Genomic DNA, 57,671 nt, shown 5'->3' on the forward strand with positions numbered 1-57,671 from the left:
TTGTTATCAACCTTGGTGTTCACGTATAGTACAAAAGATGTGGTAATCAGCTGTAATATACTGAATATCAAGGTTTTATCCAAATGCTTTAGATTATTATTTAATTGATTTTCAATTATTTAACTGTTTTGTCATGTACTAAGGCCTGAATTATACATTTTCATTACCTCTGCTAATTGATCATAGTGTCCCTTATCCCAAAGGTATTTGCAAAACTCATGAAACTCAGCTCTCGTAATTCCGCCGACTATACTTCTTAGTTCAACAGAGCTACATTCGTTATCTTTAAACTGACTAAATTTTAGACTTGCCATCGAATTAATAATTTATTAAATACCTACTCTTCACACACCATGTGTCCCTTTTCGGCATCCGGGGCATTGTTTTTCCGGCCGGGATAAATATTAAATGCAGAGTAAAAATATGGCGTGCCACTCCAAAAACTCTGGAGTGAGAGAAACTCGGGAAATTTAAATTACTTCGAAATAAGGCAGGAGAGTTCCCGGGTTTTTCTGGCAAAACGAGGAAAGACTTTTGTTTCGCGTGGAGAAGCCACCTTTTATTGTGGCGAGTTGTATGCGCGCTTCAGGCAAGAACCCAAAAACAAAACGCATGGGTGTGATGTATTCGTATCTGTTTCTATATGAGTTATACCTGATTTCGGCACCTAAATCTTTTGCCGTTTGTAGCAATTGGAAAAGTGAACTCTCTGAGATTTCGAGTTTTTGGGCAGGCTGAGATGGGCTTCCTGTGCAGTTTAACCGGATAAGTTGATCCAGTTGTTGCAACTGTTGAATTTTTCGGGATAGCAGCATGGGACTTCGGGTTTAAGGTTAAAAAAGAGACTCCGTTCGGCGTAGTCTTGTGAATAAGCACATGCGTTGGCTAACTACGTCGAATCTTAACTGGCCATTTGCAACTGCCATTGACTTTCTCAATTTTCAAATCTTGGTAAAGCGCGAATCTGTGATTCGTGCTTTTTTTAACGTAGTTTTTATCTGCCATCACGATATACAAATATGAGTAAACTCGGGCTAAGTGCAATAGTCAACTTCGCTTTATAAAAACCAGTAGTTTTTTAATAAATTGCAGGTTTCATTGAGCATAAAAATTACAGTTACATAATTGCGATTAACAAGTTACTTTAAGCGAAGTTAAATACTTGGCTTTGCCAGGGCAAGCAGAGGCCCTATTTACAAATTCGAGTTAACGGCGAAAATTAAAACCCTCATCACCAGCCAACATATACTGCGCTGATATAATGGACTTAACCAGTTAAAGAGAGAAGCAAACCAACGAACTCGCAATACATCACAATTAATACTTGACAAAACAGGCTTTGGCAAATTTCTCATTAATTGACATTTTTCACCCATGGTTTTGGTTTTTTTTACGATTTTTGAAAATTGCAGCAAATAACATACATCTACTAATTCACAATATTAAAACGCATGTCGCAAAAAGAGAGTCATTCCACCCACCCTCCCAAGAGCAGCGGTCTCCTCCGATGGATAGAAGAACTTGGCAATAAGTTGCCCCATCCATTCTGGATGTTCGTTTGGATAACCATATTCATCGTACTGCTGAGCGCTGTGGCCGCCTTTTTCGGACTGAGTGCCATCGATCCAGGCAGTGGCCGCGAAGTGGTGGCGCAGAATCTCATTTCGGGCGAAGGGCTTCGCAGGTTTCTGGAAGAGATGGTCACCAATTTTGCTCACTTTGCGCCCTTCGGGTTGGTGCTTGTCATGTTAATGGGTGTGGCCGTAGCCGAGCGGAGCGGACTCCTGACCATTGTGCTTCGCACCATGGCATTTGCGGTTCCGCGTAAAATTGTGCTTCCCGTAATTTTTATCATCGGTGCCTGTGGTAACATTGGTTCCGATGCGGGCGTAGTCATTGTGCCTCCCATTGCGGCACTTATTTTTATGCAGATGGGGTTACATCCCATCGCAGGGCTCATAGCCGGGTATGCAGGCGCCACAGCCGGCTTCACAGCCAACTTTTTCATAGCCGGCACCGATGTACTGCTTGCCGGCATCAGCACCGAGGTGGCATCCCATTTTGATGACACCATTGAAGTGAGTGCCACAGCCAACTGGTACTTTATGATTGCTTCCACATTGATGCTTGGCATTGGCGGTGCTTTTGTGGCCTCACGGTATACCATACCAAAATGTGCAGGTTTTGCAATTGGTGAAGAGGGCGTGGAAGCCTTTAAAGAAACACCAAAACTGTCAGCAGCCGAGAAGAAAGGACTTAAATATGCCGGACTGGCCACCTTGCTATTCATTGCGCTCATCGCCATTCTGGTAATACCGTCAAATGCGCCGTTGCGAAACCCCGAAACCGGTGGCATTGTGCCATCGCCATTCCTACGCGGACTGGTACCTATTCTCTTCTTCTTTTTTGCCATACCGGGATATGTATATGGAAAAATAACCGGCACCATCACCAAACCCGACGATGCACTCCGCTTTATGGAAGCCGGCATGAAAGATTTGTCGGGCTACATCGTACTCATGCTGGTGGTAGCGCAGTTCATTAACCTCTTTAGCTGGAGTCGTCTGGATACCATCCTGGCCATCAACGGCGCAGAATTTCTTCAGGCATCGGGTCTCACAGGGCCGGTGATGTTTACGTTATTCATGATTATTGTGGCATTTCTCAACATCTTCATCGGCAGTGGATCAGCCAAATGGGCCATCTTTGCACCCATCTTTATTCCCATGCTGGCGCAACTTGGCTATAGCCCCGCCTTTATCCAGCTGATGTATCGCGTAGGCGACTCCATCACTAACTGTGTAAGCCCTCTATACATCTACTTCCCGCTGCTCATAGGCTGGGTCAGAAAATACGATAAGAACGTAGGTATCGGCACCATCCTCTCTCTGCTGATTCCCTATGCAGTGGTATTGTTTGTGATGTGGGTGATACTTCTCTTCATCTGGTATTGGGTGGGACTACCAATCGGCGTTGGCGAAGGCATATATCTCTGATTATACAATCATCAGAATACAATAAATCGCTGTATTTTTAGGAAAGTGCCCTGAAGATACAGCGATTTTTCATACAAATTATCCGGGCTTTCGTCAAAATTTTATCACAAAAAACCAATGTGCTATTGTGATTCAAAGTCAGTATTTGTAAATAATTTCTCTATTCAGATAATCCCCAATTCTCTTTTCTGATAATCAGACCTTTATTTTTTCTTGGATATATCGTAACTTTTACATATTTTCACCGAATAACCATCTTTTATGAACAGTAAGAATCATTCGCCAAGTTGATTCGTCAAAAAGTTTCAGCAACATGCCATACCGTCGTTTGCCCAACACCGATCAGGCCCGCGTAAGGGCGCTTAAAGCCGCGCTAAAAAAGGGAACTTCAATAAGTCCCATTGAGTTGGCATACTCCCAAAAACTATTGCTGGAACTAAAGGCCTTCTTTCCTCATTTTGAGCAGGTGCTCAACCAATATCAACACAACCGCGACCGACAGGCAAAAATTGGCAAACTATTGGGCGAGCAGTTCAGATCGGCACGTTTGTATGTGTCCCATTTCTTTCAGGTTGTTAACCTTTGCATTCTGAGAGGAGAATTAAAGCCCGACGTGCGCAAGTACTACAAACTACCAGTAGAGGAGCGCTCGGTACCAGAAATTGGCACTGAACAACAGCTGCTGCAATGGGGAAAAAACCTTATTGAAGGAGAAGAAGCCCGAATGGCAACTGGTGCCACAAGAATCTATAACCCATCGTTGGCCATGGTGAGGGTAAAATTCGAAAAGTTTGTGGAACAGTACAACATTCATAAGGACTTACTTAGCACCTCCCAGAAACTGATGGAAAAAGTCACAGACTACCGCACACAGGCCGACCGGCTGATTACCAACCTTTGGAACGAAATAGAAGCCTCTCACGAAAATCTAGATCCGGATCAGAAGCGCGATGCCAGCAGCGATTACGGCGTGGTATATGTATTTCGACCATCCGAAAAACTTCAGGACTAGACAGATACTCCATCAAGTTACATAGTGGTGCAAACCATTAACGGAGCAGCCTGAAATGTGATACTCTGTCCCGGCATTTAAATTCTTTAAAGCCTGCTCCTTTTAGATGCTAATCATCCTGCGAGGAATCCATAATTACCTGACTAGAATCGATCTCATTGTCTGTTCGTCGGTTTCTAAGCAACCACCACACAAAACATGCTGCAAGCAAGCTGCCTATGGCAAGCCACCATGAAGGCGCATCCAGATTCGGATCGAGTGGGTTGACCTCCGGCTTATAGGCACGATAATAGTGAAACACCACCAGCGACATCAGATTATTAAAGAAATGTGCTGCAATGGGGTACCAGATACTACCACCATATACCAGCATGTAACCGAGCAATCCGCCAAGAATAAACCGCGGCATAAAGGTAAGAAACTGCATGTGCATGGCACTGAAAACAAAGGCAGTAAACCATATTGCCAAATGGTGATTTTTAACCCAACGTTGAAACGTAGGCTGAATGGCACCTCGGAAAAGCATCTCCTCGCCAAAAGCAGGCAAAACAGCTATCATTAAAACATTGAAGAGAATGGCCAATGGATTGGTCGTATCCAAAAAGCGAAAAATAATGCCTGATGCACTCTCTTCGGCTGACTTCATCCACATTTCAATGCCCCGTAGCGATTCAGGCAATGTAAGGGAAGCGTTCCATTGGGCACTCCAGGCGGTAAACGGCTGTGCCACAAAAATTAGCAACACAGAAATTACAACCAACCGCCAATTTGCTGCTCGAAACCATAACCAATATATGGGACGCACGGAGAAAAGCCAAGCCACAATCAAAGAGGGCACTACAAATATGGCAAAACTCTGAACCATCTGAAGATATTTGAGTACAGCAATAGAGCCTCCTGCCGTGGCTACCTCCATAATACCGTTTAATCCAATCACGGGCAAAGCCATGAGCACACCTATGAGTGTTACCACCACAGACGATAACAGCACAATAATAAAAATCAGAAGAAATTGCACAAACGGCATGGTATGAGATAGAGCGCCCTTTTTCATGTGTATGCTTTAAATTATTCGAGCTTAAAAATAGGATAATTTTTGAAAATAGGATGCCCTAGAAATAGAGCAGATGCAGTCTCATATCCTTTTTGGTATTCCATTCCAAAGTAGGAAACGGAACTTTAACAATAAACATGTTGTCAAGAATTTTCTCCAACAGTTGATTTCTGGTTTTTATCTTGCTTAAATCAATATCAAATGAAAGCAAAAATTGTCGGTAACGCTGTGTTTCCGGAATGGACACGCCTTTATAGCTTTCCATGTTTTCGAACTCTCCAAACATACCTCCTGCACTATAACCAATGGCAAGATTAAGCCAATCAGGCGCACCTAATCGCGGCACAATCTTATTAACGCCTATACTTACCCAGTATGTATGTCCATTATAATCCTTCATCATCTGATTGAAACCACTGCCCAAATAACCATTGGCTTGTTTTGCATAAGGTGAAGGTGAGAATGAGAATTTGTAAGTGACAATCTGCTCCTGGAAAATCAATTCTTGTGCACAAAACAGCAATGAACCAGCGGCATTGGCACCCACATCGCTCCATGAAAAGCCCCATCCCTCATACATACCATCCCATACTTCGATGGGCATCTGCAATAAAAAACCCATACCTGCGCCGTAGATGGCTGCCTTGGAACGGGATATTCCAGCCCACCGGAGTGACTTGAACCCGGCATAGCTCATAAGGTAAGCACCATAGGCATGACCAAACTTATCCATCTGGTTATACCCTTTAAAATCGTTGTAAAAATGAAAAGAGACTCGCTCCTTATCCTTATACCATACGTACTGAAGATAGCTCATATACCCCAGGTACATTGCTGAAAATCCGCCAATGACTGCATTAAGCCGGCAATTATTGAAGGCAGGACCTTCATCAGCACCTATTTGCAGGAATTGCTTGATTACAATTGCACTGGAATCGTTTGTTACAACCCCTCGTGCAAGCTCTCTGTTTTCACCATTCGTCAGGACGGCAAAAAAACATACAAGAAACAGAAAACTGCCCCTTTTAGGTAGACACATCTCTTCAAGTGTTAAGTAATTTTAGCGCCTTCCCTTTACCTGAGAGTGAATCAGGCGCTCTTTTCATATACATACCAATACAAACCTCCGGTAAGCAAGGAACCTCCTACAATGTTGCCAAGTGTAGCAGGTATCAGATTGTTTACGATAAACTGCCCCCAGGTTACATCCGCACCATAAAAAATAGCTGTGGGGATAAAAAACATGTTGGCCACACTGTGCTCAAAACCCATTGCCACAAAGGCCATTACAGGAAACCAGATGGCAAGAACCTTTCCGGGAATGTCTTGTGCCGCAAAAGCAGTCCATACTGCCAGAGCCACCAGCCAATTTGCGCCAACACCTTTTACAAACACGGCGAAAAACGTGGCTCCTGATTTATAATGTGCAATTGCATACAGACTGTCGAGCCAGGGCGCTTTGGCGAACATACCACTGTGATAGGCAAGAATGTATGCCACAAAAAGAGAGCCCACAAAGTTGCCTAAGTAAACAATTGTCCAGTTCCTGAACATGGTAGTAATCGGCATTTTTCCAGAGGCCACCGGTGGTATAAAATATGCTGTGTTGCCCGTAAATAAATCGGCACCGGCCACAACACACAATATCAATCCCAAGGGGAACACTGCGCCCATCATAAACTTCTGCAACCCCGGATTTTCAACTGCCACACCCGGCATACCACCGCCAACAGTGACAGCCAAAAGACTTCCAAGGGCAATATATGCCCCGGCCAGAAAAGACAATACAATGGTTTGTTTAAGCGTAGAATTGGCACGTGTAAAAGCAGCATCGTGCGCTTTGGCTACAAGCTCTTTAGGTGATAGATAAGACATTCTGACCGATGTTTTTATTTGACTTTTTTAATTGATACCTCACTAAATACCGTTAAAACATAAAAATCTGCAGACCAATGATCTACAGATTGAATTTCCCCTTTTAGGAAAACCATAAAAAAACTAATTAATAATAACTTCCGAGACGTAATTCTCAAAAATGGCTTTAGCTTTACTTAACTGTTCTAAAGTATTGGAAGGGACATCCGGAATCTGATACTCCCAACCCAAAGCTTCATACTTGTGTACGCCCAATTTGTGATAAGGTTGTATTTCGAGCTTTTTTACATTGTTCATCTCAGCAATTCTCATCCCCAACCCGTGCAAATCGGCCTCATCGTCTGAATAGCCTGGCACAAGCACGTATCTTATCCATGTTGGAACATTCTGTTGAGCAAGATAATCGGCTAAAGTGAGCGTGCGCGAATTGGCCTTGCCAGTGAGTTTTTTATGCTTCTTCGCATCCACATGTTTTATGTCGAGCAGAACCAAATCGGTATGTTGCAGCAACTCCTTCACAGCCTCGTTCAGAATGCTGCCGTTGGTATCGATACAAGTGTTAAACCCGTGGGCTCTAAGCATTTTAAACAATGGTATCAGCTCACGTGCCTGCATGAGCGGTTCACCACCAGAAATGGTGATACCGCCATTCTTTCCAAAAAATGGCCGCTGACTTTGAGCCATGAGCAGGATGCTTTCGGGCGTCATCTCACTGCCCGAACCAAACTCGATGGTGTCGGGGTTGGCACAGTAGAGGCATTTAAAATTGCATCCCTGCAGGAAAACAACCAACCGGATTCCGGGGCCGTCATACGTGCCAAGTGATTCTATGGAGTGTACCCTGAGCATAATAGCCAGATAAGGGTTTATAAAATGGTTTAGGCAGGTAATAAAAGAAGACAGATGCTCAGACAGGAGTCCAGATATTCGCTATTGCCCATAGGAGCAACTCTGAATAACCTGCTACCACTGCCTAACATCTGTTATTCTTCTTTTTCTATATCAGATAGTTTCAAAGAAACTACGTGCTATCACGTCTTGCTGTTGTGCGCGCGTAAGTCGTACAAAATTTACCGCGTATCCCGACACCCTTATGGTGAGCTGCGGATAATGTTCAGGATGGTTCATGGCATCTTCCAACAGTTCACGATTGAGCACATTCACATTGAGGTGATGCGCATCCTTGGTGAAGTAGCCATCCATAATAGATACCAGGTTTTCCTGACGTTGCTCCTTAGTAGCTCCAAGCGTTTTGGGAACAATGCTAAAAGTGTTTGAAATACCGTCCAGTGATTCGCGGTAATCAATTTTTGATACTGAGCTTAGCGACGCAATGGCTCCGCTCTTGTCACGTCCGTGCATGGGATTGGCTCCCGGTGCAAAGGGCACGCCGTGCGCACGACCATCAGGTGTGGCACCGGTTTTCTGTCCGTACACCACGTTTGAAGTGATGGTAAGAATAGATAGCGTGGGCTCAGCATTTTTGTATGTTTTCAGCTCTTTAAGCAACCCGTTGAAATAGGCCGGAATATCCTTGGCAAATACGTCCACACGGTCGTCATCGTTACCATAACAAGGAAAATCTCCGTCAATCAGAAATTCCGAAGAAACGCCCGACTCATTGCGAACCACAGTAACTTTGGCATGTCTAATGGCCGAAAGTGAGTCCGCCACAATGCTTAATCCTGCGGCACCGTAGGCCAGATTTATTTTCGGATTTGTGTCCACCAATGCCATCTGCATCTTCTCGTAATAATACTTGTCGTGCATGTAATGGATGATGTTCATGGACTCATTGTAGATACGAGCCACCTCTTTCATGGCCAGTCGGAAATTGGTCATTACCTCATCAAAATCCAATACATCAGATTTCAGTGCGGGGATGTTATTTAGCACCTGCTTACCCGAAAGCTCGCAACGACCACCGTTGATGGCGAGGAGCAATGTTTTAGCCAGGTTGGTACGGGCACCAAAGAACTGTATCTGCTTTCCAATCTCCTGAAATGATACACAACATGCAATTCCATAGTCGTCGCTATGTCGGGTGCACTGCATAAGGTCGTCATTTTCGTATTGAATGGAAGAGGTATCGATAGAAACCTGCGCACAAAACTTCTTAAATCCTTCCGGCAAATCTTTTGACCAAAGGATGGTCATGTTGGGCTCTGGAGAGGGACCCAAATTGTATAAAGTCTGAAGAAAACGGAATGAGGTCTTGGTTACCTTATGGCGTCCGTCGGCCAACTTACCACCAATGGCTTCGGTAACCCAGGTTGGGTCGCCGGCAAAAATCTCATTGTACGCTTCCATGCGCAAGTGGCGCACCATACGCAGTTTCATCACAAACTGGTCGATAAGCTCCTGGGCATACTCTTCAGTAATCAGACCTTTCTCGATGTCATTCTCGATGTAAACATCCAGAAATGAAGATACGTTACCTAATGACATGGCCGCACCGTCCTGCTCTTTTACAGCAGCCAGATACGCCATATAAACCCATTGAACAGCCTCTTGGGCAGTTTGAGCCGGACGGGAAAGATCCAATCCATAAATATCGCCCAACTCTTTCAAATGGCTAAGAGCTTTAATCTGATCCGCCACCTCTTCGCGCAAACGGATGCGCTCGTCGGTCATGGGGCCAGTCAGCCCAAGCAAGTCACTCTTTTTGGCTTCAATCAATTTGGCTGTGCCATACAAAGCCAGACGGCGATAGTCGCCAATGATACGTCCACGAGCATAGTTATCGGGCAATCCGGTAAGAATACCCAAGGAGCGGAACAATCTGATTTCGGGGGTATATACATCAAAAACGCCGTCGTTGTGAGTTTTGGCGTATTTAAATACATTTTTCACATCTTCGGCAACCTCAACGCCATGCTCTTCACATGCTTTTTCAACCACGGCATAGCCTCCAAAGGGTTTCATGGCGCGTTTAAGAAGCTGGTCGGTTTGCAACCCAACAATTATCTCTTTATCCTTACTGATGTAACCGGCCGCGTGTGACACTGCACTGGATATCACCTGGTTGTCGATACCTAAAACACCATTATTGGCGCGCTCCTGAGAAATGGCATCCAGGCAAATTTGCCACAAATCTTTGGTTCTCTGGGTAGGCTCACACAAAAAGCTGCCATCTCCGTCGTACGGACGAACATTTTTCAATACAAAATCGCGAACATCAATCGCATTCTGCCAGTTTCCGGGTTTGAACATCGTTATAAGGTTTTAATAGTTGTTATGCGTGAAAACAAAACATTGCAAACTGTGCATTTGACTTTATTGTTGCTTTTTTCAATTTTAGCTTCGCAATTTCAATCAAAATTGCTATCTCGAGTTTGCAACGGCAAATATAGAGAAAAGTTTCCTTAATGATTCGCCCGCACGTAATTTTTCTGTTTTTTTAACTAAGCAAAGAGTAAAAACTCTTTTTATAGCAATATACATTAATCTCTGTTTCATGTATGTACGTTTTTTGAAAGAAATACTTATTGCCATATAACTACCTAACAAACCGAACATCCATTTGGTTTTAATAACATAAAATCCCCTATCAATAATTGATAAAGTCATTATAGACTTTTAAAAGGATGCGGACAGGTGAGAAAACCGGAGAGATAAAAAATCAGGAAGGATAATTTGAAATCGACAACAAGACACAAATGGCTTAATTGCTTCATGAAACTACATTGGTTTGTGTCTGGTTTACTGTACCGGTCACCGCGTGCCGAATAGCAGCATTGTAATTTGTTTCAACGTTGAATTGCACACAACTGGATCTTAAAAATTGCCTGTAACCATGTGAAAGAGCAGGGTCAAAAAAAAATAGCACCTCTCATGAGATGCTATTTTTAATATATAATTGTTGCTGCCTACTGGGGATCGTAACCCCATTTCAGCAGAAGTGAACCCCACGTAAACCCAGCTCCAAAAGCAGCCAGAATGATGTTGTCACCTTTTTTCAGTTGTTTTTCCCATTCAACCAGGCACATTGGAATGGTGGCAGCGGTGGTATTGCCGTAACGTTGAATATTCACCATTACCTTATTTTTATCGATACCCATGCGTTCGGCCGTAGCGTCAATAATTCGCATATTGGCCTGATGTGGCACCAGCCAGGCAAGCTCCTCCGGCGCAATGTTGTGCTTATTCATCATCTCCACAGATACGTCGGCCATCCGCGAAACAGCATGTTTAAACACATGTTTGCCATCCTGAAAAATATAGTGTTCACGGTTATCGATGGTCTCGTGTGAGGCAGGTTTTACAGAACCACCTGCTTTCATGTTAAGATATACACGTCCAAATCCATCGCTCCGCAGGATGCTGTCTATCACGCCTACCGGTTCATGTGTGGGCTCAAGCAATACAGCTGCTGCAGCGTCGCCAAACAATACGCATGTGGTACGGTCGGTATAATCAACGATGCTACTCATTTTATCTGCCCCAATCACAAGCACCTTCTTTTTAGCGCCTGCCTCAATAAATTTAGATGCGGTATCCAGCGCATAAAGAAACCCTGAGCATCCGGCATTAAGGTCAAAACTGTGGGCATTGCGGATGTTTAATTTGTCGGAGACGATGTTGGCGGTGGCGGGAAACACATGGTCCGGTGTAACGGTAGCACAGATAACCAAATCGATCTCATCGGGATGCGTACCTGTTTTGTCGAAAATCTGTTTTACAGCTTCCACAGCCATATCAGAAGTTCCTTTTCCCTCTCCTTTGAGGATGTGCCTCTCTCTGATGCCAACGCGGGTCATAATCCACTCATCAGTTGTGTCAACGATTTGACTTAACTCATGATTGTCAAGAATGTAATCCGGCGCGTAACCTCCTACGGCCGTAATCACAGCATTCATTTTTCTCATTCACTTTTTGTTTATCGCCCCAAATCCGGCTGACCTCTTTCAACCGGCTGCTTCATGTAGTTTCCCCGCCAGACAACTACAATCCCCATTCGGGTAAAATGACTAAATTAACAAATCGGTTATCTAATCAGTCATAGCTGAACTTCTGATGCAGACTCTATGACAGGGTATTTATCATACCTCATACAAATGTATAAAAAGTCACCGGGTCTCCATTCCCCAACCCCAATTAAAAAAATTGCCCCGGACTTTCATCAGGGGCAAGCTTCTTTATCAGTGAAGGAGCTTATGCTGTAACTTCTTTCTCTACAGCCAGCTTTCCTCTGTAATAACCACATTCGCCACAAACAGTGTGCAGCTTCACAGATGAACCACAGTTAGAACAAACACCCAATGCAGGCATAACAGCCTTGTAGTGTGTTCTTCTTTTGTCTCTTCTGGTTTTCGATGTTTTTCTCTTAGGATGTGCCATTTTTCAACCTCTTTACTTGTTTTTATCTATTAATTTCTTCAATGCGTCCCACCTGGGGTCTTGTTCTTGTTCCTGTTTTTGTCCCGGTTCTCTGTCAACCATGTACTCCGAAAGTTTTTTAACCATTTCCGGGTCACAGCCACTATTTCCCTTCTTATCCCTGGGATGCAGATGCCTGATTGGCAAACTGGTAACTATGAGATCGTAAATGGTATGCGCCACATTGATTTCATACTCCTCCCTGGGAATCACAATAATGTCATCGTCTGGTTCTTCAAAAGCATCGCCAAACTTCACATATTGCCTGCTGTTGTGTTTAACCGGCACATTGATGGATTCAAGGCAATTGTCGCATAGCGATGCCACGTAACCTTCAATGTGATAATCCAGAATCAGCATCTGCTGCCCTTTATTCAGGTTAATTTGCACCTTAATGGCGCCATCCTGATAGAGCGCATCTTCAAAAAGCGCAAAAAAATCACCATTGACAGTATAGTCAAACAGATGATTCCCATCTTTAAGGCCTTTAAAGCCAATACTGTAGTCTTTCAGCTTTCTCACAACACCTTCCGGTAAAAACGGTGCAAAGTTATAAAAATAAAATACTCAGGGAAATAAATTATGCTTTTTTCTTATTATTTGTTTCCTGATAAATTGAAATCCCTTACTCGATGCACAAAAAAACATACTACTCAATATCAAAAAGCGTTGTATCGCGCATGGTTCCGCACCTATCACAACGGCGAAACAAAAGCTGCTGATTCAGCCGCTTAAACTGGAATTACAAGCTGCCTCTTAATAATAGGATTGGCAATTTAATCAAAAAAATGAGAATATTCCTGTTTTGTAGTTTTGGATGTCAGCGGCATCTATTTTTTAGTTGGCAGCACAATGCGAAAAGTAGTGCCCTTGCCGGGCGATGAGGCAAGGATGAAAATACGCCCCCCGTGATACTGCTCCACAATGCGCCGGCTAAGTGTGAGGCCCAATCCCCAACCACGTGCCTTGGTTGAGTAGCCGGGCTTAAATACCGTTTTTTGTACGCCTTTAGACATCCCTTTGCCTGTATCAGAAATATCCAGGACAATCTCATCATTTCTATGTGCAAACAACCGAATTGTGATTTGCCCCTCCCCTTCCATCGCATCAATTGCGTTTTTACAAATATTCTCAATAACCCATTCAAACAGTGACCTGCTTAATGGAATATGTGATACCGGTATTGTCTCAAAATGAAGATTGAAAACCACAAATGAGGAACTGCGCTTTTTGAGATAGTCGGCCATACCCTGAACCACCTGGGTGATATCCTCGGGATACAACTCCGGCCGCGAGCCTATTTTAGAAAACCGTGAAGTGATGGTCTGCAACCGCTGAATATCAAACCTCATTTCGTCCAGTAGCTGAGGGTCGGCATTTTTCATACCCAGCACATCGAGCCACCCAAGCAGTGACGTGGTGGGTGTGCCCAATTGATGCGCTGTTTCACGTGCCATTCCTACCCAAACCTGATCCTGCTCCCATTTGCGGGCCACACTAAAGGCCACATAAGCTATAAGCATAAAAACAAAAACTACCAACAGTTGCACAATAGGAAACCACTGTAGTTTGCGCAAAAGTATGGAGTCATAATAATAGATATACTGCCACTCTTCGTCAGAAATTTTTACAGGAATAGGCTGGCGGTATTTTTTCATTTTCTGCAATGCCTTCTCAAGCTGTACTTCATCGTTTCGTCCGGAGAGCTTCACATTTCGATGAAAAACAATATTGTCATCGTCCTCAGTAAGTATTACCGGCACCGTGGTGTTATTTCTCAGTATTTCGAGAATGAGCGCCATGGTCTCACCCGGTGTGGCATCAATGGTGAGCAAACGGTTGGCCTCTGCCCATAACTCCATCTTCTTCTGTTCTTCGAGCTTTAGCTCTGACGTCAGTCGATTGGTATAAAGCAAAGTAAACACACTGATAGCTGCTGCTCCCAGAAACAACAGAAATTTCCACCAACGTTTTCGATTATATAACTGCATTAACCCACTATTAAAATTAGCCACTGAAACAAAAACGTGAAAGGAGAGAAAATCGTGTGGCTATTATTTGCATTTTGAAAATTATCTGTGACTCGCTGGCTCGTTGGCTCCCATGCCCCATTTGTTTATCAGCTTCACCACCCCATCATAGGTAACAGGCTTTATGAGAAAATCGGAAAAGCCACATGCTTCATACTGCTTTTTTGCCATGTCGATAAGATTGGCGCTGGTGCCTATCAATAAAACAGGACATGAAACGGCGATGGATTGTAAACTGACGATGGCCGCTTCGTTATTGTCAGCATCCTCGTCGGCCTCGAGCAATATCAGATTAACTCCCTCAAATCCGATATTAGCAATGGCTTCGTTGATACTGCGAGCAGTGCTGGTATGGTAACCAAATCGATGCAGGAGGTTGACTATTAGTCGCTGATTCAGCACGCTCTCCTCAATCACCATCACATGAAAAACCTCGGGTATGGAGAGGGTCGCTGTACGCTCTCTCTCGGAAATATTGGGGAAGTGTCTTTCGAGGAATTGCCGAAGTACCATCAGCGGAATGGGTTTTCGCAAGTAGACATCTGCACCCATTCGGCGAGCTAGGCTGGTATTGGATGCCTGAAAATCACTACTCTGCATCAAAATAAGGTGCTTTTTATGCAGATGGCTGTTGTGCAACTCCTGCAGGAACTCCAGCCCGTTGAGATCATACCTGTGGTCAATAATCAACAAATGACAGTCATTTTCAACTTTTAAAGATTCAATGGTTTCGATGGTTGGCGATGCAATCTGGAAGTTAACCCCCAGTGCTATCAGGTTGCGCGTCAACACGTGCACCTGCATGGGGTCGTCGGTTATCACATGTGCCCTTATCTGGGCATAAGACTGTATGGCTGAAAAATCAAGTGTTTTTTGATATCTGCGGGTTTTTAGCGGAAGCGTAAAACTAAACTCCGAACCCGGGTAGTTGGGATCGGTCGACAAGCCCGACGGACTATTTACCCATATCTCGCCACCCATGAGGTTCACTAACTGCTTTGAAATGGTTGTTCCAAGTCCTGTGCCTCCAAACTCACGTGTGGTGGTTTCATCGCCTTGCACAAAAGGTTCAAATATGGTCTTTAACTTTGATGCGCGAATTCCAATTCCGGTATCGCGTATTGAAAACTGTATGGCAGCAGCCCCTGCAGTGGTCTTTGCTGCTTTGGCCGATACCTCTATCTTTCCTGACGGAGTAAACTTTATGGCATTGTTTATCAAATTGTTCATTACCTGCCTTACCCGAAGCGGATCGCCAATAAAATCATGAGGAAGCACCTCACCAAAATCGGTCACAATCTGTATCTTCTTCTCCCGCGCCAACATTACAAAATCGTGTATTATTGCTTCTATTTCATCCTTAAGGTTAAACGCAATGGATTCGATTTCAAACTTTCCGGAATCCAGTTTTGAAAAGTCGAGAATGTCATTGATAAGCGTCAGCAGTGTTTCGGCCGACCGTTTGGCCACTTTGGCCATTTCCTTTTCCTGAGCGGGCAAATGAATCGAATTAAGAAGCAAATCGGTCATGCCGATGATTCCATTGAGCGGAGTGCGCAATTCGTGGCTAATATTTGTGATGAAACCGGCTTGAGAACCCGTTAGTTCAGATGCATTGCGTGGTGTAAAACTGCTCCAATCATGGTAAGTCTCTATAACATATTTCTCCGACTGAAGAAAAAAGAGGTTCTTTTCGTTGTAAACAACTTTCTCATTTCCAAAAGCATCTTGAATGATGTAGCGCCTGCCCGATGCAGAAACCTGCTCTTTTCGAACCACTTTTAAGCGTGAGAAGAGTTGGCGTTCGTCCAACATTTGTCCGATTACAATGTCGGCATCCTCCAACTCAAAAAGCCGCAGTGCTGCGTTGTTAACCTGGCAGATATGTCCTTGAGGGTCTACTAGGATAATCCCGGTAGGAAGATATTGGAGCACTTTACTCAACGCCTGTTCGGATTGGCGAATGCGCAACTTCTCCATTTGTTGACGCCGATAGTAGATGACAAAGATGATTCCAGCCATTACCAGCAGTGCCAACGACACCCATAAACCCAACACCACTTTGACAGACAAAACATAGGGTATTGCCAGCAGTTTAAAAGAAACAGGGTAATCAATCAGGGGGCTGGATAAAACCATCTCGTTCAAAAAAGAACTGTAAAGAAGAGTCGTTTCAATCACATTTGGAATAAAAAAAACCGGCGCCTCAGACGATGATGCAACGCCATCAGTCTGATTCCAGATGAATAACAATACGAGGGATGAGAGTAAGGTGTTTTTCATAATCTATATAAAAGAGCCGATTAAAAACGGCCAACACTTAAAATTAAGTCTGTGATGCATTATCCCAAATATTCATGCTACCGATACTTTTCATCCTTGTTTAAAAGAATGCTGATATAACTGTTATATCTCGAAAACGCTATCTCGCCATTCTCTACGGCCTGTTTTACAGCGCAACCGGGCTCATGCAGGTGAGTGCAGTTATGGAACTGACACTGTTGCGACACAGCAAAAATCTCCCGGAAATAGTGATACAACTCCTCTTTCTCAATCATTATCAATCCAAAGCCCCGAATACCCGGCGTGTCGATAATATATCCGCCAAAGGAGAATGGATGCATCTCTGCAAAAGTTGTAGTATGCTTTCCCGACTGATGAAACCTTGAAATGTCGCGGGTTTTCAAATTTAAACCGGGTTCCAGACGGTTTATGAGCGTACTCTTCCCCACTCCGGAGTGACCTGCAATCAACGTGGTTTTGTCCTTTAACAACTCCCTTATCTCATCCAGATTCTCCTGGTTCTTTGCCGATAAAGCCCTTGTTTCATAGCCAACATTCTCGTAAACGGCGCGTAGCTCTTCCATTTGAGCCAGGTGCTTTGTATCATATCGATCCGTTTTATTGAAAAGCAAAACCACCGGAATTCTGTATGCCTCAGCCGATGTTAGAAATCGATCGATAAAAATATTGGTGGTAATGGGGTAATTAATGGTAACCAGCAAAATGGCCTGGTCGATATTTGCCGCCAGAATATGCGTCTGCTTAGATAGATTGGTGGCCTTGCGAATGATGTAGTTCTTGCGCTCATGAATGTGCGTAATGACACCATTTCCAGTGATGTCATCCATTTCAAATGTAACCCTGTCGCCCACAGAAACAGGGTTTGTTGATTTGAGTTCGTCAAGTCTGAACTTCCCCTTTATGCGGCAAGCCACTGACGGACCAGCCTCCTCCTTAACGGTGTACCAGCTGCCTGTTGATTTTATTACAACTCCCTCTTTCAAAGCAATAGATTTATATGTTAATTAATTCTCTGATTGCTTCAAAAAGCTGTTTAAACAAACCCTATATGCCTTATTCAAAGTGTGGAACAATGCCCTAAGCAACCAGAATATTATGTTACAAAAAAAGTGGCACCTCATTGCCATCCGATTCAAAATTACGTATTTTATAAGTTAATACAACATCTAAGAAAGTAATAATGAATGGAAAGAATCAACTTTTATTGTTTTTTACAAACCTGATAAATTAAAATAATATCATCCGTTTGTAAGAAAAATGCATACAGTTGTCAAAAATCATCAAAAAGACAATTGCTATTTTGACAATCTGCACTATATTGCAGGTAAGAATGAGTCTGTAAACCAAAATCAAGAAATAAAAATTATTGAGTTTTAGTTTAAAAAGATTTTTCCTGATAACCCAATTCGGACTAATCTTAAACATAATGTTTTCCGAATTTTACCGATGGAAATAAAGGACATAAACCATAACCCGGCCATTAATTCTGAGCTTATTGCCGAAAACAGGGCGTTGAAGCATTTGCTCAATAAGGTCTCTGGTATTTCGGTTTCAGATAATGGCCATGACTCCGCCGACTCACAGCTCTTTCTTCCCTTGTCCATTTCCAGCATATTGATGTCCGACACCCCTTTCCACAGTCGACTGGAATCTGTTTTACAACTACTTGGCGATTTTACCAATACCAGCAGGGTATATATATTTGAAAATGCTGCAAATGATCTGTTTTGCCGTAACACTTATGAATGGTGCAATAAAGATGTTACTCCGCAAATCGAACAGTTACAACATGTCTCCTATCATGAAGTTCCGTCGTGGATGCCGATGCTTAAGTCAAAAGGCAGCATTGAATCTGCAGACATAGTGAATGAGCTTCCGGAAGACATCGTTAACATGTTGGTTCCGCAGGAGATAAAATCCATCCTTGTGCTTCCCATCATCACCGCACAAAAAATTACAGGTTTTATTGGTTTTGACGAGTGCAAATTTCAGCGTAAGTGGTCCTCCATTGAGAAAGCGATTCTTGGTACCGTTTCACGACTCATAAGTAATGCATACCAACAACACAACTCCATTCGTCAGATCAGAAACAGTTTACAAATCCAGCAATTTCTCTTTGAGGTTTCTACCATTCTAAACCAAAAAAAATCAAACGAAGACCCACTCGTGAACATTTCCCGAAAAATGGTTGACTGCTGCAACCTTTCGGGTATCGCAATCTATGTATCGGACACAGGAGCCGAAAACGTTTTGAAAATGGCTGCCTGCGCTACAGCAGGTCAACTACAGATAAACTTCCCGGAACGTGTTGAAGTGCCTTACGATATGCCATCAGGCATAGTGAACCAGCCCGAATCGATTACCGCACTGCCTAAAGAGACGGCATTCCCCGATAAGAGTTGTCTGATGGCAGGCATCAGAAGCTTCAACGGCGTTGTGGGACTGCTGGTGATGTATTGGGACGACAGTTTAATGCCATTCCCGATGGACAATGCAATGATTGAGACCATCACAGGCATGTTAGCCGGCCATTTTGACCACAAAGAAACTGAAAAGCAAAACCTGATAAAACATCGGGAAATAATCAAAATAAACAAACTGCTCGCTGAAAAAGAGCACTTTCTGAATAGCCTCATACGCACCGCCCCCATTGGGATTATTCTGGTTAAAGACAGAATAATTCAATATGTAAACGACCATGTGGTTGAAGCATCCCTCTTCCCCAGAGATTTTCTGATTGGCCGCCATGCATCAGAATTCATGTCAGGCACCAATGCAATGCAGGAAGACATTGACAGATTCTATCACGAAATTATATCTCAAGGCGTTTCGGTAATAGACATGCGCCTTTCAAACCGAAATGGCAAACAGCTCTATTACCAGATAACAGGTACGCAAGCATCCGGTTTTAAAGAGGAGAACTATTTTCTCCTGATTGGACAGGATATGACACAGGTTAAACACATCGAAAACAGCCTGATTGAAAGCGAAGAGCGAAACCGCAAAATCATTGAAGCCAACATTGATGGGATATTCATCATAACTCGTAAGGGTAAATTGGTGTATGTGAATCAGGCCGGGTGTGAGCTTACTGGATATTATCGGGAGCAGCTTATGTCGACTGACCTGGCGTCTCTGTTTCCAACAAACAACGGTATAAAAGACTATCTGAAGCTGGTGCGCCAGATAAGGTCTGGAATCGACTACAGAGGCGATTTCCAGCTGCTGCACAAAAGCGGTTCTCTATTGTATGTTGAGATTCATGGCACGCTTGTGACCCTCGAAGGCGAGGATCATCTTTACTTTAGCCTTCATGACATTACCAGACGTAAACGCAATGAGGCGGCATTGGAACTCAGCGAGAAAAAGTTCAGAAGTCTGTCGGAAAACCTTCCTGACTGTGTTGCGCGAATAAACCTGAACGGATTGATAACATACAGCAACACCGTTTTTTCAAATATTTTTGGCCTTAATGCAGAAGGTTTCCACCGCGAAATAATGCATCTGGAAGAGTTACATCCCGATTTTGCCGATCGTATATTGTCATCGCTTGATTATGTGAGCCGCTCGAGGCGCATTGTACATCTTGAACTGGACTATTCACACAACGGAGAAGTGTTGACATTTGACTGGTCCCTATCGCCCGAGCTGGACGAAAACTGCAATTGCATCTCAATACTCGGCATTGGCAGAAACATCACCTCTCGGAAAAAAACCGAACAGGAACTGTTGCTGGCAAAAGAAAAAGCAGAAGCCGCCGATCGTCTGAAATCGGCCTTCCTTGCTAACATGAGTCACGAAATACGTACTCCGCTGAATGCCATCGTGGGCTTTTCAAACCTGCTGGGCGAAACAGATCCCGATAGTGCCGACCGCGAAGAGTTTGTCTCACTCATAAACAGAAGTGCCGACAACCTGATGGCACTTATCAATGACATCATCGACATCGCCAAAATAGAAAGCGGTCACATGGTGATTGAGAAAAAAGCTGTTGACATCATGGATTTGATGGATGGGGTATATAAAACATTCAACAAGAGAGTTGAAACCGAGTGCAATGGGCAGGTTAAACTTAACTACCGTGTTCCGCTATATACACCACAACAAGTGCTGGTTGATGCTGACCCTCTAAGACTACTGCAAATTTTCAACAACCTGCTGGATAACGCCATCAAATTTACACACAAAGGTCATATAGAACTCGGATTTGAACAGCCGGCCAACAATCGCCTGAAATTCTTTGTGCGCGATACCGGCATTGGCATCTCTTCGCAAAATCAAAATATGATTTTTGAGGCTTTCAGACAAGAGGAGGAAACACCATCGAAAAAATATGGTGGTACAGGTTTAGGTCTCACCATTTGTAAAAAACTCACCGAAGCAATGGGTGGCTCCATTGGTCTGATATCGGAAAAACAACAAGGTTCGGAGTTCTACTTTTATCTGAACCTGCACCCCTCTATGCTCTGTATTCCGGAAATTGTGGCACCTATTGCTGCAGAACCTACCGAACAGTTTTTACGTACCAACGGGACTTTGCCCAACTGGAACAACAAAATGCTGCTTTTAATTGATGACAACAGCAGCAATCACCTTCAACTCAAAAAGCAGCTGGAAAAGACGCGCATCACGCTTTTACTGGCACGCTCAGGCTCCACAGCACGACAGTTGCTGATGCAAAGAAATGACATTGATGCTGTGATATTAAGCCAAACGCTGCCTGATATGGCATCGCCCGGTCTGGTAAGCCAGCTGAGACAGGCCAACATACGTATTCCCATTATTGTGCAGGGAGTAGATATTAAGAATGAGGAGAAGCAGTTATTGATGCATGCCGGCGTAAATGATTGCTTGAACAAACCTGTGCAGGTACATGAGCTGATTCAGAAAATACAGCCCTATTTCAAGACTGAAAAAGTCAGATAATACAAATCTCTTTTAGTGAGTTGGTTGTAAACTACTCCTGAGTTGGTAATCCGACCATTTCCAAAGCCACATTTTTAATGTGGCGCATGTCCAGCCCCACTTCACGAAACAGTTCCATTTGTGAGCCATGCTCTACAAAACGGTCGGGAACGCCTAACCGCTTTACACGGCATTTGTAACCATTGTCGGCCATAAACTCAAGAACTGCACTGCCCATACCACCCACAACAGTGCCATCTTCGATGGTAATGACTGTTTCAAATGAGGAAAATAGTTCGTGCAGAAGGCTCTCATCCAAAGGCTTAACAAATCGCAAATCGTAATGAGCAGCAGAAACACCCAACTTCTCCAAATCGTCGCAAATCCGTTCTACTTTAGCGCCTATGGGGCCAATGGTTACAAAGGCGAGTCTGTTGCCTGACCGCAACTTCCGGCCTCGTCCCACTTCAATGGCAACAAACGACTTTTGCCAATCCACATGGCTACCTACGCCCCGCGGATATCGGATGGCAAAAGGCCCCATGTTTGGCTGTTGCGCTGTAAACATGAGATTGCGCAACTCAATTTCATCCATGGGAGAAGAGACAATCAAATTTGGAATTGTGCGCAAATAAGCTAAATCATAAACCCCATGGTGTGTAGCACCGTCGGCTCCCACCAAACCGCCCCGGTCGAGACAAAATACCACGTTCAGACCTTGCAATGCCACATCGTGCAACACCTGGTCGTAAGCACGCTGCATAAACGAAGAGTAGATATTACAGTAAGGAACCATTCCAGTGATGGCCAATCCTGCCGAGAAAGTTACAGCATGCTGTTCAGCAATACCCACATCAAACGCCCTGTCAGGCATTGCTTCCATCATGATATTCAGGCTGCAACCCGAAGGCATTGCCGGTGTAATACCCACAATTTTCTCGTTCATCCGGGCCAACTCGACTAATGTATGCCCGAAAACATCCTGAAAACGTGGTGGTTTAGGTACACCAGATGGTGCATCAATAAAATCGCCAGTCACTTTGTCGAATCGTCCGCCGGGAGCATGCCAGGTGGTTTGGTTCTCCTCCGCCAGTTTGAATCCTTTCCCTTTTTTGGTAATTACATGAAGAAGCTTGGGGCCTGGAATCTCCTTCAAATCGGTGAGGACATTGGTGAGATGGGTAATGTCATGACCATGCACAGGACCAAAATAGCGGATATTCATACCCTCAAACATATTGGTTTGGCGCGACAGAAGATTTTTGATACTGTTATTTACCTTTACAATCATCTCCTTTGCACGTGGGCCACCCAGTTTAATTTTTCCCAGACCACGGATAATCTCACGTCGCACCTTGTTATAGGTACGGCTGGTGGCAATGTCGGTGAGATACTCGCTCAACCCACCTACGTTAGGGTCGATGGCCATGTTGTTATCGTTCAGAATAACCAAAACATTGGCCTGAGTAGCTGCCAGGTTGTTAAGGCCTTCAAATGCGAGGCCGGCTGTCATGGCACCATCGCCAATAATGGCCACCACCTGTCTGTTCTGTATGCCCTGTTTTCTGAAAGCCACAGCCATGCCTAACGCTGCCGAAATAGACGTAGAGGAATGACCCACACCAAAAGCATCATATTCACTTTCAAAAATATTGGGAAAGCCGCTAATGCCTTTGTATTTTCGGTTTGTATGGAAATTGTCTCTGCGTCCGGTAAGAATTTTATGCCCATAAGCCTGGTGCCCAACATCCCAAACCAACTTATCGTTGGGGGTGTTAAACACATAATGCAGGGCAACTGTAAGTTCCACAACGCCCAAACTGGCACCAAAATGCGCCGGATTGCACGATACTGCGTCGATAATAAACTCACGAAGTTCGTGGCAAACCTGAGCAAGCTGCTCATTATCAAGCCTGCGTAAATCGTCAGGAGAATTTATCGTGTTTAATAAGGGGAAAAGGGCCTCTTCCATGCCTTTCAAAATCTTTTGAACGTTGATATGCAAATATAATACTTTGTTAACTTTGAGACCCTTTAAATCTCTCCTGAAATAACTCTAAATAGCAGATGTCTCATAAATCAGACAACAATATAATTCATTTAAACGAGAAAGAATAACAGCAGTTACATTTCGTTCCCAGTTTGTATTTTGCAGAAAAACTCCAGGTTTAGCAGCTATGAAATCATTTAACGCAGAAATAATGATTGTACTTGGGATAACGCAGCTGTTTGTTTTCAATGTTGCAATAGCCTGACCTTTTCTAATGAGAGGTTGTAAACGTAAGACAACGAAAAAGTATTTTGATTTTTATCCGGAATCTAAAACAAAACCGGATAAAAAGAGTTTATAAACACAGAATACTATCAATGATACCTGATTCTACGCGAAATGACCCGGTTATACCTAAACTAAATTAAACACTACAATGTGGTTCTCATATAGGCGTAAACTTAGTCACGGGCTGGTCTGTGCAAAAAAAGTCTCTTTTCCGGCATTGGTAAATGCCTTGCAGCTAATCTGGTCATTTTTCAGGTCACGATTATTAAAACGTCCGTTAATCAGTGGTTTTCCCTGGGCAATATCAATTGAGCCGTCGGGACTATGTAACCTTCAGTGCCCTGAATGCCCTGTGGGGGCGGGAGTGCTTACCAGAAAAGGGGGCATGATGGATTTGCAGCTTTTCAGGAAGATAGTTTCGGACAGCGGGCGACAATTGGCACATATAAACCTTTTCTTTCAGGGTGAGCCGATGTTGAATAACCACATAGCTCGGATGATATCGTATGCTCAGGCAAACGGTATTTACACATCCATGAGCACCAATGGCCACCATCTGAATGAAACCCGATGCATGGAACTAATTGGAGCAGGGTTAACCCGCATCATAATCTCTCTGGATGGCATCACCTGTGAATCCTATTCCACATATCGGAAAGGAGGAAACCTTAACAAAGTGCAGAATAGCATCAGAACCATTGTGGCAACACGAAAAAAACTAGGCTCCATAACGCCTTTTGTTACCGTTCAATTTTTAGTGTTTAAGCACAATGAACATGAGATACCAGAATTGATTGAGTGGTGCCGCTCTGAAGGCGTAGACAAGCTGGAACTGAAAACAGCACAATTCAACGAATTTGGACAGGGATTGGTGCAACCACCAACCAATAGTGCCTACTCGAGATACACGTTACAGCCGGATGGCTCATTGACCATTAAAGGAACCATGCGCAACCACTGCTCACGTCAATGGGGAACAGCTGTGGTGGCATGGGATGGCCGTGTTGCACCTTGTTGTTATGATAAAGATCTGGAATTTTCGCCAGGCGATGCCTCAAAAGAGTCGATTAAGGCCATTTGGCGTAACAGAAATATGGATCAATTCAGGCACAAAGTACTCAACAACCGCGCCTCAATAGAGATGTGTCGCAACTGTACCGAAGGGCGCAACATCCTTTTTTAGCTCTCCTCGCCCGTTATTACGGGGCATACCAGATTTAATGCTTTGGTAAGACTTTCAGCCGTTTCGGCCAAAATCATTAATTTATCACCCTTCATAATTTGCGTGTTGCCATTTGGCGTAATAAATTTCCCACTGCGATTTATCATTACAATAAGTGCCGTTTTGGGAAAATTTAATTCCAGAATTTTTCTTCCGGCTGCGGGGCTGTCATCCATTATATCTACCTCAATCAACTCCGACTTTACGCTATCTGAAAGCTCAATATCGGCAGGCGTGCGGCGGCGCAACTTAAGCGGCAGAGCTACGTGTAACCATTTTGAGACAAGTGGCAGTGAGGTTCCCTGAACCAATACAGAGATGATGGTAACAAAAAATACAAGATTAAAGATGGTGTGTGAACTATCAACGCCAATAAGCATAGGGTAAGTGGCAAAGACAATTGGTACGGCACCGCGTAAGCCTACCCAGGAAATAAACAAACGATCACGATTATACATCTTAAATACACTTAGCGAAAGCATCACAGCCACCGGACGGGCAATGAAAATCAGAAACAGCGAAACCAGAATGCCTGGTACCAATAAAGGAATCATCTCCGAAGGATAAACCAGCAGACCTAGCGTGAGAAAGAGAATTATCTGCATCAGCCATGCCACCCCATCAAAAAACTTCACCAAAGTTTTCTTATGTATAAGCTCTTTGTTTCCAAGAAAAACGCCACAAATATAAACCGCTAAAAAGCCGTTGCCATGCAAAAACTGCGTGGCCGAAAAAGTAAGAATCACAAGCGCCAGCGCCAAAACAGGATACAACCCATCATAATCCAGTTTGATTCGGTTTATCACCAACTGTCCAAATTTGCCCATTCCAAATCCCATAATGGCTCCAATTGAAAACTGCATAAAAAACAGCGGCACAATGGAGAGCAATGTTTTATCGGGAGATTGGATGATGGATATTATTGAGACCGTAAGAAAGTAAGCCATGGGATCGTTACTACCGCTTTCTAGTTCCAATGTAGGACGCAGTTGGCCTTTAAGGCTTACACTTTTGGAACGCAAGATTGAAAAAACGGCAGCCGCATCGGTTGACGAAACAATTGCACCCAGCAGAAACGCCTCCAGAAAAGTAAAGTGCGTAAAATACCAAACCACCAAAGCCACCAAACCAGCTGTTAACACAACGCCTACCGTTGATAGCATCACCCCTTTGCCTATAACAGGCCGAATACTCTTCCAGCTCGTATCAAACCCTCCGGAAAACAATATATAGTTGAGCGCTATGATACCAATAAACTGCGCGCGCTCGGGATCATCAAATGGAATTTTACCGAAACCTTCACTCCCCGCGAGCATACCGATAATTAAAAACAACAACAAAGTGGGAATACCCAACCGATAGGAGGTTTTGCCCGCCAAAATACTCACAAGTAGCAAGAGTGATACAATGAGAAGGATGTGATCTATGCCCATGATATTATATCTCTGTATAATTCAGAATTAAAAACTGATATGAACGAATGAACTACAAATAAAAAATGCCGCTTCTGGCTCACAAAACCGACATTCTGATTGTTCAGCAAAATGCTGAACAATCACTAACGCAAAAAGCATTACTCGGGTTCACAACGAAAAAAGGCGTGTGCATGTAAAGATACAAAGTTTTTCTTAGCATTGGGCTCATCCCAAGAGTTGTATCGGCTATGATCAACCGCGATTTTCTAATTTGGACGAACTGCAATGATCCAGATGATGGCTAGATTGAATGTGTGATACCACCCGAAAAAAGGTTGCGTTGGCGCAATTAAAGGCACAATAAAAAACACGCAGCGACTGATGCACTGCGTGGTTCTATTTGTGATTATAGCAAGTGATTATAGCTTTTTAAACAGCTCGGTCATGCTCACCTTATCTGAGATTATGCCTTTGAGAGCAGATATGCTCACACGCTCCTGCGTCATGGTGTCGCGGTAACGGATGGTCACTGTTTGATCCTCGAGTGATTGGTGGTCGATGGTGATACAGAAAGGTGTGCCAATCGCATCCTGGCGACGATAGCGCTTGCCAATGGAGTCTTTCTCATCGTACTGACAGTTAAAGTGGAACTTCAGGTCGTTGACAATTTCGCGGGCCATTTCGGGCAAACCATCCTTTTTCACGAGTGGCAACACCGCAAGTTTTACGGGAGCCAACACCGGTGGCAGTTTTAATACCACGCGCGACTCTTTGGCACCATCTTTACCTTCCACCTCTTCTTCGCAATAAGCTCCGGCCATGATGCTCAGGAACATACGGTCTACACCAATGGACGTCTCAACCACGTAGGGCACATAACTCTCGCCCTTTTCAGGGTCAAAATAAGTGATTTTCTTTCCGGAGTATTGCTGATGCTGCGACAAGTCGAAATCGGTACGCGAGTGAATACCCTCTACCTCCTTGAAGCCAAATGGCATTTCGTACTCAATATCGGTGGCAGCATTGGCGTAGTGCGCCAGTTTGTCGTGATCGTGGAAACGGTATTTGTGGTCGCCCATACCCATAGACTTGTGCCATTTCATGCGCATCTCCTTCCACTTCTCAAACCACTCCAGCTCTTCGCCGGGAGCCACAAAGAATTGCATCTCCATCTGCTCAAACTCTCGCATACGGAAAATAAACTGACGGGCCACAATCTCATTACGGAAAGCCTTTCCAATTTGGGCGATTCCAAAAGGAATCTTCATGCGGCCGGTCTTCTGCACGTTGAGGAAATTGACAAAAATACCCTGTGCCGTTTCGGGACGAAGAAATACCTTTAGTGCCCCATCAGCAGTAGAACCCATTTCGGTTGAAAACATCAGGTTGAACTGACGCACATCGGTCCAGTTTTTGGTTCCAGAAATGGGGCAAACCACTTCATTGTCCACAATAATCTGACGTAGTTCATCCAGGTTATTGTCGTTAAGCGCTTTCACAAACCGCTCGTGAATTTCCTGCTTCTTAGCCAGGTTTTCGAGTACGCGAGGATTTGTTGCACGGAACATGGCTTCGTCAAAGCTGTCGCCAAATCGTTTGGCAGCTTTTTCCACTTCCTTGTCCATTTTTGCATCATACTTGGCCATCAAATCTTCGATAAGCACATCCGCACGATAGCGCTTTTTGCTGTCTTTGTTATCGATGAGGGGATCGTTAAACGCATCCACATGACCGGAAGCTTTCCACACGGTGGGGTGCATAAAAATAGCGGAGTCAAGTCCCACCACATTGTCGTGCAGCAAAACCATTGAGTCCCACCAGTATTTCTTGATGTTATTTTTCAGCTCTACACCATATTGCCCGTAGTCGTAAACCGCGCCAAGGCCATCATATATTTCACTACTCTGAAATACAAACCCATACTCTTTACAATGGGCAACCAGCTTCTTAAACACATCTTCCTGAGCCATAATGCAATTCTTTTAAACTTTATATTTATTCGATTATTTCTGATAAAGGCCGTTAAATTACTCAGACGGGCAATCCAAAATTCGGAACGCTTTGATTCAAAAGCCACAAAAATAATCCAAAAAATCAGTTTTATAGCAAATTAAGCGGGAATTGTTTATTTACCTTAATTAAACGCAACATCACGACAGGTTCGGATATTATTTCTAAAAGTCAGGTGCTGATTAACAATTCAGCGATAGCGATTCCGTTTATGTAAAAACAGACTGAAAAGCTGTATTTACACCGATTCGCAACACTCCATCCTGCCAAACCGCATTCGGTTTTATTTATGATGTAACCGGATTTTAGTAATTTTAGCCGGAATGTATCACACATAATCTCCCATACCCATGTCAGAAAGAGTTCCAATCCGAGTTACCTGTGCCATCATCAAAATTGAAGGCAAATATCTGGTTACACAACGCAGCAGCCAAATGCAGCAGCCTCTGAAATGGGAGTTTCCAGGTGGTAAAATAGAAAACGGCGAGGACGAAACTGAATGTATCCTACGCGAAATACGCGAAGAACTGAACATCTGCATTAGGGTGACGGGACGGTTGACACCTGTTACCCAACACTATGCCAATATTTCAATCACCCTCATTCCTTTTTTAGCAGAATATGTGTCAGAAGACATCATGCTTGCGGAACATTGCTGCTACCAGCTCATTGAAAAATCTGAATTGATGCAGTTTAATTGGACCGATGCCGACATTCCCATTGTGGCGGAACTGATGCAATCTGAATTTTAGCCACCCAACTATTATACCAGCATCATGCCCGGATGATGACCTGTGAGGCAACGTCCGCCGGCCGGAGTAACCACAAATGTGTTTTCGATGCCCACCATACCAATGCCTTTGATGCCTTTTTTTGGTTCCACGGCCAATACCACGTTCTCTTGCAAAGGCTCATTAAAACCTTTAGCCAACACAGGTATCTCATCAACCGTTAATCCGATGCCGTGCCCAAGAAACTTAACCTGCCGTTTGCCAAAGCCCATGAAATTTTCCAGAAAATCTGGCTTTAATTCGCCCATCACGGTGTCATAAATATCTGCGGGAATGTTACCCGGCTTGAGCATTTCAGCAATTCGGTTTTGGATATCGACACACTGGTGGTGAATCTCCAGCACTTCAGCGGGCAGTTCGCGACCAAACATATAGGTCATGGTTTTATCAGTGTGATAGCCGTTAACAGCCAGTCCCATGTCCAGAAATACAAGGTCGCCTTTTCTCAATTTGTGATAGCGACTACCAAGTCCTGGCATGGCAGGGTTCATGCCAAAATTACCTCCGGGGCCATTGAAACTGGTTGGGTATATCGAACTTTCGCCAAAACCGATTTGACCTACCACCATCTCGGTATCAAACATATTGAAGCGTGCCGTTCCCATGTGCCCCTCTTCCAACATCACCTTATATACTTCAGCGGCAAAATCCAGTTCAGTCATTCCTTCGCGCAACAACTGGGGCACGCGTTCCTCCATCACCCGGCGGTGAATGATGCCCGCTTCCTCCATAAACCGCATTTCCCACTCGCTCTTAACCGAGCGAATCTGGCCAATTTGAGAATCGAGTGACTGAACGCCTGAAAAGGGAAAACTCTTTTGAAGCCGCTGGTACATGGCCATAGGCACAAATTCTGTTTCAAGATATACATTGCCTGAGAAGGGCGGATAGGCAGCAGCCACATCCCGATAACTCTCCATAGGCCGGATATCTGAAAACAAGGACTCATTGAGTGTACGTTCAAGGCTTCGCTTCACCCACAAAGTGGCATCTCCTGTTCTGGTTATCAGCAGAAGTCCTTCAGGCATGGAACCGGTAAAATAGAGCAAGTTGACTTTGCTAAAAATCAACGCGGTTTCCCATTGGGGATTCTCCATATCCATCTGTTTGCGGAATCGTTCCATCCGCCCGTGTAATTCTGATGCCGGTACCTGATTGTTCATAGTGGTTTATATATCTACAAATTGCTATATATGTCAATTTGGCTGGAAAACTATTTCATTAACAAAAAATTATCGAACCAGTTAACCTGGAAATAAAACCATCAAAAATAGGGTTTTATTGATGAAAAATAGCCCATACAACTCAAATCTGCATGCAAATGTCTGCAATTCCATCTGACAAACATTTGTAATTGCAAGAAAAACACTATTTTCGGGGTAGTATCGCCAACCCTTATGAAAAAACTCAAACTTTACCAGGTAGATGCCTTTACGGATCGCCTGTTTGCGGGTAATCCTGCGGCCGTTTGCATTCTTGACGAATGGCTGGACGAGGCCATGATGCAAAATATCAGCGCCGAAAACAACCTGGCCGAGACAGCCTTCATTGTGCCTCGACATGAATATTGTGAAATTCGTTGGTTTACCCCCACCATTGAGGTGGATTTATGTGGTCACGCTACTTTGGCTTCGGCTCATGTGTTGCTGAATATTCTCAATCCTGAAAAATCGGCCATCCAATTTATAGCTCCACGAGCCGGCACTCTCTTTGTTACACAAGAAAACGACATCCTCTATCTTGATTTTCCAACAGACACGCTTCGTGAATGCAACATCTATACCCATATAGAAGAGTGTATTGGCCAAAGGGTGAAACGCATCTATAAAGGCAAAACCGATTACATTGCCCTCCTTGGCAACGAAAAAGATGTGCTGGCGGTAGAGCCAAACCTTCAGGAAATTGCAAAACTTCAGGCTCGTGGCCTCATCGTCACAGCGGCAGGCAACGATGTTGATTTTGTGTCGCGCTTCTTTGCGCCCCAGTCGGGCATCGATGAAGACCCGGTAACGGGCTCGGCCCACACCTCACTGATTCCACTATGGGCAGGTATCCTAAACAAAAAAGAGATGACAGCCCTCCAACTTTCAAAGCGAGGGGGCAAACTGCTGTGTGTAGACAATGGCGACCGCTGTCTGATAGGTGGCAATGCACGTTTGTACCTGACAGGTGAAATATATATTGATTGAAAACCAAACCATTTACCCAAACCCATGAAACCCATCATATCGTTCGAAAAAATCATTATCTGTATCATCCTGTCAATTGGACTTTTGGGAGGCGTGGCACTAATATTCCTGAAAATACCGCCCATTATCCCTTCCATCTTTATTGCCATGGCTATTTCCACCCTGGTGTTTTATTTTTTGGGAGGCATCGAAATTCATATTTCGACATGGGGCCGGTGAAACTGAGTGGCAGTATTGCAGCCCTTATTGGGAGTGCCTTTTTTATTAACTGGCAACTGTCGGGACAACAAACCAACCCTGAGGGCACACTCTTTATAAATCCACAACTGTATGCAATAAATAACGATGGCAATAAACTAGGGAAAATTACAGTTCGTACCATACAACTTATCGAGGATAATCAACTGTTTGTGAACGACTCCGTGCTATTTGGACAACTCGACTTGCGAGGACTAAAACTGAACAGCCAATTTGATGTCAATTCCAGACAGGAGTTTAAGCTGGGAGAGATTACACCACAAAACCTCAAGGAAATAGGGCTTTTTAACGAGTTGAAATCCGAAAAATATCTGGAAGTAACCTACAATATGGAACTGGGGCAGAACCTAACGACTACCATCAGTTATGGCGATTCACGGCTTTTCAGAGAACAGTACGAGGGGCAATACGAAGACCTCCCGTTCGCAGTAAATCCGGTAGTGATATCGGGACGTGACCGTGGTAATGGCCTACGAACCATGGTGACCCAAAAAGGAACTGCTGCCGCACATATCACCGATGTGCCTCTGGCCAGTGGGCAAAATATCCTGATAGACCACCTCGACGATTACATCTATCTTGTTAGAACCCGAAGTGCCAACACCAGCGATAATTCCCGCCCCTATTTTGTACAATATCAAATTATCGGGCTGGGCAGAGGGGTAAAGCGATAATAGGCATACCTACTTTCCTCCCAATAATCAGTCGCACTAAAATGCATCTTGGTGCTTAAAAGTTACGAACTAGGAAAGCTTAGAATGACAGTGCATCAATGAAAAATCGACTGCAAAATGATGCATCGCATCAACTACCATTTTGAAAAAAGAAACGCACCCAATAATGACCGAAAAATTCCAAAATAAATACCGCATTCCGTCTGCACGTTTGCAAAATTGGGATTATCGATGGGATGGTGCATATTTTATAACCATCTGTACCCAAAACAGAAAGTGTTGTTTTGGTGAAATTGAAAATGGAAAAATGATTTTGTCGGAAATTGGGAAAATTGTTGAAACCGAATGGTTAAAAACAACCGATTTACGGCCCGATATGAATTTACAATTGGATGCATATGTAATAATGCCCAATCATTTTCATGCCATCATTATTATTGGAAAAAATGATTACAATAATAAACGGGGGGTGGAACGTAGAGACGCAATACATTGCGTCTCTACTACCGATACAACCACCACAACCAACAAACCAACAAAAAATCAATTTGGGCCACAATCAAAAAATTTGGCATCAATCATCCGTGGTTTTAAAACAGGTGTTACAATTAATGCCCGGAAATTATATCCCAATTTTGCATGGCAACCGAGGTTCCATGACCACATTATTCGTGATAACGATTCATTTAAAAGAATACAAACGTATATTCTGGAAAACCCCATAAAATGGGGAAATGATAAATTTTATAACCGATAAATACTTCCACTAAAAGTTGACATTTCAGCCGAAATGGCAGAATAGGGCAGATTATGGAATGCCGAAAATTGCCACATACACACAAAAGGTAGAATGTAGTCATGATGGGCGCAACCTTTATTGAAAAACGTTGGTATAAAATTCATCTGTGAAAAGATATTGACATTTTGCAAAAAGGAACCGGTCGGCTAAAGCAACCAAAAGAATTGTCATTTAAAAAAGATATGATGGAATACTTTTCCGATTACGCTGCCTTGGTAGAGAAGATAGAGAACAGGGAACTTCGCGCAAGGGATATAAAAACCATTGTACGCTTTTACAATTCAAATTGCTACGATTAATAGTATAAGGCAGGTCGGCTTGCCTCATTTAGGTTACAATATGACATCAACAAGGGTTTGATTGCTTTGAAGCCCGAAAAGAGATGTGCCAAACTCAAATGTAATTAAAACTGTTCCGAACTACGTTTAGGCCTGATAGCATAATAAGTTAAACAAATGATGTTGCCCGTTGGAATTCCCCTACATACGTTGCCAGACGCCAAACAACTAATAAACCACTGGTTATCAACGTGTGAATGATGTAACTATTGAATATAAAGATGTAATGCTTTCGCATAAAGTTGGGCTTAACTTACCTTAAATATTCCCATTGATTTAAATACGGAATACCATCAACCAACTATGCGACATGAAGGTGTTACTTATATATCCGAAGTATCCTGACTCATTTTGGAGTTTTACCCACGTGCTGCCATTTATCAAAAAAAAAGCGGCTGTTCCACCTCTGGGGTTGATTACCGTCTCGGCAATGCTGCCTGCCACATGGCAAAAAAAAATGATAGATTTGAATGTGACCCCACTTCAGTCATTTGACATTATCTGGGCTGACTATGTATTTATCAGTGCCATGTACATTCAAAAAGAATCTGTAATCAAAATTATTGGTGAATGCCAAAAACACGAAACCAAAATTGTTGCAGGAGGTCCTTTGTTTACTCAGGAATACATGGATTATCCTCAGATAGACCATTTCGTATTGAATGAAGCAGAAATTACACTGCCGCTATTTCTAGAAGATCTTAGCTCGGGGAAAACGCCTGAAAGAATTTACCAAACCAAAGAGTTCCCTTCGCTTAATAGAACACCAGTACCCGATTATCACCTGCTCTCGCAAAAGGATTATGTTTTCATGAACATCCAGGTGTCTCGCGGATGTCCCTATTCTTGTGATTTCTGCGAGATTACCACCCTGTTGGGAAATAAAGTGCGCATGAAAGAAACACGGATGGTTCTTAAAGAGATGGAGGCATTATATGATTTGAATTGGCGAGGGCCTGTTCTTATTGTGGATGATAACTTTATAGGAAACAAACATGTCGTTAAAAATGAACTGCTCCCGGCAATGAAAAAGTGGATGGTTGCTCATAAATATCCATTTACCTTCAATACCGAAACATCGATAAATCTTGCGGATGATGAAGAACTCCTGAACCTAATGGTTGAGACTGGCTTTAAATCCACTTTCGTAGGTATCGAAACACCGGAAGAAATGGCACTGCAAGAGTGTAATAAAAACCAAAATAAAAACCGTGACCTACTCGAGAGCGTGAAAACCATCCAAAGAGCAGGTATGCAGGTCTCAGGAGGTTTTATTGTGGGATTCGACAGCGATACGCCATCAGTTTTTCAAAGGCAAGTTGATTTCATACAGCAAAGCGGTATCGTTTCAGCAATGGTAGGATTGTTAAATGCGCCTAAAAACACGCAGCTTTATAAACGTATGGAAGCCGAAAACAGGTTGACAAAAAATGCAACCGGTAACAACACCGACAGTTCAATGAATTTCATACCTAAAATGAACTATCACGATTTGTTGGCGGGCTATCATAAAATAATACATGACATCTATGATGCAAAACCTTTCTATAACAGAATTCGGCAATGTTTAATCAACTATCGCAAGCCTGGCGTGGCGTACAGAAAAAAAGAATATAAGTACGTTAAAGGATTCGTTAAATCGGTGTTAATACTGGGTTTTGTAGATAAAGGCAGGTTAGAGTACTGGAAATTGCTGATGTGGATTCTGATTAAAAAACCTCAGCATTTAATTGACGCCCTTGTTTTCACTGTATATGGCTACCATTTTAGAACTGTATATGGATTACGTACCTAAATGAAAGTAACATGTCAGTACTTTTTAAAATATGTTGACTTGAAGCCTGCCATCCACAGATTTAAAAAACAGCACAGAATGGCCTTCGCAACAATGTTGAGAACTTATAGGCAGGCACGAATCAACCAAACCATTAAAAATCAATTAGATGAACAATAAAATTACATATAAAGACAAATTTAGTGGCAAAACCGATTTAAATATCCCGTTTTTGCTTAACAACACAAATAAGCTTAAGAGCAACACCCTGGTTAATGAGTCAGAAATAAGGTATCGCCGATTATTTGAATCCGCGAAAGATGGGATACTCATATTAGATTTCAAAACAGGTAAAATTGTTGATGCCAACCCATTTATCATGAACCTCATCGATTGTTCATTGCAGAGCATAATTGGTTGTCAGCTATGGGAAATAGGCCTATTTCGAAACAAACAACAGTCGCAAAAAGCCTTTAACAAACTCAAAGCAACCGGATATATACGTTTTGAGGATATGCCCATACTACGAAAGAATGGAACAATAACCGAAGTGGAGTTTATAAGCAATGTATACACAGAGTATAACAACAAAGTAATTCAGTGCAACATCAGAGACATAACGCAACGGCGACAAATTGAGAAAGCCCAGCAACTAACACTTGATATCCTCTCGCGTATAAGCGTTAGAACCGATTGGCGAGTATTGGCTCTTGAAATACTTAAGCAGATAAAAACATTTACTGGGATGGAGGCTGTTGGCATCAGACTCAACGGTACCGAAAAACAATTTGAAAATTTGTCGATTGGACTGCCTAAGTATTTTTCTATGGCTAAAAAACACTTGAAATCAACAGACATAAAAACCAGCCATAAAGGCATTAAACCACTTCTTGAGTGCGTGTGTAATAACGTTTTATTTGGCTATACGAATCCGGCACTTCCATATTTCACCGAAAAGGGCAGCTTTTTTTCGAGTAACGTAACAGAAATGTTGCCTTCAAAATCACACGAAGAGCTAACTGCTGGTCACAATCCGGCATGCAATTTATCCTGCTATGAGTCGGTGGCTTTTATTCCATTACGCTTTGAGCAACAAACGATAGGGATTCTTCAATTGATAGACAAGCGCCCTCATGCATTAAACCTTGATATAATCGATCTTCTAGAGAGTGTCGGGAACCTGATTGGGATTGCTTACACCAGACTTAAATACGAAAAAAAAATAACGGAGAGTGAGAAAAAAATCTCCGTACAACTTGACGCATTTACCAAGCTTAACAGCGAATACCAGGTTCTGAACAGCAACTTGACAGAGAAAATCGAACAGATTCAACATATCAATTCTGAACTGGTTATGGCAAAGCAGAAGGCGGAAGAGTCCGACAACCTCAAATCGGCATTTTTATCAAACATGAGTCATGAAATCAGAACGCCCTTAAATGCCATAATAGGATTTTCAAACCTGCTGGCCTACACAGATACAGAAAATACCAAACTGGCAGAATTTGTGCAGATTATAAACTCCAGCGGTGACCACTTGTTAACCATCATCAACGATATTCTTGATATGTCACGAATTGAGTCGAACCAGCTCATTATTAAGTCAGAGCCCGTCAGTCTAAATAAAATTCTCTTTGAACTATTAAAGACATACGAGCAATCAGCTGCAAACAAGAAAATTACAATCAAATCTGACATTGATGATTCATATGAAAGGCTCTGCATCATTTCAGATGAAAACAGAATAAAACAGGTGCTTTGTAATCTGCTAAACAACTCAATTAAGTTTACCAAAGAAGGAGGAGTTGAGTTTGGCTACAACCTAATACCCGGATTTGTTGAGTTTTTTGTAAAAGATACCGGAATTGGAATCGACAAAAAAAATCATGACATGGTATTTCACAGGTTCAGGCAAATTGAAAGCAAAGGAAGCATTGTATATGGCGGTAATGGCCTTGGGCTTTCCATTTCAAGAGCATTGGTGGAGAAATTAGGCGGCACCATTTCGTTACATTCAGAAGTTGGAAAAGGAACAGAATTCCGATTCACAATTCCATATAATGAAGTACTGGACTCTAGTAAACGGAATAAACCAGTTACAACACATACTAAAAACTTAACATGCCGAACAATTTTGCTAGTGGAAGATGACCTATATAGCCATGCCTATCTTGACAGGTTGCTTACCAGCAAGAACTATAACCTATTGCATGCCTGGGATGGCAAAGAAGCAGTGAAGCTTGTAATGCGCAACCTTGAAATCTCATTGGTGTTGATGGATATAAAAATGCCAAAAATGGATGGATTTCAGGCTTTAAAACTTATAAAAAACTTTAGACCCGAATTACCGGTAATTGCGCAAACGGCTTATGCCCTCAGCAACGACAAGGAAAAAGCCATAAATGAAGGCTTTGATAATTATTTATCAAAACCAATATCCGAAACAGAACTTTTCAACATGCTCTCCGGCACATTAAAATATGCGAAATAATGCTCATTCATTACAAATAATAAATTAAGTCGAAATGGAAAATCAAAATAAAGGGTTTTGGGAGGTAAAAAAGGAGAAAATCAAAATTGAATTTCCCAATATTACCGATGATGATTTGATGTTTTATGACGGCAAAGAACAGATAATGCTGGATATGCTGAGTCATAAAATCGGAAAATCAAGGGAAGAGCTGCAAAAAATTATCATAAACATCTAGTGCTCTTTTGCAAAAAGAGTTATTGTAAAATGAATACCCATTATGGATGAGTGAAACAACGCATTTAAAAATCAGGAATATGGCAAGCCACCGGTGTGTTTCGATGGTGGAAGATGAGTTGAAAAAACTCCAGATTGAATATCGTTCTGTTGAATTGGGTGAGGTTGAGCTACTAAAAAACATTACGGATTTACAGCGACATTTGCTTCAAGGCGTTTTGCTTCAAAGTGGTCTGGAGTTAATGAATAGCTCCAATGACGATTTGATATCAGAAATAAAGAGAGTTGTTCAGGATTGGATTGATCTGTCAGACATTGTGCCGGAGGAAACCTACTCTGCATATCTGAAGCGAAAACTGAACCATGACTACTCTTATTTGAGCCAAATATTCTCTGTTGAGGAGGATACCACGCTCGAGCGGTACATTATTACCCAGAGAATTGAGCGTGTGAAGCAGCTTATTGCTGATGACAAACTAAGTATAAGCGATATAACCTATAAAATGCACTACAGCAGTGTACCTCATTTATGTAATCAGTTCAAGAAATATACTGGCATTACCCCCGTTCAATTCAGACATTCGGTGGGTCAGGAAAAAGTTTGACCACACCAAACACAAAACCCTCCTTTTCAGGAGCTCCCAACACTGGGTTTAGTAATGATGGCTTACTCATACGCTTCAGGTCTATCTAACCTTTTCCCCTTAATACCTGAGATATCAATCAACGACAAAAGACACTGCCCATCATCACCGGTAACAATGCCTTCCATGTAAACGAATCCTAAAATTGTTTGATTATAGCCCAGGTGTAGTTGGCACGAGTCCTTTAACTTTGTGGAAAACAACCCGCTAAAGAATGTGTTAAATAGAGACAACGACTCATCTGAGATGAATAACCTGAAATTGATGTTCCGCAGACTGTGTCTTTTTTCGCCAAGCATTTCAGCGCCAGTAAAATTTAAATCACGAATGATGCCATCGCTATCAAGCGTAAAATACCCCATAGGGGCAAAATCATACAAAAGGGTGTATTTCTTGAGGGCTTCTTCAGTTGTTTCATAAGCCTGCCGCAGCTCCTCATTCTGCATTTCGAGTTCAATCTGATGAACCTGAAGTTCATGTAAAATCCGTTTCACATCCCTGTCATCACCGACAAATGTAGCCTGAGAGTATTTATTGCGTAGGCGTTCTTCGGCCTTTTTCCTTAGCAGACGGGCGTCTGTAAAATCTATTGCATCCTCGTCCATAACCATATCTATTTGTAAGCGTTAATGTGCCATTTCACTGCATCATCAATAACATAGCATGCGACTCTTTAAGTCGGTTTTGAATAATATGCACCCTCCATTTCACATTTTCGACACTTCCATCACTCTTTTTTATCTCTATAACTGTTGAGTTATCCTTGCCATCTCTCACCAGTCTGGCGTTCTCATCCTCGGCTTTGGCACGCGCATTTTCAGCCACAAACAACTTAAAAAAGTTATTATCGAGCACATCTGCCGACTTGATTTTAAGAAACGCTTCGGCTGCCGCATTTAACTCAATAATCCGTCCATCTGCAGAGAGTGACACAACAACACCCGGATAGGAATAAAACAGAAGGCTGCGCATCTGCTCAGAATGGCTAAGTTTGCCCTCAATCTCCATGTGCTCAGTCGTGTTGATGAAGGTCATCACCAGCCCGTCGATTCGATCATCGAAAGTGCGATAGGGCATTATCCTAATGAGAAACCAGCGTCTGTCGTGAGTGGCAATCTGTTTTTCAGTGAAGAAGAGCGTATTTAGGACCCTTCGGGCATCCAGAGCCATGTCAGGATAGATGAGTTCAGTGACCAGATCCGTGATGGGTCTGCCAATGTCACTCTTTATCAGTTTGAATATTTTGGTAGCCTGATTGGTATATCTGCGAATGTTCAGATTTTTATCCAGAAACAAGGTGGCAATATCGGTGCTGTTAAGCAGATTTTTCATGTCGTTGTTCACGCGTGAAAACTCATCCACTTTTGATTGCAGCTCAGCATTTACGGTTTGAAGCTCTTCGTTAAGGCTCTGCATCTCCTCCTTTGAGGTGGTAAGCTCTTCATTGGTTGATTGCAGCTCCTCGTTGGCAGACTGCAACTCCTCGTTGGTCGATTTTAGCTCTTCCTGAGATGTCTGCATCTCCTCCATGGTGCTTTGCATAACTTCACGCATGTGTAGAAGCTCGTTTTGCAGCTCGGACTCTCGGACACTCTCCAGTTCACTTATTCCTTTTTTACTCGGACGCTTTACAGTCTCAACCACGGATGAATCAGAAAAAACAATCATCAACAGGCCATGCAATGGTTCTGGCTTGTCGATCCATTTAATGCTAACATTAATGTATTGTGTGCCATTATTGGCCTCCATTTTAATATTGCGCAAAAACACCAGACCTCTGTTTTTTATAGCATTACGAAAAGCAACAGGGAGTTCGGTCTGCAACTTATCGCGCAACATGGCAAAAATATTCATGTTGGCTTTTCCAACAGCTGGCTCCAGATACTTCCCGGTTCGCCCGCTGATGTACAAAATGTCACCATCTTCATTCACAAGCACTCCGGGGGGTGTGAAATTGTCAAGCAACAGCTCATTGGCATAACTCTGAATATTCAAAACAGGATTTACGGACATAGGCTTATTGGAAACAAATTGTTTGTTGTGTAAAAAAGTGGCTGAAAAATCTACCAAATCAGGACGCAATATAGCTTCACTGTGCTTAAATATCTTGCATTTGGAATCGACTACAGTAAATAAATGACCCTGGGTGCCCAGTGTTTCTGAAGTTCCCAGAATCAGATATCCGTTACAGACAAGGCTATAATGAAACAAAGAGATTACTTTTCTTTGCAGTTCAGAATCCATGTATATCAACAAATTACGGCAAGATACAATGTCAATTTTGGTAAACGGTGGGTGCATAATCAGATTGTGTTCAGCAAAAACGACCATCTCCCTGATTTCGGGTTTCATCTGGTAACCATCATCAGTGACAGAAAAAAAACGTTTTAAGCGGGACGGCGACACATCTGCAGCAATATTGGAAGGAAACAGGCCTTTTCTGGCTATCCCGATGGCTTCATTATCGAGATCGGTGGCAAAAATTTGTAACGTCAAGCTGTTGTGCAACTTTGCTTTTTCAATCTCCTCCTTAAACAATATTGCCAATGAATAGGCCTCTTCGCCGGTAGAACAACCCGGGATCCAGGCGCGCAGTACAGTTCCATTTTCCCGGTTGAAAATAAGCTTGCCAATAACCTGTTCCGCCACTAGACTCCATACGTGAGAATCGCGAAAAAAGTTTGTGACACCAATCAACAACTCCTTAAAGAGAATGTCAACTTCACCCGGATTGTCATTTAAAAGATTCACATACCCCGCAACTTTATCAATCTTGTGAACACTCATACGCCTTTCAATACGTCGGTATAAGGTGTTCTTCTTGTACAACGAAAAATCATTTCCGGTACAACTACGCACAAGGGTTACAATTTTCTCCAGAGAGCTTTTATTCTTCAACTCCAACGCCGGATCAATTTTAACTTTTGGCAAGTGCTTCATTAAATCGATAAGCTTCAGCGGAAGTTCATTGGCTTCAGCTACAATATCAACAAGCACGGAATCTATAGCACTGCGGGGCATGCTGTCGAATCGTGCCGAACCCGGATTCTGAGCCATCACAATACCGTTTTGCGCCTTGATGGCACGCAGACCCAAACTACCATCTGAACCCATCCCTGAGAGAATTACACCCACAGCCAACTCCCTGTTGTAATCGGCCAGCGAACGCAAAAAAAGATCGATTGGCAGCCTTAGTCCTCTTTCTTCGATAGGCTCAGACAAAAACAACATTCCTTTAAGAATGGTCATACTTTTGTTGGGAGGAATAACGTATACCCTGTCTGGCAACACCATCATGCGGTTCTGTGCCTGCAGAACTTTCATTTTTGAGGTTCTCTGGAGCAGTTCGGGCAGCATCCCTTTTTGTGTGGGATCCAAGTGTTGAATTACCACAAATGCCATTCCGCTTTGTTCGGGAACATTTTCCAAAAACTGCTCCAACGCCTCTAACCCCCCTGCCGACGCACCAATACCAATAATTGGAAACAGCCCGCTAGCCGATTCAGAGACATTATCTGATAAATCTGCATGTGAATTTTGCTTAACAGATATCATCAATCAAGTTATTTATGATTCAATAGTATGAGATTCGCAAACTGAAAAGTCTGGTTTCTAACTCTACTACAAAGTAACTAGTATTTGGTTCCATTCAAAAATTATTTTTTGGCACCCAGCCAAATCATGACCCCTCCTACAACCATGGCGGTTACACCAATCAAAGGAGACCAATTTAGATCGTGTTTCTTATCTCTGGTAATCTCTAAAGAACCAATTTCTACAACTTTTTCTTTTGTAAAAAAGATTACAGAAGTAAATACAGTGAGAATCACACCCACTATTAGAATTACTATTCCTGCTTTTTTCATATTTCAATTATATTCATTCAGTTTATACACAACTATTATTCACAATCAACTCTTTGATAGAAAACAGACTCAAGCCTCATATTCGTGTTTGCTTTATTATCCAAAAGCCCATAAGGCATGAAGCGAAAATGGCAAAATGCACTCCCGGGAAGATTCCCGGGCTATGCATTCCAGATTTTTCTCAGATTGTGCAATCTGAGAAAAGAATCGTGTTTACTCTTCTAAAACAAGATAGAGTTCAGTCAGGTCAGGTGTAAGAATTACTTCGGTTCTGCGATTGCTGGCGCGGCCTTCTACGGTGTTATTTGTTGCGATGGGAGAAAATTCCCCTTTGCCAGCGGCTGTAAGTCGATTGGAGTCAAAATCAATGTCTTTGGTCAGGATACGTAAAACCGCTGTTGCCCTGGCAGTGCTGAGATCCCAATTATCTTTATACAATTTTGATTTTATAGGAACATTGTCGGTGTGTCCTTCAACCAAAATTGCAACATCCTCATTGTTGTTTAGCACTTTTGCGAGTGTTTTTAGCGCTTCTACTCCTTTTGCATCAACCACATCGCTACCCGATTTGAAAAGCAGTTTCTCTTCTAGTGAAACATACACTTTCCCATCTTTGGTATAAACCGATAATTCATCGGCCTTGTAGCTACCCAATGCATCGGCAATAGCGGTTTTCAGTTTGGACATAACTGCATTTTGAGAATTCACCTTATCCTGGAATGTTCTTAACCGTTTTGCCTGATCAGAAATGGTTAATTTGGATTCAGTGGTTAAAGCTTTTAAATCATTCTGAATAACGGCCTTCTCTTTCCTAAGACCTTCAACCTGCATGCTATACTCTCTAACTTCTCTTTGAACTATAGCTAATTCCCTCTCAAGATCGCTCACCCTGGTTTCTGAAGCTGTGAGTTTTTTGCCTGTTCCACAAGACATTAGCGCCATACTAAATATCAGGAACACAAGCGTAATGCCGAAAAATGATTTTTTCATGATACTGTTATTAGTGAATATATTAGAATACAAATATTACATCAAACTCACTGCAAATCATTACATAACCCATGAACACATTTACATCATTCACACCTTTATAAAAATGGGACAGGTGTCGGCTTGCCAATTCCAAAATCACGTAGACCAAAATCGCTGGCTTTGTTAGAGTTAAATTTTATAACATCGAAACCTGAACCGGGTATAACGGGATAATAGGCAACAGACAATTCAAACATATTTAAAACCAGATTCTCATTTTTAATGAGCACTCCAATACCAAACAGAGAATAAATTTTACTGCTTCTCAGCTCATGATTTACATTTCCGATGAAGCCGCCTGAATAGCTTATGTATGGGCCAAATCTAAAGCCTAAATATTCCCAGGGTGCATAAAACTGGGTTTGCAGAGTAAACAAAATCCGCTTGGTACCCATCAATTCAGGACTGTTAAAACCATCCAATCCATAGTCGTCGTTCAGCGATAGGTAATCATTGTGGCGGCGCTTTATGCCCAGAGTAACCTGAGGCTTTACAAACTGTCTGAATTTCCAGTTTCCGGCTTCAATCAATTCAGTGAAATAATTGATACTAATAGACAAGACTCCTTGTGATGGCTTCGAGTTTTCGAAGAAGGTTCCGTATGCAATGTCCGGACTCAGATATCCCCAGGAATTATAAGTGCCGTATGCTGCTCGTCCACTTAAATAAAGCCTTCCCCTATTGGATTTCTCCTGATAGCCTGCGGTAATACTGAAGGTTTTGCCTATCGGAACATCTTCGGTTACGCCAAATTGAAATACATATTTATCCTGAATATATTTTCGCGTTGAAATGCCGATTGATCCTAAAACAAAATTTTCACCTTCGTACACCCTCAATGTATCGAACATAGCAAGAGGCTTTTCAATGTATCTAATTCGCAACATACGCAGTGCTGAAACAAAGCGCGTGCTTCGCGTATATTCTGTATTGCCTCTGAACAAACGGATGGCATTACCTCCCCAAAAATCAACAGTATTAAATCTCACGTTCTGTAATACAACATTCAAATCCTCATCTAAATAAGTGGCTTTAAAATGCTGGTGTTCCACCTTTATTCCGGCAGCCCATTTGGCATAAGGGGAGAAAAAAGGGCGATCAAATTCAATGCTTCTGATAAAATACTTATGCTCATTGGTGCCGTAGATTCCTGTAGCATTAATGTATGTATTGCGGAAATTGGGTATGTGATAATTCAGATAAACTCCTGTAGGCTGGTTACCATGATGCAGTGTATAGCCATTTTCAAGAACGTGGCCCAACCCAATAAAATTCTGATCCTTAATCGCAAAATGCTTATAGTCACTTTTAGAGCTGAATTTTGGTGTTATGCTCCATCGGTCCAGAACACGAATATATATATCAACCGAATCAGATAAATCATTGAGCGGATTAATATGAAAGACAACATCGCGGATGTATTCGTTGCGACGGATTAATCTTTCAGACTCCTTTACATATAGCGAGTCGAATGGCTCATTCTCCCTTATCAGCATCAGGTTGCGAATGGTTGAAGCTCTGGTTTGAACATGCAAATTATTACCTGAACGCGATAAAAAGTTTAGCGGGGGTACATACTTTGTTTTTACGGAATAACCAAATGGGTCGAGGGTTTCTACATATATGTGTCGGATAATTTTACCTTCATACCTGTTGTAGTGACCTTTTATCCGCTTTTTATAAATCCTATTCTCGGCCATGGAGTCCGCTACAGCACTAAAAATCAACCGATGCAGAAACTTTGTAAACCTGTTTTGGCCGGAATAAGCCTCAATATCTCTATAGATGGTGGCTGAGTCGCGCTTTGCAGATGGCTGCTGGGAAAACAGAATACTCCCCATCATAAATCCTGTCAAGCACAATATGAGGCCTTTCTTTCTCACAACGATTAACTTATTCAGGGCGGATATACTCTTCTGTGGCCTGTTTGTTTTTCTCTTCCTCTTTTGCTTTGCGTTTAAAGTAGCCCCTAAATAAAAAATTGTGTTTGAGGGCTTCCAGATTCTCATTCAGAGCATGGGTGCTCTCCTTCACGTTTATTATTGTTTGATTGATGTTCTCAGACATTATTGTATCCTGTATTAACCTGCCAATGGGGCCATCACCCTGGTTTATTTTCTCAACTATCTGGTCAAAACGCAGGGTTATACGCTCTGCATTCTCAGTAGAGACGAGCACGCTCTGCATAATATTAGATACATCAGCCCTGGTAGCCAGTATGGTTGCATTTAAACCCTGGCTGCTTTCTTCAAGGTTACGAATGACTTGACTGATGCTCTCAGCAGTGGTAGAATCTTTTATCAATCGACCCAGTGTGCCATTTCCGCTGTTAATATTTATCATTATCTCTGCCAGTTCAAATGTAATGAGTGAGACATTGTCGGCAGTTACTTTCAAACTCTTGATGATGTCATCCGTTTCAACCGGCTCCACAGATTTTATCTCCTGACCATCTGCCACCACCGGCGCATCTGAACTTCCCTGGGTGATAATCAAAATTCGGTCTCCAATAATACCGGAAGAGCCAATACCCGCCTCGCAATCAGCTTTGATAAACTGTTGTACGCTTCTTTTAATCAACAGATTTACTTTTACAGTTGAGTCATTGATGATGGAAATGTTGTCAACAATTCCCACATCGATGCCCGAATATCGAATGTTGCTGCCGACTCTTAATCCGCTAATGTTATTAAATGTAGTTGTGACCTTAAATACCGGATCGAAAAGATTTTGCTGCCGTCCAATCAAAAAGATGGCAGTGACAAAAATGGCCAACCCTCCTATGATAAATAAGCCCAATCTCACTTTAAATTTCTGCGTGTGGCTTTCCATGGTCTTTTTAGTAAAAAAGTAAAATTCATCTCACATCAAATATTGGCACAAACCAAAAATCACTTTTGCGCCAATGGTCAATTACTGACCATATCAAGTTCCTGATTGCATAAAAAACGCTTTTATCAATGCATCATCTGACTTTTCAAAATCTGTTAAACTACCCTCCTTGTAAATGGCCCCATCCTGAAGCATCACGATGCGTGTGGCTGTTTTTCGGGCACATTCAATATCATGTGTTATAATGATTGATGATGTTTTATACTTTTTCTGCACCTCATTAATTAAAACACTTATCTCCTGCGAAGTAACAGGATCCAATCCGGTAGTTGGCTCATCGTAGAGCATTATTGATGGATCCACAACAATGGTTCGGGCAAGACTGATTCGCTTGCGCATGCCACCTGACAATTGAGAAGGCATTTTTTCCAAAGCATCTGCCAATCCAACATTTTCGAGTGCTTCTAGAATCTTGTCATCAACCTCTTTACGGTTAAGCTCTTTTCTGATTCTCAGCAAAGGGAACTCCAGGTTTTGCCTAACAGTCATTGAATCGTACAATGCCCCGCTTTGAAATAGAAAGCCTACTTTTTTCCTTAACTCCCCCAAGTCTGTGTTATTCAACTCGCCTATATTGTAACCAAGCACGTTAATTTTACCCTCATCAAAGGCCAGCAGTCTCACGATACACTTTATCAACACCGATTTACCGGAACCAGACTTGCCCAGAACCACCAGATTCTCACCCTGAAAAAGCTTCAGGCTCACGTTTGACAAAACAACTTCATTGCCAAATGATTTTTTGAGGTTCTCAATCACAACAACTGATTCGGCTGATTCTTTGCCTCTTGTTTCTTCAAATCCTCTATACATTTTAATGACTTTAATGAATAATGCACTCGCACCACACAAAACACTGAGACAGTTAATTGAAATACAAGTATTGGATACAGGTGTCTAAAGCATATCCGTAATCTGAACAGCTATCATATCGGTTATAATTACCAATAAAGAGGCTACAACTACGGCTGAATTTGCTGCAACACCCACGCTTTCAGTTCCACGACCGGCATTATACCCTTTATAGCATCCTACAAAACCAATTACAGCACCAAAAAAGAAAGTTTTTATAAGCGCCGGAATAAAATCAAGAAAATCCACTACACTGAACGCCTGATAAAAAAACAATACAAAAGAGACACTTCCTTTAATGTTTACACCCGCCCAACTGCCCAAAATTCCCAAAGCATCGGCATATAATACCAGAATTGGAATCATAAGTGTTGCAGCCAAAACACGCGGTACCACCAAAAAACGAATGGGATGAGTAGCTGATACTTCCATGGCTTCGATCTGTTCGGTAACTTTCATGGATCCTAGCTCAGCACCCATTCCAGAACCTACCTTTCCGGCGCAAATAAGGGCTGTTATAACTGGACCCATTTCTCTGATAATAGATACAGCCACCATACCAGGCAGCAATGACTCAGCACCAAAATCGGCCAACACCGGCCGTGTTTGGATGGTTAACACCAAGCCGATAATAGCACCCGTAACAGTAATAAGCGGCAGGGTTTTGTATCCTATTTGAAAGCATTGTCTGAAGAACTCCTTGAATTCAAAATCACGGGAAAATGTCTCCTTGGCTACCCTCATCATAAAGAGAACCACATCTGCAGAATTGATAAGCAGAAGGGTAATGTCATCCTTTTGCGCTTTGGCTTTTTCGCCTAATCGCATCGTTCCATTTAATAGACCCTTCACGCTCCGACGGTCACTCATTGCTGGTCTATAAATTTTCATGTTAATCTCTCTTTTAGGTTTACTTTTGAACTATAACGATATAAAGCATAATCACTTTAAAAAGACGCTGGAACTCTAACTGATTTAACATCCGGCTTAAGATTCGTATATTTCTCCATTGTTATTCTGGCCATCAAATAACTTAATGTTGACTCTGCACCTTGATTCAGGTTTACATCCAGCTTCTCCAGACCATCGAAACAACCACCCGTGCAAGGATTATAGACTATTTGATTCAGTCGGTTATGCCCTAAAAACCAATTAAAAGCTAATTTCATCTTTTCTATATATTCATCTTTTTTGAAAACGTCATAAAAAGTACTCAGTGTCATTATTGTATAGGCAACATCAATAGGCTGTTCTCCATAGTGCGACGGCGGTTGACCGCGAATTTGCCAGTTTCGGTTAGAGATGACTTCTATACCATTCTTGTTATAAATTCTATTTAGGAGAAAAGAAAAAGATGTCATAGCAATCTCTTTATAAACTCTTTCACCAGTCAAAATCCATGTGAAAAGCATTGCTTCAGGAACAATACTATTTGCATAAGTTAGATATGGCTCAAACCACTCCCAATCTCTACCGTGTTCATGATTATACATTTCTCTCAATCTGTCTGCAAACAACCGAACAACTTCAAGTCTCTTAATCTTAATTTCATCAGGGTTACTCGTTGACATTGACTGAGTGCTTGTTGAATTATCTTTCATAAGAGGATACTTCAATCCTTTAATCTCTAAGAAAAGGCCCTTTATGGCAAAAGCCATAGCCCTTGTGGAATGTATATCGGTTAAAACAGGAATGCTTTTCTCAATCATAATTTTGGCCTCAAACACCATCGCTTCAGGTAGTGTGTTACTTAATGAAATCAAAAAACCAAGTGCCCAAATGGCTCTTCCATTAGCATCATCCAGATTAACAGCGCAATTTTGATTCGTAAAAATCGCATTGCTGTCCATATAATTTAAAAAACTACCATCATTCTGCTGGCACTGTTTAATAAACATAAGATACCTGTTTACCTCCTTAAGAATATCATGACTTAACGTTAGCTTGTAATACATGCACATAGCCACCAATGCCCTTGAATTATCATCCAAGGTGTAACCAGAGGATAAGTCAGGTTGGTTAAGTTTCGAGAACTGAATTATTCCTTTGTCAGTTGTCAAATTTTTAATATGAGATAAATTAATTTTAGGAAGATTGTATTCAAGCTCTATATTCCCATTAGTCAATTTATTGAATAAGCATAAATGTGCAATAGCTGAGTTCTCCCACGAGGTGGGAACAATCTTGTGCAATACATTATTTGAAATATTGTGACGTAAACTTTCATTATTCAGCAATAGAATAACCGCCGCCGCCAATTGTTCTGAGTTGCCAAAATCGAATATAATACCTGTATCATTTGTGATTATTTCCCGCGCATGTGGTATCGGAGTTGAAACAACCGGACAGCCGCAGCTCATTGCATATACAAAAGTTCCACTCACTGCTTGGTTTGGATCGCGTGTAGTAAACAGGTAGATGTCTGTTAACTGTAAATATTCCAATAAAACTGGCAACTCTAAGTATTTATTCACAAAAACGACATGATCCTGAAGCCCATTATCTGCAACGGCTGCTTCGAGGCTCTTACGATATGCTTCTCCATCCCTTTTAACTACCTCAGGATGAGTTTTGCCAATAATAAAAAAAAGCACCTCTGGACATTGTTTAATAATTGCAGGCAAAGCTTGAATAGTTGTCTCAACACTTTTACCCGAGCTTAGAAGACCAAATGTAGTTACTACTTTTCGCTGTTGCAGACCATATTTTTTCTTTAATAGATTGATATTGAAATGTGATACCAAATGGGTTCCATGTGGAATCATGGTAACTTTCTCTTGTGGCAATTTATAGTCTGTAATTAATATCCCTTCAGAATTATGGGTCATAACCACCACAGCCTTTACATGAGCAACGATATTTCGCACTAAGGATAATAACTCATTGCCTGGATGTGGTAACACAGTATGAAAAACAATAATAATAGGCTTTGATATCGCATTTAAAAATGAAATGAAAGCATTTTCATTGCCCTTAAAAAAGCCGAATTCATGTTGAACTACAATCAGTTCTATCGAGTTATCGTTTTGTATCAGGTCTCCAATTCTAGCATATTCCTCAACAATGGATGTATTTAATTCATATTTTACTTCTGAAGGGTATTGAATCTGTCCGGTTTCTGTTCCCAATGCGCATATTCGTATGGACAATGAATTACTAAACTTACTGTTAATTGCTAAAACTAAATCCTGAGAATACGTGGCAATTCCGCATTCCCTTGGCGGATACGAAGTCACCATAATGATTTCAGGAGGAGACTCTTTGTCGGCAACTACAAAAGCACTTGCTATCATATCTGTAAACGCGTTTCTTTTAGCCATGTCATTATCCTTAAAAACGATGTTAGAGAATGTCATAAAATTTGATAAGCAGTAAAACTTAAGGTATCAGCTATTCATTGCTCCACTCATAAGCTCCTGCACCAAATCAGTGATATTCAATGATGCACAACCAATTAGTGAATCAGCTGCACCATAGTATATATAAAGGGTACTACCAAACAAAACAGCTCCGGTTGGAAATACCACATTATTTACCTCTCCTTTCAACTCCCACTCCATTTCCGGTGAAAGCAGCGCATATGGTAGCCGACCAATCTCTATCAACGGGTTTTCAAGGTTCAACAAAGCTGCGCAGGCTGAATAAACGAATGTTCCATTAAACATCCTCTTAACCCCATGATAAATAATAAGCCATCCGTACTCCGTTTCAATAGGAGGACAACCTCCTCCTATATAACTAGACTCATGCTCGTATAAAGGATCTAGAACTATATGTTTATGAAAGTCCCGAAAATAATTGTTCCAGTACTCCTTAGTCAGGTCACCTAATTCATTAATAGCAACAAGCTGTATTCCAGGCCTTAACCTATGAAGAAACATCAATTTATTGTTGATACGACGTGGAAAAAAAATAACATTCTTATCCCACAGCAATTTTTTCTTGTCAATATCAGTTGATTGGTAGTAGAACTTTGGGTTCAACCAGTAATCTTCACTTATTTTTTCAGAACCCTCAACTATAGAAACAAACTGCGCATAAGTTTGTGGTGGTACAATCATCCCATGTTTTTCAAAATGAAGAAGATCTTTTGAAACAGCTAATGCACCTCTTGCGTTTATCCCATCATATCCAGTATAGGTAAGATAATACAAATCGTCTATCTTCGTAATTCTAGGATCTTCAACACCGTGCGATTCATATTCAAACTCCGGCACAATTAATGGCTTTTCCCATCGCTCAACTACTGTTAATGGACCATCCAACCGACAGTATCCGATAGTTGAATGATTGCCCTTTTGAACAGCCCTGTAGTATAGGTGAACACTATCTCCTACTCTAATTACAGCGGGATTTAGTACGCCCATATCTTCAAACTGCAACCCAGATGGTGACAACAAGATTCCTTCCCTTTTAATATTTATCATATAACCTCTACCTTTACACTTATTTACTTTGGCTTTCCACTATATCACTTATCTGTATTACTAATCATTACATTCAACAAGCTATGCAATAATATTCACAATTCTATTTGTCAAAAAATTTGTTGTGAAAAATACATCTTTCAACAACCTAAAATTCACACAATTGGCTATATTGTAAGATTAAAGCAGTTTATTGTATTTAAAAATGCTCTCTATCGCCATTTCATTTTAATTTTCTCAATTTTATTATTTCAAAGTCTTGTTCGGTTCAGAAAGGATTCCGTTAGTAGGTAACTTATTGCAGCATTGCTACAAAGAGATCAGATCTATACACCAACACATCTCAGACTATTCTCTATCGCCATTAGCTACAACTTCAGGTTGAACATGCCGCTTTTGCCCAGATTCAACAATTTTTTCTTTGGCACTCTGACTCTTTTTGGTTGCCCCATCAAAAACCTCAAAATCCTTTTCGTTTGCAGCCTCGATATCTTTTGCTCTCCTTTGCAACATTCTCCTTCTTCGTATTATTCCCCCTTTAGGTGCAAATAGTACTCCGATTATGGCTCCCAGTGACAAACCTGTCATTATGCTGAATAAGATATTACGTGATTTCATAAAAGTTTTTTTAAGTGATTGTTAAAACATGCCATTATGACCTGTTTAAACCCTCATTTAGATGTTTAAACAGGTAATAACCTACTGTAAAAGACAGATAATTCTCATACCGTATTGATGTAAGTCCCAAATAGAGATTATATCTCAGTATAAGTTTCTTCAATCTCTCATCAAAGCACCTTCTTACCTTGAATCAATCTGAGTATAATTGCAATAACTGCAATCACAAGTAAAATGTGAATAAGACCACCTGCACTATAGCCCAGAAAACCAATTGCCCAGGCAATAATTAATATTACAGCTATTGTATAAAGAAGATTTCCCATAACTTAAAATGTTAAATTGTTAAACAAAATTGTGACTTATTAAATAAAACCATTCATCAAGAAATTAATGCATGTGATTGGAGAACAGTCCTTTAAACAACTTCTGAACATGCTCCAATCTATTTAAAAGCAACCTGATGACAGATGCTTAAAAAAGAACTTCACAGCTTTTAAAATTCAAATCATAATCGCGAGACAATCAAAAGCTGCATCTACTGAACTTTATTCCATTGCGCTTCATAAATACTCCTTTCATGAGAGTACAAGTTAAACCGCAGCAAGCAGAAATACTTTACACACAAAAGTTTATAACTTACATCATTCACACATTGATGAGTGTATGGTTGTGTGAATGCGACCAAATTACTTCTCGCAAATTATTCATTACGGCATTGGCTGTCATTATTAAGCTCATTTTCGTACATTTACAAAAACATTAATCCTCCTATCAATTGAAAATATATATCCAGAATATGGTTTGTAGACGGTGCATTATGGCTGTGCAATCCGAACTGGAAAAAATCGGTTTGCACTGGACTTCAATTGAATTGGGAGAAGTTGTACTTCCAGGCAAAGTATCCGGATATCAGCTGAAGACATTGAACGACAACCTTAAAAAAGCAGGACTGGAGTTAATTGATGATAAAAAAAGCATTTTGGTCGAAAGCGTTAAAACCCTTATAATCAAGCTTGTTCACAACCAGGATTGCCAAATAAAAGTAAACCTTTCTGACTATCTCACTGAGATTACCCAGCACAATTACACCTATCTTTCCAATATTTTCAGCGAAGTAAAAGGAATCACCATCGAACGTTTTTATTTAATGCATAAAATTGAAAAGGCGAAGGAACTGCTTGTTTATAACGAACTTAACCTTACTGAAATTGCGGACAAACTAAACTACAGCAGTGTAGCACATCTTTCCAACCAATTCAAAAAAATGACTGGACTCACACCTAGCCATTTCAAAAACCTCCGACATAAAAAGCGATTTATGCTCGAAGATTTATAGCTTTTAAAGAATCATCAGATAAAACATGCTCACCATTCCGTTTATATCATTATATCGATGAGATTCGTAACTTTGCATAACCAAAGTGTTATGCAGTCATGAGGAAAACAGACATCTCGCGCCGTAAGAAATATGATTTTCTGATTATAGGCAGTGGTATTGCAGGGTTGAGTTTCGCGCTCAAAGTGGCCGGTCACGGAAAGGTTTGTGTCATCACCAAACACAAGCTTGACGAAACCACAACGGCCTATGCCCAGGGTGGCATTTCGTCCGTTACCTACCAGCCCGACGATTTTGAGAAGCACATCAACGACACACTCAATGCCGGGGCAGGCCTTTGCAACCCCGAGGTGGTGCGTAAAGTGGTGACCGAAGCGCCCGAACAGATAAAACAGCTCATGGCCTGGGGCACCCGTTTTGACAAAACACAAGACGGAAAATTTGACCTGCACCGCGAGGGAGGCCACTCCGAACATCGCATTCTGCACCATAAAGACAACACGGGTTTTGAAATACAGCGGGCGCTCACCAAAGCGGTGAAATCCAATCCCAACATCGATGTGCTGGAAGACCATTTTGCTGTGGAGCTAATCACGCAGCACCATCTGGGTGAAATTGTGAACAAATGGCGTCGCGACATAGAGTGTTACGGCACCTATGTGCTAAACCGTAAAACCAATTGCGTAGAGACCATCCTCTCGAAGGTGACACTCATGGCAACCGGTGGCGTGGGAGCCGTGTACCAAACAACCACCAACCCCACTTTTGCCACGGGCGACGGCATCGCCATGGTGTATCGCGCCAAAGGCATGGTCGAAAACATGGAGTTCATACAGTTTCATCCCACATCGCTCTACAACCCAAAAGAGCGTCCTTCATTCCTCATCACCGAGGCCATGCGTGGCTTTGGCGGCATCCTCAAGCGCCGCGACGGGCAAAAATTCATGCACAAGTATGATGAGCGTGAAAACCTTGCTCCACGTGACATTGTGGCTCGTGCCATCGACAACGAGATGAAAACCACCGGCGACGATTTTGTGTATCTGGATGTGACCCACAAACCGGCCGAGGAGATTAAAACCCACTATCCCAATATCTACCAAAAATGTCTCTCACTGGGCATCGATATTACCAAAGATATGATACCGGTAGTGCCGGCAGCACATTACGCATGTGGTGGCATTAAAGTGGATGTGAACGGCCGCTCCACCATCGGTCGGCTCTATGCAGCCGGAGAATGCAGCTCATCGGGACTGCATGGCGGCAACCGACTGGCGTCCAACTCACTGCTCGAAGCGGTGGTGTTTGCCGATGCCGCAGCAAAGGATGCCATTGCCAATATCAGCAGCTACACATTCAACGACCGTGTGCCCGAATGGAACGACGAAGGCACCTCCATCACCGAGGAGATGGTGCTTATCACCCAAAGTCAGAAGGAGATTGAGCAAATCATGAGCTACTATGTGGGGATTGTGCGTTCAAACCTGCGTCTGAAGCGCGCCATGGACCGTCTGGAGATTCTCTACCACGAAACCGAAAGCCTCTTTCAGCGCTCAACTGTTTCCGAAGAGCTCTGCGAACTGCGTAACACCATCCAGGTAGGATACCTCATCATTAAACATGCCCAGCAGCGTCGCGAAAGTCGCGGACTGCACTTTAACCTCGACTATCCCAAACAGCTCACATTGTGACCGGGCTAACACTTTTGACTGCCATCTGCCTGATGGCTTCCCTCGTGGCCGACCGCCGCAAAACGCTGATAGGCATCCTACTCATTGCCATCTTCATGGAGCGCTATTACAAACACCGGAACTTCACAATGCGTGAAGGATGATAACATGAAATGAAAATCTGTAAAAAAAAAATTACAATTTGGTTGTAACTTAGCTTCACCATCAAACGTCACACAGTAAAACCTAATCACTGGCAATGACTGAGGCTCAGTATAACGAATGCGTGGAAGCTCATGCCGACAATCTCTACCGCTTTATCCTGAAAAACATAAAAGACGAGGACAAAGCAGCAGACATTGTGCAGGATGCGTATGAAAAGATGTGGCGGCACAAGGATGGCATCGACCCGGCCAAAGGGAAGAGCTATCTCTTCACCACCGCCTATCATGTGTTGGTTGATGCCGTGCGCCGTGAAAAGCCGCAAGTATCGATTGACGACAGACCATTGTCAGGTCATGTGACCGAGAACCAATATTCAGACCTTAGCGAGATACTTCATCAGGCGGTGGAACAACTCCCCGAAATTCAAAAAATGGTGGTTATGCTGCGCGATTATGAGGGCTATTCCTATGAAGAGATTGAAAAAATCACAGGTCTTTCAGAAAGCCAGGTGAAAGTATATATCTATCGCGCGCGGTTGTTCCTGAAAAAATACATTGGTAAAATGGAGGTGGTAATATGAGCAGAAAGGAAAAATATATCAGCCGAAACAATTACGAAATTTGGTTCCTCGACCATCTGGAAGGGCGTTTGCTGCCAGAGGATGAGCTGATGCTGTCTGATTTTCTTGCCGCTAACCCCGACTTGCGCGCCGAATTGGACGAGCTTAGCGACCCGATACCCGAAATGGCAGCGCCCATCGTGTTGTTCCCCGGCAAAGCTCAGCTACGCAAAGCACCCGAAGGTTTCGGCGACATGCCGCAATCTGATTACCTGATGATTAAAAAAACGGAGGAGCGACTCAATGGGCCCGAACAGGCAGAGCTGAACAAAATATTGGCTGAACAACCCCGGGCCGTTGCCGATTTGTCGCTTTATGAAAAATTGCGCCTGACACCACCTGCTATCTATTACGCACAAAAAAAGAGCCTGATAAGAAACAGCTACGCCTGGTTTTGGCCGGTGATGAAAGGCGCAGTAGCGGCCATGCTGGTGATATCACTGCTGAACTACAAAGACCACTTCATCGCCACAGAAACAGAAAGCAACCTGATAGCCGCTACCACACTCACGCCTGCTGAGACCGAAGTGCCATCGACAATTTCCGGCCATACCGAAACGCCTGTCGTGGAAACATCTACTCAGCCAATACAGACATCTACGGTGGTGAAACCAACACTTGCTCATTCAGCATCTGCACCAGAAACTGTTTCCCGGCACAATGAAATGGCATTCATCAACGCAACACCTTCACCGGTAGATATTTCGATACCCGCGCGGCGAATGCCCAATAGTTATGAGGTAGGCCTTAAGATGATGCTGCCTGTATATCTCGAAAACCAGCGTACCCTTGCCGCACTCACAGCGCTTCCAAAACCGGTACTGCCCGATGAGCCCACTACCCTCATTGCCAGAGCATCGGAATTGATTGGCCGGTTGTCGCCACTAAATCTGAGTGTTAACAGGGTGTATGATGCCGATGGTGAGCTGGTAGCCATTAATGTGAGTGGTGATAATTTTGAAATTACGCAACGACTGCCGCGCAAAAACACTCTGAACGATTAATCTATCCGGATAATCTCACACTTAGGTGAAAGAGTAGTTGTTCATGCACTGGCACAATAGGCTGTTGAGGAGATAGTTTCCCATCAATTATCATCCCTTTGCGCCATTGCGTCTCTGCGGTTTAGCATTTTCTATCCACACACAGACTTACCAGAATATTTTTCCTGTCTGCTTGTAACTTTTAATTTATCCGGGGCGTCACATGATAAAAGCCTTCCGGAAGGGTTTTAAACGAATAGAAACTTTTAAGTTGATTATAAAAACAAAACTCATGAAGACAATGTACATATCCCCACTGAGAACGATGGCTGCTGCCCTGGCAATCACATTGATTTCTGTTTCGGCCATCGCCCAAAGCGATAACGACCGCGAAAAAAAAAGAACTGATCTGGTTACGGTTGAAGAGACATCGAGCTATACCAATGTGACCTTTCCCGGTGGCAGGGTTGAAGTTCACCATCGTAACGACACTGTGACACGCATCACCCTGGGAAGCAGAAAATTTGAAATACTGGATGAATCAAAGCAGGGCA

Annotated in this window: 48 protein-coding genes (1 of these 48 running past the window's edge); 20 read left to right on the plus strand and 28 right to left on the minus strand. The window is 42.4% G+C overall.

Annotated elements, in window-relative coordinates; translation table 11 throughout:
- Positions 1–470: 470 nt before the first annotated feature.
- Positions 471–815: a hypothetical protein gene (locus ALKIM_RS18015; RefSeq protein WP_052345482.1), complete on the minus strand. Its 345-nt coding sequence runs from the start codon at positions 813–815 to the stop codon at positions 471–473.
- Between the two features lie 636 nt (positions 816–1,451).
- Between ALKIM_RS18015 and ALKIM_RS0108020 the strand changes: the two genes are divergently transcribed.
- Positions 1,452–2,996 (plus strand): AbgT family transporter, encoded by a 1,545-nt coding sequence (locus ALKIM_RS0108020; RefSeq protein WP_026474181.1) that lies wholly within the window; start codon positions 1,452–1,454, stop codon positions 2,994–2,996.
- 313 nt (positions 2,997–3,309) lie between these two features.
- A complete protein-coding gene (locus ALKIM_RS0108025; protein WP_026474182.1) occupies positions 3,310–4,008 on the plus strand; it encodes a hypothetical protein in 699 nt (232 codons plus the stop codon).
- Between the two features lie 109 nt (positions 4,009–4,117).
- On the opposite strand, the gene ALKIM_RS18020 is transcribed toward ALKIM_RS0108025, so the two are convergent.
- The 11 genes from ALKIM_RS18020 to rsgA all read right to left on the minus strand — a co-directional run bounded on the left by ALKIM_RS18020 (position 4,118) and on the right by rsgA (position 17,633).
- Complete coding sequence (locus ALKIM_RS18020) at positions 4,118–5,062, minus strand: CPBP family intramembrane glutamic endopeptidase (RefSeq protein ID WP_052345483.1); 945 nt, start codon at positions 5,060–5,062, stop codon at positions 4,118–4,120.
- Between the two features lie 58 nt (positions 5,063–5,120).
- Complete coding sequence (locus tag ALKIM_RS18025; RefSeq protein WP_052345484.1) at positions 5,121–6,101, minus strand: DUF2279 domain-containing protein; 981 nt, start codon at positions 6,099–6,101, stop codon at positions 5,121–5,123.
- Positions 6,102–6,151: 50 nt separating this feature from the next.
- Positions 6,152–6,937 (minus strand): formate/nitrite transporter family protein, encoded by a 786-nt coding sequence (locus tag ALKIM_RS0108040; protein WP_026474183.1) that lies wholly within the window; start codon positions 6,935–6,937, stop codon positions 6,152–6,154.
- A 123-nt stretch (positions 6,938–7,060) separates the two neighbouring features.
- Complete coding sequence (gene pflA / locus ALKIM_RS0108045; RefSeq protein WP_026474184.1) at positions 7,061–7,786, minus strand: pyruvate formate-lyase-activating protein; 726 nt, start codon at positions 7,784–7,786, stop codon at positions 7,061–7,063.
- A 153-nt stretch (positions 7,787–7,939) separates the two neighbouring features.
- A complete protein-coding gene (gene pflB / locus ALKIM_RS0108050; RefSeq protein WP_026474185.1) occupies positions 7,940–10,150 on the minus strand; it encodes a formate C-acetyltransferase in 2,211 nt (736 codons plus the stop codon).
- A gap of 656 nt (positions 10,151–10,806) precedes the next feature.
- Complete coding sequence (locus tag ALKIM_RS0108060) at positions 10,807–11,805, minus strand: beta-ketoacyl-ACP synthase III (protein ID WP_026474187.1); 999 nt, start codon at positions 11,803–11,805, stop codon at positions 10,807–10,809.
- A 286-nt stretch (positions 11,806–12,091) separates the two neighbouring features.
- Positions 12,092–12,277 carry a 50S ribosomal protein L32 gene (gene rpmF, locus ALKIM_RS19635; protein ID WP_084555837.1) on the minus strand — a complete coding sequence of 62 codons (186 nt, stop codon included), beginning with the start codon at positions 12,275–12,277 and terminating at the stop codon, positions 12,092–12,094.
- Positions 12,278–12,289: 12 nt separating this feature from the next.
- Complete coding sequence (locus ALKIM_RS0108065) at positions 12,290–12,838, minus strand: YceD family protein (RefSeq protein ID WP_026474188.1); 549 nt, start codon at positions 12,836–12,838, stop codon at positions 12,290–12,292.
- A gap of 308 nt (positions 12,839–13,146) precedes the next feature.
- On the minus strand, positions 13,147–14,307 hold the full coding sequence (locus ALKIM_RS0108070; protein WP_026474189.1) for an ATP-binding protein: 1,161 nt from the start codon (positions 14,305–14,307) through the stop codon (positions 13,147–13,149).
- Positions 14,308–14,388: 81 nt separating this feature from the next.
- Complete coding sequence (locus ALKIM_RS0108075; protein ID WP_026474190.1) at positions 14,389–16,629, minus strand: ATP-binding protein; 2,241 nt, start codon at positions 16,627–16,629, stop codon at positions 14,389–14,391.
- Between the two features lie 77 nt (positions 16,630–16,706).
- Positions 16,707–17,633 carry a ribosome small subunit-dependent GTPase A gene (rsgA, locus tag ALKIM_RS0108080; protein ID WP_026474191.1) on the minus strand — a complete coding sequence of 309 codons (927 nt, stop codon included), beginning with the start codon at positions 17,631–17,633 and terminating at the stop codon, positions 16,707–16,709.
- Between the two features lie 463 nt (positions 17,634–18,096).
- Here rsgA and ALKIM_RS0108090 point away from each other — a divergent pair, with 463 nt between their 5' ends.
- Entirely contained in the window at positions 18,097–21,576 is a 3,480-nt protein-coding gene (locus tag ALKIM_RS0108090) for a PAS domain S-box protein (protein ID WP_026474192.1), read from the plus strand.
- Positions 21,577–21,607: 31 nt separating this feature from the next.
- Here ALKIM_RS0108090 and dxs read toward each other — a convergent pair whose 3' ends face one another.
- On the minus strand, positions 21,608–23,527 hold the full coding sequence (dxs, locus tag ALKIM_RS0108095; protein ID WP_026474193.1) for a 1-deoxy-D-xylulose-5-phosphate synthase: 1,920 nt from the start codon (positions 23,525–23,527) through the stop codon (positions 21,608–21,610).
- Between the two features lie 454 nt (positions 23,528–23,981).
- On the opposite strand from dxs, the gene ALKIM_RS0108100 reads away from it, so the two are divergent.
- Positions 23,982–25,016 (plus strand): radical SAM/SPASM domain-containing protein, encoded by a 1,035-nt coding sequence (locus tag ALKIM_RS0108100; RefSeq protein WP_052345485.1) that lies wholly within the window; start codon positions 23,982–23,984, stop codon positions 25,014–25,016.
- Here ALKIM_RS0108100 and ALKIM_RS0108105 read toward each other — a convergent pair.
- Positions 25,013–26,488, minus strand: coding sequence for a potassium/proton antiporter (locus tag ALKIM_RS0108105; RefSeq protein ID WP_026474195.1), 1,476 nt, complete (start codon positions 26,486–26,488; stop codon positions 25,013–25,015). The genes ALKIM_RS0108100 and ALKIM_RS0108105 overlap by 4 nt on opposite strands.
- 401 nt (positions 26,489–26,889) lie before the next feature.
- A complete protein-coding gene (locus ALKIM_RS0108110; RefSeq protein ID WP_026474196.1) occupies positions 26,890–28,440 on the minus strand; it encodes a glycine--tRNA ligase in 1,551 nt (516 codons plus the stop codon).
- Between the two features lie 390 nt (positions 28,441–28,830).
- Between ALKIM_RS0108110 and ALKIM_RS0108115 the strand changes: the two genes are divergently transcribed.
- A complete protein-coding gene (locus ALKIM_RS0108115; RefSeq protein ID WP_044117823.1) occupies positions 28,831–29,232 on the plus strand; it encodes a (deoxy)nucleoside triphosphate pyrophosphohydrolase in 402 nt (133 codons plus the stop codon).
- Positions 29,233–29,243: 11 nt separating this feature from the next.
- Here ALKIM_RS0108115 and ALKIM_RS0108120 read toward each other — a convergent pair whose 3' ends face one another.
- Complete coding sequence (locus ALKIM_RS0108120; protein WP_026474198.1) at positions 29,244–30,434, minus strand: M24 family metallopeptidase; 1,191 nt, start codon at positions 30,432–30,434, stop codon at positions 29,244–29,246.
- Positions 30,435–30,668: 234 nt separating this feature from the next.
- Between ALKIM_RS0108120 and ALKIM_RS0108125 the strand changes: the two genes are divergently transcribed.
- From ALKIM_RS0108125 to ALKIM_RS0108165, 9 genes are all read left to right on the plus strand, one after another.
- Positions 30,669–31,460 carry a PhzF family phenazine biosynthesis protein gene (locus ALKIM_RS0108125; RefSeq protein ID WP_026474199.1) on the plus strand — a complete coding sequence of 264 codons (792 nt, stop codon included), beginning with the start codon at positions 30,669–30,671 and terminating at the stop codon, positions 31,458–31,460.
- Positions 31,461–31,484: 24 nt separating this feature from the next.
- Positions 31,485–31,679 carry a hypothetical protein gene (locus ALKIM_RS0108130; RefSeq protein WP_026474200.1) on the plus strand — a complete coding sequence of 65 codons (195 nt, stop codon included), beginning with the start codon at positions 31,485–31,487 and terminating at the stop codon, positions 31,677–31,679.
- Positions 31,676–32,392 (plus strand): hypothetical protein, encoded by a 717-nt coding sequence (locus ALKIM_RS0108135; RefSeq protein WP_218916686.1) that lies wholly within the window; start codon positions 31,676–31,678, stop codon positions 32,390–32,392. Before ALKIM_RS0108130 ends, ALKIM_RS0108135 begins: the two co-directional genes overlap by 4 nt.
- A gap of 166 nt (positions 32,393–32,558) precedes the next feature.
- On the plus strand, positions 32,559–33,149 hold the full coding sequence (locus ALKIM_RS0108140; protein ID WP_044117824.1) for a transposase: 591 nt from the start codon (positions 32,559–32,561) through the stop codon (positions 33,147–33,149).
- Positions 33,150–33,316: 167 nt separating this feature from the next.
- Complete coding sequence (locus ALKIM_RS19885; protein ID WP_157363848.1) at positions 33,317–33,490, plus strand: hypothetical protein; 174 nt, start codon at positions 33,317–33,319, stop codon at positions 33,488–33,490.
- A gap of 349 nt (positions 33,491–33,839) precedes the next feature.
- Complete coding sequence (locus ALKIM_RS0108145; RefSeq protein ID WP_026474203.1) at positions 33,840–35,324, plus strand: B12-binding domain-containing radical SAM protein; 1,485 nt, start codon at positions 33,840–33,842, stop codon at positions 35,322–35,324.
- Positions 35,325–35,472: 148 nt separating this feature from the next.
- Complete coding sequence (locus tag ALKIM_RS19265; protein WP_052345486.1) at positions 35,473–37,794, plus strand: PAS domain-containing hybrid sensor histidine kinase/response regulator; 2,322 nt, start codon at positions 35,473–35,475, stop codon at positions 37,792–37,794.
- 34 nt (positions 37,795–37,828) lie between these two features.
- Complete coding sequence (locus tag ALKIM_RS0108160; RefSeq protein WP_026474204.1) at positions 37,829–38,011, plus strand: CsbD family protein; 183 nt, start codon at positions 37,829–37,831, stop codon at positions 38,009–38,011.
- Between the two features lie 79 nt (positions 38,012–38,090).
- Complete coding sequence (locus ALKIM_RS0108165; protein ID WP_026474205.1) at positions 38,091–38,615, plus strand: helix-turn-helix domain-containing protein; 525 nt, start codon at positions 38,091–38,093, stop codon at positions 38,613–38,615.
- Positions 38,616–38,677: 62 nt separating this feature from the next.
- Here the strand turns inward: ALKIM_RS0108165 and ALKIM_RS18035 are convergent, their stop codons facing one another.
- From ALKIM_RS18035 to ALKIM_RS19890, 12 genes are all read right to left on the minus strand, one after another.
- Complete coding sequence (locus tag ALKIM_RS18035; protein WP_157363850.1) at positions 38,678–39,259, minus strand: hypothetical protein; 582 nt, start codon at positions 39,257–39,259, stop codon at positions 38,678–38,680.
- A gap of 34 nt (positions 39,260–39,293) precedes the next feature.
- Positions 39,294–42,209: a chemotaxis protein CheB gene (locus ALKIM_RS0108175; RefSeq protein ID WP_044117826.1), complete on the minus strand. Its 2,916-nt coding sequence runs from the start codon at positions 42,207–42,209 to the stop codon at positions 39,294–39,296.
- A 101-nt stretch (positions 42,210–42,310) separates the two neighbouring features.
- Positions 42,311–42,520 carry a hypothetical protein gene (locus ALKIM_RS0108180; protein WP_026474207.1) on the minus strand — a complete coding sequence of 70 codons (210 nt, stop codon included), beginning with the start codon at positions 42,518–42,520 and terminating at the stop codon, positions 42,311–42,313.
- Positions 42,521–42,733: 213 nt separating this feature from the next.
- Positions 42,734–43,510: an OmpA family protein gene (locus ALKIM_RS18040; RefSeq protein WP_052345487.1), complete on the minus strand. Its 777-nt coding sequence runs from the start codon at positions 43,508–43,510 to the stop codon at positions 42,734–42,736.
- Between the two features lie 98 nt (positions 43,511–43,608).
- Positions 43,609–45,435 (minus strand): BamA/TamA family outer membrane protein, encoded by a 1,827-nt coding sequence (locus tag ALKIM_RS0108190; RefSeq protein WP_157363852.1) that lies wholly within the window; start codon positions 45,433–45,435, stop codon positions 43,609–43,611.
- 10 nt (positions 45,436–45,445) lie between these two features.
- Positions 45,446–46,384 carry an MlaD family protein gene (locus ALKIM_RS0108195; RefSeq protein ID WP_026474209.1) on the minus strand — a complete coding sequence of 313 codons (939 nt, stop codon included), beginning with the start codon at positions 46,382–46,384 and terminating at the stop codon, positions 45,446–45,448.
- 93 nt (positions 46,385–46,477) lie between these two features.
- Positions 46,478–47,257 (minus strand): ABC transporter ATP-binding protein, encoded by a 780-nt coding sequence (locus ALKIM_RS0108200; protein WP_026474210.1) that lies wholly within the window; start codon positions 47,255–47,257, stop codon positions 46,478–46,480.
- A gap of 84 nt (positions 47,258–47,341) precedes the next feature.
- Complete coding sequence (locus tag ALKIM_RS0108205) at positions 47,342–48,187, minus strand: MlaE family ABC transporter permease (RefSeq protein ID WP_235714395.1); 846 nt, start codon at positions 48,185–48,187, stop codon at positions 47,342–47,344.
- A gap of 56 nt (positions 48,188–48,243) precedes the next feature.
- The gene (locus ALKIM_RS0108210) at positions 48,244–50,616 is read right to left on the minus strand and encodes a glycosyltransferase (protein WP_218916688.1); all 2,373 of its coding nucleotides are present in this window, start codon (positions 50,614–50,616) and stop codon (positions 48,244–48,246) included.
- Positions 50,617–50,682: 66 nt separating this feature from the next.
- On the minus strand, positions 50,683–51,723 hold the full coding sequence (locus ALKIM_RS0108215) for a glycoside hydrolase family 130 protein (protein WP_026474213.1): 1,041 nt from the start codon (positions 51,721–51,723) through the stop codon (positions 50,683–50,685).
- Positions 51,724–52,071: 348 nt separating this feature from the next.
- Entirely contained in the window at positions 52,072–52,341 is a 270-nt protein-coding gene (locus ALKIM_RS0108220; RefSeq protein ID WP_044117828.1) for a hypothetical protein, read from the minus strand.
- 170 nt (positions 52,342–52,511) lie between these two features.
- Positions 52,512–52,667, minus strand: coding sequence for a lmo0937 family membrane protein (locus ALKIM_RS19890; protein WP_157363854.1), 156 nt, complete (start codon positions 52,665–52,667; stop codon positions 52,512–52,514).
- Between the two features lie 494 nt (positions 52,668–53,161).
- Here ALKIM_RS19890 and ALKIM_RS0108230 point away from each other — a divergent pair, with 494 nt between their 5' ends.
- The 6 genes from ALKIM_RS0108230 to ALKIM_RS0108255 all read left to right on the plus strand — a co-directional run.
- Positions 53,162–53,680, plus strand: a complete 519-nt coding sequence (locus tag ALKIM_RS0108230; protein ID WP_235714396.1) for a helix-turn-helix domain-containing protein — start codon at positions 53,162–53,164, stop codon at positions 53,678–53,680.
- Positions 53,681–53,778: 98 nt separating this feature from the next.
- Entirely contained in the window at positions 53,779–55,371 is a 1,593-nt protein-coding gene (nadB, locus tag ALKIM_RS0108235; protein WP_026474216.1) for an L-aspartate oxidase, read from the plus strand.
- Positions 55,368–55,514, plus strand: a complete 147-nt coding sequence (locus tag ALKIM_RS19895; RefSeq protein ID WP_157363856.1) for a hypothetical protein — start codon at positions 55,368–55,370, stop codon at positions 55,512–55,514. The genes nadB and ALKIM_RS19895 overlap by 4 nt, the downstream gene beginning before the upstream one ends.
- A gap of 95 nt (positions 55,515–55,609) precedes the next feature.
- On the plus strand, positions 55,610–56,095 hold the full coding sequence (locus ALKIM_RS0108245) for an RNA polymerase sigma factor (protein ID WP_026474217.1): 486 nt from the start codon (positions 55,610–55,612) through the stop codon (positions 56,093–56,095).
- Positions 56,092–57,138, plus strand: coding sequence for a hypothetical protein (locus tag ALKIM_RS0108250; RefSeq protein WP_026474218.1), 1,047 nt, complete (start codon positions 56,092–56,094; stop codon positions 57,136–57,138). The genes ALKIM_RS0108245 and ALKIM_RS0108250 overlap by 4 nt, the downstream gene beginning before the upstream one ends.
- A 271-nt stretch (positions 57,139–57,409) precedes the next feature.
- Positions 57,410–57,671, plus strand: partial view of a porin family protein gene (locus tag ALKIM_RS0108255; protein ID WP_235714397.1) — the start only. The gene runs 674 nt beyond the window's last position; 262 of the gene's 936 nt are visible here — the first part of the coding sequence; it begins with the start codon at positions 57,410–57,412; the stop codon falls past the right edge of the window.

Origin of the sequence: Alkaliflexus imshenetskii DSM 15055, assembly GCF_000517065.1 — a bacterium.
Lineage (GTDB): Bacteria > Bacteroidota > Bacteroidia > Bacteroidales > Marinilabiliaceae > Alkaliflexus > Alkaliflexus imshenetskii.

Bases quoted from the DNA above. Each gene is read 5' to 3' on its own strand.
- ALKIM_RS18015 (WP_052345482.1), bottom strand. From the start codon at position 815: ATGCTGCTATCCCGAAAAATTCAACAGTTGCAACAACTGGATCAACTT.
- ALKIM_RS0108020 (WP_026474181.1), top strand. From the start codon at position 1,452: ATGTCGCAAAAAGAGAGTCATTCCACCCACCCTCCCAAGAGCAGCGGT.
- ALKIM_RS0108025 (WP_026474182.1), top strand. From the start codon at position 3,310: ATGCCATACCGTCGTTTGCCCAACACCGATCAGGCCCGCGTAAGGGCG.
- ALKIM_RS18020 (WP_052345483.1), bottom strand. From the start codon at position 5,062: ATGAAAAAGGGCGCTCTATCTCATACCATGCCGTTTGTGCAATTTCTT.
- ALKIM_RS18025 (WP_052345484.1), bottom strand. From the start codon at position 6,101: ATGTGTCTACCTAAAAGGGGCAGTTTTCTGTTTCTTGTATGTTTTTTT.
- ALKIM_RS0108040 (WP_026474183.1), bottom strand. From the start codon at position 6,937: ATGTCTTATCTATCACCTAAAGAGCTTGTAGCCAAAGCGCACGATGCT.
- pflA (WP_026474184.1), bottom strand. From the start codon at position 7,786: ATGCTCAGGGTACACTCCATAGAATCACTTGGCACGTATGACGGCCCC.
- pflB (WP_026474185.1), bottom strand. From the start codon at position 10,150: ATGTTCAAACCCGGAAACTGGCAGAATGCGATTGATGTTCGCGATTTT.
- ALKIM_RS0108060 (WP_026474187.1), bottom strand. From the start codon at position 11,805: ATGAGAAAAATGAATGCTGTGATTACGGCCGTAGGAGGTTACGCGCCG.
- rpmF (WP_084555837.1), bottom strand. From the start codon at position 12,277: ATGGCACATCCTAAGAGAAAAACATCGAAAACCAGAAGAGACAAAAGA.
- ALKIM_RS0108070 (WP_026474189.1), bottom strand. From the start codon at position 14,307: ATGCAGTTATATAATCGAAAACGTTGGTGGAAATTTCTGTTGTTTCTG.
- ALKIM_RS0108075 (WP_026474190.1), bottom strand. From the start codon at position 16,629: ATGAAAAACACCTTACTCTCATCCCTCGTATTGTTATTCATCTGGAAT.
- ALKIM_RS0108090 (WP_026474192.1), top strand. From the start codon at position 18,097: ATGGAAATAAAGGACATAAACCATAACCCGGCCATTAATTCTGAGCTT.
- dxs (WP_026474193.1), bottom strand. From the start codon at position 23,527: ATGGAAGAGGCCCTTTTCCCCTTATTAAACACGATAAATTCTCCTGAC.
- ALKIM_RS0108100 (WP_052345485.1), top strand. From the start codon at position 23,982: ATGTGGTTCTCATATAGGCGTAAACTTAGTCACGGGCTGGTCTGTGCA.
- ALKIM_RS0108105 (WP_026474195.1), bottom strand. From the start codon at position 26,488: ATGGGCATAGATCACATCCTTCTCATTGTATCACTCTTGCTACTTGTG.
- ALKIM_RS0108110 (WP_026474196.1), bottom strand. From the start codon at position 28,440: ATGGCTCAGGAAGATGTGTTTAAGAAGCTGGTTGCCCATTGTAAAGAG.
- ALKIM_RS0108115 (WP_044117823.1), top strand. From the start codon at position 28,831: ATGTCAGAAAGAGTTCCAATCCGAGTTACCTGTGCCATCATCAAAATT.
- ALKIM_RS0108120 (WP_026474198.1), bottom strand. From the start codon at position 30,434: ATGAACAATCAGGTACCGGCATCAGAATTACACGGGCGGATGGAACGA.
- ALKIM_RS0108125 (WP_026474199.1), top strand. From the start codon at position 30,669: ATGAAAAAACTCAAACTTTACCAGGTAGATGCCTTTACGGATCGCCTG.
- ALKIM_RS0108130 (WP_026474200.1), top strand. From the start codon at position 31,485: ATGAAACCCATCATATCGTTCGAAAAAATCATTATCTGTATCATCCTG.
- ALKIM_RS0108140 (WP_044117824.1), top strand. From the start codon at position 32,559: ATGACCGAAAAATTCCAAAATAAATACCGCATTCCGTCTGCACGTTTG.
- ALKIM_RS0108145 (WP_026474203.1), top strand. From the start codon at position 33,840: ATGAAGGTGTTACTTATATATCCGAAGTATCCTGACTCATTTTGGAGT.
- ALKIM_RS19265 (WP_052345486.1), top strand. From the start codon at position 35,473: ATGAACAATAAAATTACATATAAAGACAAATTTAGTGGCAAAACCGAT.
- ALKIM_RS0108160 (WP_026474204.1), top strand. From the start codon at position 37,829: ATGGAAAATCAAAATAAAGGGTTTTGGGAGGTAAAAAAGGAGAAAATC.
- ALKIM_RS0108165 (WP_026474205.1), top strand. From the start codon at position 38,091: ATGGCAAGCCACCGGTGTGTTTCGATGGTGGAAGATGAGTTGAAAAAA.
- ALKIM_RS18035 (WP_157363850.1), bottom strand. From the start codon at position 39,259: ATGGACGAGGATGCAATAGATTTTACAGACGCCCGTCTGCTAAGGAAA.
- ALKIM_RS0108175 (WP_044117826.1), bottom strand. From the start codon at position 42,209: ATGATATCTGTTAAGCAAAATTCACATGCAGATTTATCAGATAATGTC.
- ALKIM_RS0108180 (WP_026474207.1), bottom strand. From the start codon at position 42,520: ATGAAAAAAGCAGGAATAGTAATTCTAATAGTGGGTGTGATTCTCACT.
- ALKIM_RS18040 (WP_052345487.1), bottom strand. From the start codon at position 43,510: ATGAAAAAATCATTTTTCGGCATTACGCTTGTGTTCCTGATATTTAGT.
- ALKIM_RS0108195 (WP_026474209.1), bottom strand. From the start codon at position 46,384: ATGGAAAGCCACACGCAGAAATTTAAAGTGAGATTGGGCTTATTTATC.
- ALKIM_RS0108200 (WP_026474210.1), bottom strand. From the start codon at position 47,257: ATGTATAGAGGATTTGAAGAAACAAGAGGCAAAGAATCAGCCGAATCA.
- ALKIM_RS0108205 (WP_235714395.1), bottom strand. From the start codon at position 48,187: ATGAAAATTTATAGACCAGCAATGAGTGACCGTCGGAGCGTGAAGGGT.
- ALKIM_RS0108210 (WP_218916688.1), bottom strand. From the start codon at position 50,616: ATGGCTAAAAGAAACGCGTTTACAGATATGATAGCAAGTGCTTTTGTA.
- ALKIM_RS0108215 (WP_026474213.1), bottom strand. From the start codon at position 51,723: ATGATAAATATTAAAAGGGAAGGAATCTTGTTGTCACCATCTGGGTTG.
- ALKIM_RS0108220 (WP_044117828.1), bottom strand. From the start codon at position 52,341: ATGAAATCACGTAATATCTTATTCAGCATAATGACAGGTTTGTCACTG.
- ALKIM_RS19890 (WP_157363854.1), bottom strand. From the start codon at position 52,667: ATGGGAAATCTTCTTTATACAATAGCTGTAATATTAATTATTGCCTGG.
- ALKIM_RS0108230 (WP_235714396.1), top strand. From the start codon at position 53,162: ATGGCTGTGCAATCCGAACTGGAAAAAATCGGTTTGCACTGGACTTCA.
- nadB (WP_026474216.1), top strand. From the start codon at position 53,779: ATGAGGAAAACAGACATCTCGCGCCGTAAGAAATATGATTTTCTGATT.
- ALKIM_RS0108245 (WP_026474217.1), top strand. From the start codon at position 55,610: ATGACTGAGGCTCAGTATAACGAATGCGTGGAAGCTCATGCCGACAAT.
- ALKIM_RS0108250 (WP_026474218.1), top strand. From the start codon at position 56,092: ATGAGCAGAAAGGAAAAATATATCAGCCGAAACAATTACGAAATTTGG.